The organism is Streptomyces sp. W1SF4, from assembly GCF_003950035.1.
In the GTDB taxonomy this organism is placed as follows: Bacteria; Actinomycetota; Actinomycetes; order Streptomycetales; family Streptomycetaceae; genus Streptomyces; species Streptomyces racemochromogenes.
Map to the genome: position 1 here is coordinate 559,333 of NZ_CP034350.1, position 57,671 is coordinate 617,003.

At 72.4% G+C, this 57,671-nt stretch carries 45 protein-coding genes and 3 pseudogenes (2 of these 48 only partly in view); 31 read left to right on the top strand and 17 right to left on the bottom strand.

Translation table 11 applies throughout. From position 1 onward, the window contains the following. Positions 1-976: the 3' portion of a glycoside hydrolase family 6 protein gene (locus tag D1J60_RS02820; RefSeq protein WP_125819995.1), read on the top strand. It extends 761 nt beyond the left edge of the window; the window shows 976 of its 1,737 coding nt (coding positions 762-1,737); its start codon lies beyond the left edge, outside the window; its stop codon occupies positions 974-976. Positions 977-1,091: 115 nt separating this feature from the next. Here the strand turns inward: D1J60_RS02820 and D1J60_RS02825 are convergent, their stop codons facing one another. After that, positions 1,092-2,156, bottom strand: coding sequence for a LacI family DNA-binding transcriptional regulator (locus D1J60_RS02825; RefSeq protein ID WP_125823825.1), 1,065 nt, complete (start codon positions 2,154-2,156; stop codon positions 1,092-1,094). Between the two features lie 324 nt (positions 2,157-2,480). Here D1J60_RS02825 and D1J60_RS02830 point away from each other — a divergent pair, with 324 nt between their 5' ends. Genes D1J60_RS02830 through D1J60_RS02845 form a run of 4 tightly spaced genes read left to right on the top strand, consistent with a single transcriptional unit; the run spans position 2,481 to position 7,280 of the window. Then, positions 2,481-3,827 carry an ABC transporter substrate-binding protein gene (locus D1J60_RS02830; RefSeq protein WP_125819996.1) on the top strand — a complete coding sequence of 449 codons (1,347 nt, stop codon included), beginning with the start codon at positions 2,481-2,483 and terminating at the stop codon, positions 3,825-3,827. 49 nt (positions 3,828-3,876) lie between these two features. Beyond that, complete coding sequence (locus D1J60_RS02835) at positions 3,877-4,893, top strand: sugar ABC transporter permease (protein WP_125819997.1); 1,017 nt, start codon at positions 3,877-3,879, stop codon at positions 4,891-4,893. A 4-nt stretch (positions 4,894-4,897) separates the two neighbouring features. After that, positions 4,898-5,791 carry a carbohydrate ABC transporter permease gene (locus tag D1J60_RS02840; RefSeq protein ID WP_125819998.1) on the top strand — a complete coding sequence of 298 codons (894 nt, stop codon included), beginning with the start codon at positions 4,898-4,900 and terminating at the stop codon, positions 5,789-5,791. A 46-nt stretch (positions 5,792-5,837) separates the two neighbouring features. After that, positions 5,838-7,280 carry a GH1 family beta-glucosidase gene (locus D1J60_RS02845; RefSeq protein WP_125819999.1) on the top strand — a complete coding sequence of 481 codons (1,443 nt, stop codon included), beginning with the start codon at positions 5,838-5,840 and terminating at the stop codon, positions 7,278-7,280. Here the strand turns inward: D1J60_RS02845 and D1J60_RS02850 are convergent. Then, entirely contained in the window at positions 7,277-8,494 is a 1,218-nt protein-coding gene (locus D1J60_RS02850) for an ROK family protein (protein WP_125820000.1), read from the bottom strand. The genes D1J60_RS02845 and D1J60_RS02850 overlap by 4 nt on opposite strands. Further along, entirely contained in the window at positions 8,491-9,939 is a 1,449-nt protein-coding gene (gene xylB / locus D1J60_RS02855; protein WP_125820001.1) for a xylulokinase, read from the bottom strand. Before xylB ends, D1J60_RS02850 begins: the two co-directional genes overlap by 4 nt. A gap of 93 nt (positions 9,940-10,032) precedes the next feature. Here xylB and xylA point away from each other — a divergent pair, with 93 nt between their 5' ends. From xylA to mmsB, 4 genes are all read left to right on the top strand, one after another. After that, entirely contained in the window at positions 10,033-11,205 is a 1,173-nt protein-coding gene (gene xylA / locus D1J60_RS02860) for a xylose isomerase (protein WP_125820002.1), read from the top strand. Positions 11,206-11,395: 190 nt separating this feature from the next. After that, positions 11,396-12,469, top strand: a complete 1,074-nt coding sequence (chvE, locus tag D1J60_RS02865; RefSeq protein WP_206436619.1) for a multiple monosaccharide ABC transporter substrate-binding protein — start codon at positions 11,396-11,398, stop codon at positions 12,467-12,469. 69 nt (positions 12,470-12,538) lie between these two features. Next, positions 12,539-14,086: a multiple monosaccharide ABC transporter ATP-binding protein gene (gene mmsA / locus D1J60_RS02870; RefSeq protein WP_125820004.1), complete on the top strand. Its 1,548-nt coding sequence runs from the start codon at positions 12,539-12,541 to the stop codon at positions 14,084-14,086. 3 nt (positions 14,087-14,089) lie between these two features. Beyond that, complete coding sequence (gene mmsB, locus D1J60_RS02875) at positions 14,090-15,325, top strand: multiple monosaccharide ABC transporter permease (RefSeq protein ID WP_241253113.1); 1,236 nt, start codon at positions 14,090-14,092, stop codon at positions 15,323-15,325. Positions 15,326-15,359: 34 nt separating this feature from the next. On the opposite strand, the gene D1J60_RS02880 is transcribed toward mmsB, so the two are convergent. Beyond that, positions 15,360-16,625: a hypothetical protein gene (locus D1J60_RS02880; protein WP_125820005.1), complete on the bottom strand. Its 1,266-nt coding sequence runs from the start codon at positions 16,623-16,625 to the stop codon at positions 15,360-15,362. A 162-nt stretch (positions 16,626-16,787) separates the two neighbouring features. Next, the gene (locus D1J60_RS02885) at positions 16,788-17,750 is read right to left on the bottom strand and encodes a LysR family transcriptional regulator (RefSeq protein WP_164720822.1); all 963 of its coding nucleotides are present in this window, start codon (positions 17,748-17,750) and stop codon (positions 16,788-16,790) included. A 248-nt stretch (positions 17,751-17,998) separates the two neighbouring features. On the opposite strand from D1J60_RS02885, the gene D1J60_RS02890 reads away from it, so the two are divergent. The 6 genes and pseudogenes from D1J60_RS02890 to D1J60_RS02915 all read left to right on the top strand — a co-directional run. Further along, on the top strand, positions 17,999-18,790 hold the full coding sequence (locus tag D1J60_RS02890; protein WP_125820007.1) for a gamma-glutamyl-gamma-aminobutyrate hydrolase family protein: 792 nt from the start codon (positions 17,999-18,001) through the stop codon (positions 18,788-18,790). 85 nt (positions 18,791-18,875) lie between these two features. Then, positions 18,876-19,553, top strand: a complete 678-nt coding sequence (locus tag D1J60_RS02895; RefSeq protein ID WP_125596373.1) for a FadR/GntR family transcriptional regulator — start codon at positions 18,876-18,878, stop codon at positions 19,551-19,553. Then, positions 19,550-20,989, top strand: coding sequence for an amino acid permease (locus D1J60_RS02900; RefSeq protein ID WP_125820008.1), 1,440 nt, complete (start codon positions 19,550-19,552; stop codon positions 20,987-20,989). The genes D1J60_RS02895 and D1J60_RS02900 overlap by 4 nt, the downstream gene beginning before the upstream one ends. Before the next feature lie 85 nt (positions 20,990-21,074). Further along, a complete protein-coding gene (locus D1J60_RS02905) occupies positions 21,075-22,115 on the top strand; it encodes an asparaginase (protein ID WP_125820009.1) in 1,041 nt (346 codons plus the stop codon). A 61-nt stretch (positions 22,116-22,176) separates the two neighbouring features. Further along, positions 22,177-23,586 carry an aspartate ammonia-lyase gene (gene aspA, locus D1J60_RS02910; RefSeq protein ID WP_125601747.1) on the top strand — a complete coding sequence of 470 codons (1,410 nt, stop codon included), beginning with the start codon at positions 22,177-22,179 and terminating at the stop codon, positions 23,584-23,586. 61 nt (positions 23,587-23,647) lie between these two features. Continuing rightward, a pseudogene (locus D1J60_RS02915) lies at positions 23,648-23,857 on the top strand (ABC transporter ATP-binding protein); the annotation flags it as partial. Positions 23,858-23,975: 118 nt separating this feature from the next. On the opposite strand, the gene D1J60_RS02920 reads toward D1J60_RS02915, so the two are convergent. Continuing rightward, positions 23,976-25,229 (bottom strand): DUF418 domain-containing protein, encoded by a 1,254-nt coding sequence (locus D1J60_RS02920; protein WP_125820010.1) that lies wholly within the window; start codon positions 25,227-25,229, stop codon positions 23,976-23,978. Positions 25,230-25,411: 182 nt separating this feature from the next. Here D1J60_RS02920 and D1J60_RS02925 point away from each other — a divergent pair, with 182 nt between their 5' ends. The 3 genes from D1J60_RS02925 to D1J60_RS02935 all read left to right on the top strand — a co-directional run bounded on the left by D1J60_RS02925 (position 25,412) and on the right by D1J60_RS02935 (position 32,331). Next, a complete protein-coding gene (locus D1J60_RS02925; RefSeq protein ID WP_241253114.1) occupies positions 25,412-26,977 on the top strand; it encodes a sigma-70 family RNA polymerase sigma factor in 1,566 nt (521 codons plus the stop codon). Between the two features lie 316 nt (positions 26,978-27,293). After that, the gene (locus tag D1J60_RS02930; protein WP_125820011.1) at positions 27,294-29,663 is read left to right on the top strand and encodes a non-reducing end alpha-L-arabinofuranosidase family hydrolase; all 2,370 of its coding nucleotides are present in this window, start codon (positions 27,294-27,296) and stop codon (positions 29,661-29,663) included. 40 nt (positions 29,664-29,703) lie between these two features. Further along, positions 29,704-32,331 carry an RICIN domain-containing protein gene (locus tag D1J60_RS02935; protein WP_125820012.1) on the top strand — a complete coding sequence of 876 codons (2,628 nt, stop codon included), beginning with the start codon at positions 29,704-29,706 and terminating at the stop codon, positions 32,329-32,331. Positions 32,332-32,417: 86 nt separating this feature from the next. Here D1J60_RS02935 and D1J60_RS02940 read toward each other — a convergent pair whose 3' ends face one another. Next, positions 32,418-32,966, bottom strand: a complete 549-nt coding sequence (locus D1J60_RS02940) for a rhodanese-like domain-containing protein (RefSeq protein ID WP_125820013.1) — start codon at positions 32,964-32,966, stop codon at positions 32,418-32,420. Positions 32,967-33,518: 552 nt separating this feature from the next. Here D1J60_RS02940 and D1J60_RS02945 point away from each other — a divergent pair. From D1J60_RS02945 to D1J60_RS02970, 6 genes are all read left to right on the top strand, one after another. Further along, on the top strand, positions 33,519-34,634 hold the full coding sequence (locus tag D1J60_RS02945) for an LLM class flavin-dependent oxidoreductase (RefSeq protein ID WP_125820014.1): 1,116 nt from the start codon (positions 33,519-33,521) through the stop codon (positions 34,632-34,634). Positions 34,635-34,744: 110 nt separating this feature from the next. Continuing rightward, positions 34,745-35,533 (top strand): ABC transporter permease, encoded by a 789-nt coding sequence (locus D1J60_RS02950; protein ID WP_125823828.1) that lies wholly within the window; start codon positions 34,745-34,747, stop codon positions 35,531-35,533. 105 nt (positions 35,534-35,638) lie between these two features. Beyond that, positions 35,639-36,691 carry a glycine betaine ABC transporter substrate-binding protein gene (locus D1J60_RS02955; RefSeq protein WP_125820015.1) on the top strand — a complete coding sequence of 351 codons (1,053 nt, stop codon included), beginning with the start codon at positions 35,639-35,641 and terminating at the stop codon, positions 36,689-36,691. A gap of 31 nt (positions 36,692-36,722) precedes the next feature. Then, on the top strand, positions 36,723-37,484 hold the full coding sequence (locus D1J60_RS02960) for an ABC transporter ATP-binding protein (protein ID WP_241253525.1): 762 nt from the start codon (positions 36,723-36,725) through the stop codon (positions 37,482-37,484). 335 nt (positions 37,485-37,819) lie between these two features. After that, entirely contained in the window at positions 37,820-39,265 is a 1,446-nt protein-coding gene (locus D1J60_RS02965; RefSeq protein ID WP_125820017.1) for a hypothetical protein, read from the top strand. Positions 39,266-39,427: 162 nt separating this feature from the next. Further along, positions 39,428-39,961, top strand: a complete 534-nt coding sequence (locus tag D1J60_RS02970; protein WP_125820018.1) for an EF-hand domain-containing protein — start codon at positions 39,428-39,430, stop codon at positions 39,959-39,961. Between the two features lie 69 nt (positions 39,962-40,030). On the opposite strand, the gene D1J60_RS02975 is transcribed toward D1J60_RS02970, so the two are convergent. From D1J60_RS02975 to D1J60_RS03000, 6 genes and pseudogenes are all read right to left on the bottom strand, one after another. Then, the gene (locus D1J60_RS02975; RefSeq protein ID WP_125820019.1) at positions 40,031-40,993 is read right to left on the bottom strand and encodes a class I SAM-dependent methyltransferase; all 963 of its coding nucleotides are present in this window, start codon (positions 40,991-40,993) and stop codon (positions 40,031-40,033) included. Next, positions 40,990-42,102 carry an NAD(P)-dependent alcohol dehydrogenase gene (locus D1J60_RS02980; RefSeq protein ID WP_125820020.1) on the bottom strand — a complete coding sequence of 371 codons (1,113 nt, stop codon included), beginning with the start codon at positions 42,100-42,102 and terminating at the stop codon, positions 40,990-40,992. Before D1J60_RS02980 ends, D1J60_RS02975 begins: the two co-directional genes overlap by 4 nt. Then, positions 42,099-43,508 carry an aldehyde dehydrogenase family protein gene (locus D1J60_RS02985; RefSeq protein ID WP_125820021.1) on the bottom strand — a complete coding sequence of 470 codons (1,410 nt, stop codon included), beginning with the start codon at positions 43,506-43,508 and terminating at the stop codon, positions 42,099-42,101. Before D1J60_RS02985 ends, D1J60_RS02980 begins: the two co-directional genes overlap by 4 nt. 7 nt (positions 43,509-43,515) lie before the next feature. Then, on the bottom strand, positions 43,516-44,271 hold the full coding sequence (locus D1J60_RS02990) for a (5-formylfuran-3-yl)methyl phosphate synthase (RefSeq protein ID WP_125823829.1): 756 nt from the start codon (positions 44,269-44,271) through the stop codon (positions 43,516-43,518). A 553-nt stretch (positions 44,272-44,824) separates the two neighbouring features. Beyond that, positions 44,825-45,109, bottom strand: coding sequence for a hypothetical protein (locus tag D1J60_RS02995; protein WP_125820022.1), 285 nt, complete (start codon positions 45,107-45,109; stop codon positions 44,825-44,827). Between the two features lie 148 nt (positions 45,110-45,257). Then, positions 45,258-45,728: pseudogene (locus tag D1J60_RS03000) on the bottom strand (VCBS repeat-containing protein); the annotation flags it as partial. Here D1J60_RS03000 and D1J60_RS03005 point away from each other — a divergent pair. Beyond that, positions 45,729-46,157 (top strand): annotated as a pseudogene (locus tag D1J60_RS03005) (transposase); the annotation flags it as partial. 65 nt (positions 46,158-46,222) lie between these two features. Here the strand turns inward: D1J60_RS03005 and D1J60_RS03010 are convergent. Next, positions 46,223-47,839, bottom strand: coding sequence for an MFS transporter (locus D1J60_RS03010; protein ID WP_125820023.1), 1,617 nt, complete (start codon positions 47,837-47,839; stop codon positions 46,223-46,225). 520 nt (positions 47,840-48,359) lie between these two features. Continuing rightward, positions 48,360-49,766 (bottom strand): hypothetical protein, encoded by a 1,407-nt coding sequence (locus D1J60_RS03015; protein ID WP_125820024.1) that lies wholly within the window; start codon positions 49,764-49,766, stop codon positions 48,360-48,362. Positions 49,767-50,107: 341 nt separating this feature from the next. Here D1J60_RS03015 and D1J60_RS03020 point away from each other — a divergent pair, with 341 nt between their 5' ends. From D1J60_RS03020 to D1J60_RS03045, 6 genes are all read left to right on the top strand, one after another. After that, positions 50,108-51,463 carry an MFS transporter gene (locus tag D1J60_RS03020; RefSeq protein ID WP_125820025.1) on the top strand — a complete coding sequence of 452 codons (1,356 nt, stop codon included), beginning with the start codon at positions 50,108-50,110 and terminating at the stop codon, positions 51,461-51,463. Positions 51,464-51,479: 16 nt separating this feature from the next. Then, positions 51,480-53,417 (top strand): GAF domain-containing protein, encoded by a 1,938-nt coding sequence (locus D1J60_RS03025; protein ID WP_125820026.1) that lies wholly within the window; start codon positions 51,480-51,482, stop codon positions 53,415-53,417. A gap of 116 nt (positions 53,418-53,533) precedes the next feature. Next, a complete protein-coding gene (locus tag D1J60_RS03030; protein ID WP_125820027.1) occupies positions 53,534-53,923 on the top strand; it encodes a GntR family transcriptional regulator in 390 nt (129 codons plus the stop codon). A 117-nt stretch (positions 53,924-54,040) separates the two neighbouring features. Beyond that, positions 54,041-54,925: a MetQ/NlpA family ABC transporter substrate-binding protein gene (locus D1J60_RS03035; protein WP_125820028.1), complete on the top strand. Its 885-nt coding sequence runs from the start codon at positions 54,041-54,043 to the stop codon at positions 54,923-54,925. After that, positions 54,922-55,974 (top strand): ATP-binding cassette domain-containing protein, encoded by a 1,053-nt coding sequence (locus tag D1J60_RS03040; protein ID WP_277607492.1) that lies wholly within the window; start codon positions 54,922-54,924, stop codon positions 55,972-55,974. The genes D1J60_RS03035 and D1J60_RS03040 overlap by 4 nt, the downstream gene beginning before the upstream one ends. Then, positions 55,971-56,633 carry a methionine ABC transporter permease gene (locus D1J60_RS03045; RefSeq protein WP_125820029.1) on the top strand — a complete coding sequence of 221 codons (663 nt, stop codon included), beginning with the start codon at positions 55,971-55,973 and terminating at the stop codon, positions 56,631-56,633. Before D1J60_RS03040 ends, D1J60_RS03045 begins: the two co-directional genes overlap by 4 nt. Before the next feature lie 67 nt (positions 56,634-56,700). On the opposite strand, the gene D1J60_RS03050 is transcribed toward D1J60_RS03045, so the two are convergent. Together D1J60_RS03050 and D1J60_RS03055 are read right to left on the bottom strand one after the other, a co-directional pair. Beyond that, entirely contained in the window at positions 56,701-57,078 is a 378-nt protein-coding gene (locus D1J60_RS03050; protein WP_125820030.1) for a hypothetical protein, read from the bottom strand. Positions 57,079-57,238: 160 nt separating this feature from the next. Then, positions 57,239-57,671 carry the 3' portion of a class I SAM-dependent methyltransferase gene (locus D1J60_RS03055; RefSeq protein ID WP_164720824.1) on the bottom strand. It continues 362 nt past the right edge of the window, so 433 of the gene's 795 nt are visible here — the last part of the coding sequence; the start codon falls outside the window, past its right edge; its stop codon occupies positions 57,239-57,241.

Sequence of the window (57,671 nt, forward strand, 5' to 3'; positions counted from 1 at the left end):
GGAGCTGGGCCCGACCGAGATCGACAGGTACAAGACGCAGTTCATCGACCCGATCGCCGCGATCCTCGCCGATCCCAAGTACGCCGGTCTGCGGATCGTCACCGCCGTCGAGATCGACTCGCTGCCGAACCTCGTCACCAACGTCTCGGGCCGCCCGACGGCCACCCCGGCCTGCGACGTGATGAAGGCCAACGGCAACTACGTCAAGGGCGTCGGCTACGCGCTCAACAAGCTGGGCTCGATCGCCAACGTCTACAACTACGTGGACGCCGGCCACCACGGCTGGCTCGGCTGGGACGACAACTTCACCGCCTCCGCGGAGATGTTCAAGCAGGCCGCGACCGCCGAGGGCTCCACCCTCTCCAAGGTGCACGGCTTCATCGTGAACACGGCCAACTTCAGCGCGCTGAAGGAGGACCACTTCTCGATCGACGACTCGGTGGGCGGCACCTCCGTACGCCAGTCGAAGTGGGTCGACTGGAACCGCTACACCGACGAGCTGTCCTACGCGCAGGCCATGCGGGCCAAGGCGGTCTCGCTCGGCTTCGACGCCGGCGTCGGCATGCTCGTCGACACCTCCCGCAACGGCTGGGGCGGCACGGCCCGCCCGACCGGCCCCGGCGCGACGACCAGCGTGGACTCCTACGTCAACGGCGGCCGCTACGACCGGCGCATCCACCTCGGCAACTGGTGCAACCAGGCGGGAGCCGGGCTGGGCGAACGGCCGCAGGCGGCACCGGCACCCGGCATCGACGCCTATGTGTGGATGAAGCCGCCGGGCGAGTCGGACGGGGCCAGCAAGGAGATCCCGAACAACGAGGGCAAGGGCTTCGACCGGATGTGCGACCCCACCTACACGGGCAACGTCCGCAACGGCAACAGCATGTCGGGCGCCCTCCCGGACGCACCGCTCGCCGGACAGTGGTTCTCCGCCCAGTTCCGGGAACTGATGAAGAACGCCCACCCGGCCCTGTGACGGACCGCCGGTGACGGACCCGCAGCCGTACGGAGCCCCCCGGCCGCCGTACGGCTGCGGCCCGTTCGTGCCCGGGTCCCGGAAGCGACCGCAGCCGGCGCGCGTCCCCCTCCGCTCAGGAGGAGTCCCGCACGATCAGCGCCGTGGGAAGGACGCGGCGCGCCTCCTCCCCCGCCGCCGGGCCGGCTCCCCGCCCCCCGGCGATCTTCCGCAGCAGCAGCCGCGTCATCGTGCGGCCCATCTCCTCGATCGGCTGGCTCACGCTGGTCAGGGGCGGATCCATCAGGCGCGCGCCCACCGAGTCGTCGACGCCGACCAGGGCCACGTCCTCGGGGACCCGCCGGCCGGCCGCGCGCAGCACCCCGCGCGCTCCGGCGGCCATCACGTCGGAGGCGGCGAAGACCGCGTCCAGCCCCGGGGCGCGCTCGAGCAGGGCGCGCATCGCCCGCCGGCCGCCCTCCTCGGTGAAGTCCGCGACCTCCACGAGCGACTCGTCGGGGGCGATCCCGGCCTCGGTGAGGCCCGCGCGGTAGCCCCCGAGGCGGGCGCGGGCCACGTACATGTCGAGCGGGCCGCTGATGGTCGCGATCCGGCCCCGGCCCCGGCCCACCAGGTGGGCGACGGCCGTGCGGCCGGCGCCCACGTTGTCGGAGTCCACGTAGTCGACGGGCTCCGCCTCGGAGCGCCGTCCGTTCATGACGACCGGCAGGCCCAGTCGCGCTATCCGGTCGGGCAGGGGGTCGTCCCCGTGGACGGATGCCAGCAGGACGCCGTCGACCCGCTGGGCGGCCAGGTAGTGTTCGAACCGCCGGCGCTCCGCTTCGGTCCGGACCAGGGTGAGCAGCAACTGCTTGTCCGCCCGAGAGAGTTCGGAACTGACTCCGCGTATGAGGTCCAGGAAGTACGGCTCCGAGAACACCCGGGCCTCGGCCTCCGGGATGACCAGGGCGACCGCGTCGGTGCGGCTGCCGGCGAGCGCCCTGGCCGCCTGGTTGGGCACGTACCCGAGCTCGGCGACCGCGCGGGCGACGGCTTCCCTGGCCTGCTCGCTCACACTCGGCGAGCCGTTGATGACCCGGGACACCGTGCCCCGGCCGACGCCGGCCAGGGCAGCGACCTCCTCCAGGGTGGGCCTGCCGTTCCGCTGTCCGCTCACGCCTCTCGAACTCCCCTCGCGCATGGCACTCCGCGTCGGCCCCGATCCGGTGGAACCGGTGAGCATGCTGTACTCCGCCGCGTCGCGCGGCACACCTTACGCCGAGGAGCACCATGGGAGCGCTCCCACCCTACTCTTGATTGCCTGAACTCGTCACGCACCAATCCCCGTTCGACTCTTGACACTTGAGCCCGCGAGGCAGGAACCTTCCGGCAGCGGCGTGGGAGCGCTCCCATTCCTGAGGGCGCCACGGACGCCGCTTCCGGTCCGCGCGGGCCCTCGCCGAGCCGCGAACGAGCCGCCGGACCCTGGCGCACGACCGGCACCGCCTTGGACGAGGAGAGTGGAATGCGCAGTTCCAGCAGCAGACGTGGCCGCGGCCGCCGCACCGCGCTCGGCACGGCCGTCGCCGTGGCGACCGCCGGGGCCCTGCTCACCGGTTGCGGAGGCGACGGCGGCGGGGACGACCGCGCGGACGCCGGCGGACAGATCACGCTGCGGATCGGGACCTTCGGTTCCTTCGGCTACGACAACGCCACCGGGGCGAAGCTCTACGCCGAATACGAGAAGTCCCATCCCCACATCAAGATCGAGGAATCGAACGTCGCGGACGGCCAGAAGTACTGGGACACCCTCAAGCTCCGCCTCTCCCGCGACAGCGGCCTCGCTGACATCCAGGCCCTGGAGGTGGGATACATCGCCGAGGCGACCGGCCCGGCGATGGCGGACAAGTGGACCGACCTGGGCAAGACCGGCGGCGCGGACCTCGGGGCGTTCCTGGACTGGAAGGTGCAGCAGGCCACCACGGGGAGCGGCAAGGTCATCGGGCTCGGCACGGACATCGGCCCGATGGCCATCTGCTACAACAAGGACTTGTTCGCCCAGGCCAAGCTGCCGACCGAGCGTGCGGAGGTCGCCCGGCTCTGGGCGGGCGACTGGGCGAAGTTCCTGGCGGCCGGGGAGACGTACATGAAGAGCGCCCCCGCCGGGACCGCGTTCCACGACTCCGCCGGCGGGCTGTTCAACGCGGTGATCTCCAGTGAGGCCGTGCAGTACGCCAACACCAGGGGAGAGCTGGACTACGAGAACAGCCCCGGCGTGAAGAAGGCCTGGGACACCGCCGTGGCGGCGGCGCGGGGCGGGCTGACGGCCAAGCTCCGCCAGTTCGACGAGAAGGGCACGTGGAACGCGGCCTTCAAGAACTCCAGGTTCGCCACGGTCGCCTGTCCCAGCTGGATGACGGGCATCATCAAGGAACAGGCGGGCCCGGAGAACCAGGGCAAGTGGGACATCGCCGCGCCGCCCGTGGCCGGGAACTGGGGCGGCTCCTTCCTCGCCGTGCCCAAGGCGGGCAAGCACGTCAAGGAGGCGGCCGAACTCGCCGCCTGGCTCACCGCCCCGGCCCAGCACTCCAAGGTCTTCGGCGTGAACGGCAACATCCCCTCCTCCAAGGACACCCTCGCCTCCCCCGCCGTCCAGGACGCGAAGCTGCCGTACTTCGGGGACACCCCGGTCGGCCGGATCTACTCGCAGGCCGCGGCCGGCATCACGCCCGCCCCGATCAGCCGCTGGGACGGCCAGGTGAAGACCTTCCTCACCGACAACGGGATCCTCGACATCGAGCAGCGCGGCACCGATCCGGCGAAGGCCTGGGAGAACGTCAGGAAGCTGGTGGCCGACAAGATCGACCGGTAGCCCGGCGTCCCTGACAGCACCGCACGCATCCACCTGGAAGGAAGCCCCCGTGGCCACCTCCGTACGGGCGGCGGGCGACGGCTCCGCGCCGCCCGCCGCACCGGCCGGGCGCCGCAGCGCCGGCCCCGGCTCCCCCGGCCCGCGGCCCCCCGGCCGCAGCGGTCGGCGCAGCACCCTCTACCGCCTCGACCTGAAGGCCGTCCCGTACGTCTTCGTCGCCCCCTTCTTCCTCACCTTCGCCGCTTTCGGCCTCTTCCCCCTGATCTACACGGGCTGGCTCTCCCTCCACCGGGTCGAGCTCGGCGGCCAGGCCCGGTGGAAGGGGATGGAGAACTACAGCTCCCTGGCGACCAGCGAGTTCTTCTGGAACGCACTGGCCAACACCTTCACCATGGGTCTGCTCTCGACCGTTCCCCAGCTGCTGATGGCCCTGGGCCTGGCCCACCTGCTCAACTACAGGCTCCGCGGCCGCGGGTTCTTCCGGGTCGCGGTCCTCGCCCCGTACGCCACCTCCATCGCCGCGGCGACGCTCGTCTTCGCCCAGCTCTTCAACACCGACTACGGTCTGATCAACACGGTCCTGGGCGGGGCCGGCTTCGCGCCGGTCGACTGGGAGTCCTCCAAGTGGCCCGCCCAGATCGCGATATCGACGATCGTGACCTGGCGGTGGACGGGCTACAACGCGCTGATCTACCTGGCGGCGATGCAGGCCGTGCCGCAGGACCTGTACGAGGCCGCGGCGCTGGACGGGGCTTCGCGCTGGCGCCAGTTCCTCAGCGTGACCGTCCCTTCCATCCGGCCGACGATCCTCTTCACCGCCGTCGTCTCGACCATCGGCGCCACCCAGCTGTTCGGCGAGCCGCTGCTCTTCGGCGGCAGTCTGGGGATCAGCGGCGGCAGCGGCAACCAGTTCCAGACCCTGAGCCTGCTGATGTACGAGAAGGGCTGGGTGACCGGCGCACTGGGCCAGGCCTCCGCCATCGCCTGGGTCATGCTCCTGCTCCTCCTGCTCATCGGCGGCCTCCGGATCCTGGTCTCCCGGCTGCGCGCGAAGGCGGGGAGCTGAACCCATGACCCGCACACCCGACACCACCGCCTCCCGGGCGCCGCGCGTCAGGCGCCTTCGCCCGTCGGCCGGCCGTCAGCACCACGCGGGCCCGCTGGCCTACGTCCTTCTGGGCCTCGCCGCCCTGGTCTCCCTCTTCCCCCTCTACTGGAACCTCGTCGCCGCCTCCCACACGGGCGAGCGGGTGGTCAAGGCGCCGGCGCCGCTGCTGCCGGGACCCCGGCTGCTCGACAACCTCTCCTTCGCCTGGAACCAGGTCGACATGGGCGAGGCGCTGGTCAACACGACGATCGTGGCCGGGCTGGTGGCCCTGTCCACCGTCCTGTTCTCCACGCTGGCCGGATTCGCCTTCGCCAAACTGCCGTTCAAGGGCCGCAGCGCCCTGCTGGCCCTGGTCGTGGCCACCATGACGATCCCGCCGCAGCTCAGCGTGATCCCGCTCTACCAGATCGTCACGGACCTCGGCTGGGTGGACCAGCTCCAGTCGGTCGTCCTGCCTTCGCTGGTGGCCGCCTTCGGCGTGTTCTTCATGCGCCAGTACCTGCTCGAGGCCCTCCCCGTGGAGCTCGTGGAGGCGGCCAGGATGGACGGGGCGCACAGCCTCCGCATCATCTGGCACGTGGTGTTCCCCGTGGCGCGGCCGGCGATGGCGGTCCTCGGGATGCTCGTCTTCGTCCAGGCCTGGAACGACTTCTTCTGGCCGTTCATCGCGCTGACCCCCGACGGCAACCCGACCCTTCAGGTCGCCCTGGCCGGCCTCGGAGCGGGCAACCACACGGTCGACCAGGCCGTCGTGCTGACCGGCGCGCTCATCTCCACGGTGCCCCTGCTGCTGGTCTTCGCCGTCCTCGGCAAGCACATCGTGGGCGGCATCACCGCCGGCGCCGTCAAGAACTGACGGCGTCCGACGACTCCATCCGAACCCGCGTTGGGAGCACTCTCCGATGACCGTGCCCGAGACCCGGCCACTCACCGCCACCCGCACCTTCCCGTCCGGCTTCCTGTGGGGCACGGCCACCGCCGCGTACCAGATCGAGGGCGCCGCCCGTGAGGACGGCCGCACCCCGTCCATCTGGGACACCTTCTCGCACACCCCCGGCAAGGTCTTCGAAGGCCATACCGGTGACGTGGCCGTGGACCACTACCACCGGTTCGCCGAGGACGTCCGCCTCATGTCCGAACTCGGCCTGGGGGCCTACCGGTTCTCCGTCTCCTGGTCCCGCGTCCAGCCGACCGGCCGGGGGCCCGCCGTCCAGAAGGGCCTGGACTTCTACCGCCGGCTGGTCGACGAGCTGCTCGCCGCGGGCATCGAGCCGGCGCTCACGCTCTACCACTGGGACCTGCCCCAGGACCTGGAGGACGCGGGGGGCTGGCCGGAACGCGTGACCGCCGAGCGGTTCGCCGCGTACGCGGGCCTCGTGGCCGACGCTCTCGGAGACCGGGTGAAGCGCTGGACGACGCTCAACGAGCCCTGGTGCAGCGCGTTCCTCGGCTACGGCTCCGGCGTGCACGCCCCGGGACGGACCGATCCGGTCGCCGCCCTGCGCGCGGCCCACCACCTCAACCTCGGCCACGGCCTCGCCGCGCAGGCCCTGCGGGCCTCGCTGCCCGGCGGCGCCCAGCTCTCGGTCTCCCTCAACCTCCACGCGGTCCGCCCCCTGAACCCCTGCGCGCAGGACCGGGAGGCGGCCCGCCGCATCGACGCCGTCGGCAACCGGATCTGGCTGGGGCCGATGCTGGAGGGCGCGTACCCCCGGGACCTGTTCGCGGACACCGCGCACCTGACCGACTGGTCGTTCGTCCGGGACGGCGACGCCGCGACGATCCACCAGCCGCTGGACCTCCTGGCCCTGAACTACTACACCCCGACGGTCGTCTCGCACGTCGCGCCGGGGGCCGGGCGACCGCAGGACGACGGCCACGGCGACAGCGAGCACTCGCCCTGGCCCGGCGCGGACGACGTGGCGTTCCACCGTGCTCCGGGTGAACGCACCGCGATGGGCTGGCCGGTCGACCCCGACGCGCTCCACGGCCTCATCGCCCGCACCGCCGCCCGCTACCCCGGCCTGCCGCTCGTCATCAGCGAGAACGGCGCGGCGTACGAGGACGAGGTCGGACCCGACGGCACGGTGCACGACCCGCGGCGCGCCGCGTACGTGCACGCGCACCTGGAGGCCGTGCACCGGGCGATCACGGACGGGGCCGACGTGCGCGGCTACTTCCTCTGGTCGCTGCTGGACAACTTCGAGTGGTCCTACGGCTACGCGAAGCGCTTCGGCGCCGTCCACGTCGACTACGAGACCCTGGAGCGCACGCCCAAATCGAGCGCGCTCTGGTACTCCCGCGTGGCCCGGACGGGCCGGCTGCACGCCCCGGGCGGCGCCTAGGCCGGGCGGACGGGCAGGCGGGCGGGGTCGGCGATGATCCGCTGCACGGTCGACCACGCGGCACCCAGTACCGGTCCGCGGCGCCCCAGGGCGGACGGGCGGACCGCCTCGGGGTGCCAAGGCCGGACGGTGACCCGGGCGGCCAGCTCGGAGCGGATCGGAGGCAGGAGCCAGTCGGCGAGTTCGGCGTAGGCACCGCCCAGAACGAGGCCGTCCGGGTCGATCAGGTCCACCGCCGAGACGAGGGCGAGGCCCAGGGCCCGTCCGGCACGGTCCAGTGCGCGCAGGGCCGCCGCGTCCCCGGCGCCCGCCCGCTCGGCCAGCACGGCCACCGGGTCCCCGGCGTCCGCCAGCCCCGCCTCGCGCAGGACGGCCGCTTCGCCCGCGTACTGCTCCAGGCAGCCGCGTGCCCCGCAGGGGCAGGGTGCGCCCCGCGGGTGGACGGGCAGGTGGCCGAGTTCGCCCGCGAAGCCGCGGGCGCCCCGGAACAGCCGGCCGCCGATGACCAGTGCGGCGCCGATTCCGGCCCCGGCGGAGACGTGGACGAAGGTCTCGGCGGGGTCTACTTGCTGCCGCTGCTCGGCGAGGGCTCCGAGGTTGGCCTCGTTCTCCGGCTCGGGCGCGGTGGCGGGGTCGGGCCAGTGGTCGGCGGGCCGGACGTCCTTCCAGCCGAGGTTGGGAGCGTGGGCGACCAGTCCGCCGGGGGTGTTCGGCACCACCCCCGGGACGGCCAGGACGCGGCCCTCGACGCGCAGGCCGAGGGCGGCGGCCTCGGACTCCGCGTCGGCGGCGAGCGCGGCGGCCTCCTCCAGTACCCGTCCGGCCGGCCGGCCCGCGTTGGCCCGCTCCACGCGCCGCCACACCCGGGGTTCGCCGCGCAGGTCGACGACGCAGGCGGCGAGGTGGGTGACGCCGATCTCCAGGCCGAGCCCCGCGGGGCCCCGGTCGTTGAGGGCCAGGGCCCTCCCGGGGCGGCCGACGCGTCCGCTCGGGGCGGTCTCCGTCTCGGTCAGGGCGGCGCGGCCGATCAGCTCGTCGACCAGGGAGGAGACGGCCGGCCTGGTCAGGCCGGTGTGTCCGGCGACGTCCGCCCGGGAGAGCGGCCCGTGCGCGGCGACGGCGCCGAGCACCGCGGCGAGGTTCCGCCGGCGCATCCCCTGCTGTGAGGCGGGGGCGGTCTGTGCGGCCCCGCCCGGCCTGCCGAGCGCGGTCATCGCCCCCGTCCCTCCTGTCGCCCGTCCGGCGGGGCCTCCTGCAGGGCCCGCGCCCGCCGCAGCGTACCGGTGATCCGTTCGAGCGTGTCGTCGTCGCGGGGTACGGGCTCCAGCACCGGGCCCTCCGTGGTCCGCCAGCGCCGGGCGACGGCGTCGGCGGGCTCACCGGTGAGCAGGGCGGCGGCCTGCGCGGCGGCGCCGAGGGCGACGAGTTCCCGGGCCTCGGGTACCCGGACGGCCCGGCCGGACAGCCGCAGGACCGTCCGCTGCCAGGCCCGGCCCGCGGCTCCGCCGCCGATCAGCAGGAGGGGTTCGTCCGCGGCGGGGTCCTCGCCTCCGGCGCGCAGGACGTCGTCCAGGGCCGTGAGCAGGGCGTGGGCGGCGCCGTCGTAGGCGGCCTGGAGCAGTTGGCCGGGCGTCGTGTCGTGGCGCAGCCCGTGGACCAGACCGGAGGCGCCCGGCAGGTCCGGGGTGCGTTCGCCGTCGAGGTAGGGCAGCACCACCACCGTGCCGCCTTCCTCGACGTCCTCGCGGTCGCGGCCGGTGAGGGCGGCGAAGCGGTCGACGGCGAGGGTGCAGTTGAGCGTGCAGGCGAGCGGCAGCCAGCCGCCGAGGGCGTCGGCGAAGCCGGCGACGGTTCCGCCCGGGTCGGCGGGCCGGGTCCGGCCGACGGCGTAGACGGTGCCCGAGGTGCCGAGGCTCAGGACGGGCCGGCCGGGGGTGAGGCCCAGCCCGAGGGCGGCGGCCATGTTGTCGCCGGTGCCGGTGGCCACGGGCACGCCCTCGCGCAGGGGCGTCCCGGCGCGGACGAGGCCGGCCCGGGCGCCGGGCGCGAGGACGTGCGGCAGCAGGGCGCAGTCGAGGCCGATCCGGGCGAGGACCTCCCGGTCGTAGCCGTCGGGGCCCCACCAGCCGGTTCCCGACGCGTCTCCGCGGTCCGTGACGGCCTCGCCGGTGAGCCGCTCCGTCAGGTAGTCGTGGGGGAGCCGGACCGCGGCGACGCGGTCGGCCGCGGCGGGTTCCCGCGCGCGCAGCCAGGCCCATTTGGCGGCGGTGAAGGCGGCGGTCGGGACGCTGCCGGTGCGGCGGGCCAGTTCTGCCGGGCCGAAGGCGGCCGCGAGGGCGGCGGCCTGCGGGGCCGGGCGGACGTCGTTCCACAGCAGGGCGGGGCGCACGGGCCGGCCGGCCGTGTCGAGGGTGACCAGGCCGTGCTGCTGGCCGGCGATCGAGCAGGCGGCGGCCCGGTCCGCCCAGCCGGTGGCGGCCGCGGCCTCGCAGAACGCCCGCCACCACTGTTCGGGGTCGCTCTCGCGTCCGGGGCCCGCGGTCACGGTGTGCGCGGCGCGGCCCTCGCCCAGGACGGCACCGGTCTCCACGTCGACGGCGAGGGCCTTGGTGGACTGGGTCGAGCTGTCGACACCGATCACGACGCGCTGTGCGGGCATGGGGTCCCTCCGGTGGGGTTCCTTCTGGCGTCTCGGCATACTAATTTGTTTTTCGCCCTTACAAATAGACCTCGGCCCGATCCGGAGTGCCTCATGAGCAGCGACCCGCTCGTCCCCACCCCCGCGCACAGGTTCACCTTCGGCCTGTGGACCGTCGGCTGGCAGGGGCGGGACCCCTTCGGCGACGCCACCCGGCCCGTCCTCGACCCGGTCGAGAGCGTGCACCGGCTCGCCGGGCTCGGTGCCTACGGGGTCACGTTCCACGACGACGACCTGATCCCCTTCGGCGCCGGCGAGGCCGCCCGCGAGCAGGCGGTCAAGCGCTTCCGCACCGCCTTGGACACGGCCGGGCTGAAGGTGCCGATGGCCACGACGAACCTCTTCACCCACCCGGTGTTCAAGGACGGCGCGTTCACCGCCAACGACCGCGACGTGCGCCGGTACGCGCTGCGCAAGACGATCCGCAACATCGACCTGGCCGTGGAACTGGGCGCCTCGGTCTACGTCGCCTGGGGCGGCCGCGAGGGCGCGGAGTCCGGGGCGGCCAAGGACGTGCGCGCGGCCCTGGACCGGCTGAAGGAGGCCTTCGACCTGCTGGGCGAGTACGTCCAGGAGCAGGGCTACGACCTGCGCTTCGCGATCGAGCCCAAGCCCAACGAACCGCGCGGGGACATCCTGCTGCCCACCATCGGCCACGCCCTGGCCTTCATCGACAGGCTGGAGCGGCCCGAGCGGGTCGGCCTCAATCCGGAGGTGGGCCACGAGCAGATGGCCGGGCTGAACTTCCCGCACGGCATCGCCCAGGCCCTGTGGCACGGCAAGCTGTTCCACATCGACCTCAACGGCCAGAGCGGGATCAAGTACGACCAGGACCTGCGTTTCGGCGCGGGCGACCTGCGCCAGGCCTTCTGGCTGGTCGACCTGCTGGAGTCGGCGGGTTACGACGGCCCCCGCCACTTCGACTTCAAGCCGCCGCGCACGGAGGACGGCGAGGGCGTCTGGGCCTCGGCGGCCGCCTGCATGCGCACCTACCTGCTGCTGGCGCAGCGTGCCCGCGCCTTCCGCTCGGATCCGGAGGTCCAGGCCGCGCTCACGGCCTCGCGGCTGCCCGAACTCGCCGTCCCCACGGCCGAGGACGGCCTGTCCGGGCTCCTGGCCGACCGGTCCGCCTTCGACGGGTTCGACGCCGACGCGGCCGCCCGCCGCGGCATGGCCTTCGAACAGCTGGACCAGCTAGCGCTCGAACACCTCCTCGGCGCCCGCTGACTCGAGATGTTAGCGCTAACAATCAACGCGTCAAGGGCTTCCAAGACCCTTGACGGTGCTCTTGTGAGCGTTAACACTCAGGATCCGCTCAGCCGTTTCCGGTGGTCCCTGCCGAGGCGTGCTGTGCCGGTCGCGGACCATCACTGGAGGAACTGTGCGGAAGCTTTCAGCGGGCCTCGCCGCCCTGGGCATGACGCTGGCGCTGGCGGCCTGCGGCCAGAGCGCCAACGGAGCGGGCGAGGGGGCGGGCGCCACAGGGGGCGGCCGCGACGCCAAAGGCGGCCTCATCGGCATCGCGATGCCGACCAAGTCGTCGGAGCGCTGGATCAACGACGGCGCCAACATGGTCAGGGAGTTCCAGGCCAAGGGCTACAAGACGGACCTCCAGTACGGCGACAACGTGGTGGAGAACCAGGTCTCCCAGGTGGAGAACATGATCACCAAGGGGGCGAGACTCCTGGTGATCGCCGCCATCGACGGGTCCTCGCTCACCAACGTGCTGCAACGGGCCGCCGACGCCCACGTCCCCGTCATCTCCTACGACCGGCTGATCCGCGGCACCGGCAACGTCGACTACTACGCGACCTTCGACAACCGCAAGGTCGGCGTCCTCCAGGGCGGCTACATCGTCGACAAGCTCGGCCTCAAGGACGGCAAGGGCCCCTTCAACATCGAGCTGTTCGCCGGCTCTCCGGACGACAACAACGCCGCGTTCTTCCACGACGGCGCGATGAGCGTCCTCCAGCCGTACATCGACGACAAGAAGCTGGTCGTACAGAGCGGCCAGACCTCCCTCGCCCAGATCGCCACGCTGCGCTGGGACGGCGGTCTGGCCCAGTCCCGGATGGACAACCTGCTGAGCAAGTCGTACACGGCCGCCCGTGTCGACGCCGTGCTCTCGCCGTACGACGGCATCTCGATCGGCATCATCTCCTCGCTCAAGGGCGTCGGCTACGGCACGCCGGGCAGGCCGCTGCCCGTCGTCACGGGTCAGGACGGCGAGCTGGCCTCCGTGAAGTCGATCATCGCGGGCGAGCAGACCCAGACCGTCTACAAGGACACCCGCCAACTGGCCAAGGCCGCGGTCCAGATGGGCGACGCGCTGCTGACCGGCGGCAAGCCCGAGGTCAACGACACCCGCCAGTACCACAACGGCGTCAAGACCGTCCCGGCGCAGCTGCTCCAGCCGGTCAGCGTCGACAAGGAGAACTACCTCGAGGTCCTGGTGGACAGCGGCCAGTACACGGCGGACCAGCTCAAGTAGCAACCGGCGGTGCGGCGCCCGGGGAAGCCCGCGGGCACCGCACCGCCCCGACGATACGGACGCACAGCCATGGCCCGACCCGTTCTCGACATGCGGTCGATCAGCAAGACGTTCCCCGGTGTCACAGCCCTCTCCGAGGTCAGCCTGACCGTCGCCGCCGGCGAGGTGCACGCCGTCTGCGGTGAGAACGGCGCCGGCAAGTCCACCCTGATGAAGGTGCTCAGCGGGGTGTACCCGCACGGCGCCTACGAGGGCGAGATCTACTTCGAAGGCGCCCCCTGCCGGTTCCGGGACATCCGGGCCAGCGAGCAGCGCGGCATCGTGATCATCCACCAGGAGCTCGCCCTGGTCCCCTACCTGTCCATCGCCGAGAACGTCTTCCTCGGCAACGAGCACGCCACCCGCGGCGTGATCGACTGGCACCGGACCCTGGTCCACACCGCCGACCTGCTCCGGCAGGTCGGGCTCGACGAGAGTCCGCACACCAGGATCGCCGATCTCGGCGTGGGCAAACAGCAGTTGGTCGAGATCGCCAAGGCGCTCGCCAAGAAGGTGAAGCTGCTCATCCTGGACGAGCCGACGGCCGCCCTCAACGACGAGGACAGCCGCAAGCTCCTCGACCTGATCCTCGGACTCAAGTCCCGCGGCATCTCCTGCATCCTCATCTCGCACAAGCTGAACGAGATCGCCCGGGTCGCCGACGCCGTCACCGTACTGCGCGACGGGCGGACCATCGAGACCCTCGCCATCGGCCCCGGGGGCATCTCCGAGGAGCGGATCATCCGTGGCATGGTGGGCCGCGACCTGGAGCACCGCTACCCCGAGCGCACCCCGCGGACGGGCGAGGTCGCCTTCGAGATCGAGGACTGGAGCGTCCGGCATCCGATCGACCACCGGCGCACGGTGGTCGACGGGGTCTCGCTGAACGTCCGGCGAGGTGAGATCGTCGGCATCGCGGGCCTCATGGGCGCCGGCCGCACCGAACTGGCCATGAGCGTCTTCGGCCGCTCCTACGGGCGCTGGACCGGCGGCCGGGTGCGGCTGGACGGCCGCGAGATCCGCACCCGGACGGTGCCGGAGGCGATCGGACACGGCATCGCCTACGTGACCGAGGACCGCAAGCAGCTCGGCCTCGACCTCCACGCCGACATCAGCCGCAACATCTCGCTCAGCGCCCTCGGCAAGGTCTCCCGGCGGGGCTGGGTCGACCGGCACGAGGAGGCGAGGGTCGCCGAATCGTTCCGGCGGTCCATGAACATCAAGGCCCCCTCGGTGTTCGCGCAGACCGGCAAGCTCAGCGGCGGCAACCAGCAGAAGGTCGTCCTCAGCAAATGGATCTTCGCCGAGCCGGAGGTGCTGATCCTCGACGAGCCCACCCGGGGCATCGACATCGGCGCCAAGGCCGAGATCTACACCGTCGTCGCCGAGCTCGCCGCCCAGGGCAAGGCGGTACTCGTCATCTCCTCGGAACTCCCCGAACTCCTGGGCCTGTGCGACCGGATCTACACCATGGCCGCGGGCCGGATCACCGGTGAGGTCAGCCGTGCGGACGCCACCCAGGAATCCCTCATGCGGCTCATGACCATGAGCACGGCATCCCCCGACAAGCAGGTGTGAGGCATGGCGCAGACCCGAACCACCCCGGACGCCACACCCGGCACGCAGGAGAGCGGACGACGGCCTTCGGCCGGTGCCGTACTGGCCCGAGCGCTGCGCGGCAACCTGCGCCAGTACGGGATGCTGCTGGCGCTGGCGCTGATCGTGCTGCTGTTCCAGGTCTGGACGGGCGGCATCCTGCTCCAGCCGCTCAACATCACCAACCTGATCCAGCAGAACGGCTACATCCTCATCCTGGCCATCGGCATGATGATCGTGATCATCGCCGGGCACATCGACCTCTCGGTCGGGTCGCTCGCCGCGTTCGTCGGGGCGGCCGCGGCGGTGATGATGGTCGAGCACAGGACTCCCTGGCCCCTGGCGCTGACGGCCGCGCTGCTGATCGGGGCCCTCGCCGGAGCCTGGCAGGGATTCTGGATCGCCTACCTCGGGGTCCCCTCGTTCATCGTCACGCTGGCCGGAATGCTGCTGTTCCGCGGTGGGACCCAGATCCTCCTCCAGGGCCAGTCGGTGGCGCCGTTCCCCAAGGGTTTCCAGAACATCAGCAGCGGCTTCCTCCCCGAGGTCGGGCCCCACACCGACTACCACAACCTCACCCTCCTGCTGGGCCTCGCGGTGCTGGCCGTCGCGATCCTGCAAGAGGTGCGCGGGCGGCGGCGGGCCGCCTCGTACGGGCTGCGGCCGCTGCCGGCCGGGTTGTTCCTGGTGAAGCTCGGCGCCGTCACCGCGGCCGTCGTGGCCTTCACCCTGCTGCTGGCCAGCTACCACGGAGCGCCGATCGTCCTGCTGCTGCTCGGCGTCCTGCTGGCCGTCTTCGGGTACGTGATGCGCAACTCGGTCCTCGGCCGCCACACCTACGCCATCGGTGGCAACGAGGCCGCGGCGCGGCTGTCCGGGGTGAAGAGCAAGCGGGTCGTCTTCCTGGCCTTCGTGAACATGGGCGTCCTCGCGGCCCTCGCCGGGATGGTGTTCGCCGCGCGGCTCAACGCCGGGACGCCGCAGGCCGGCATCAACTTCGAGTTGGAGGCCATCGCAGCCGCCTTCATCGGCGGCGCCTCCGCGAGCGGCGGTGTGGGTACCGTCCTCGGTGCGCTCACCGGCGGTCTGGTGCTCGGCGTGCTGAACAACGGGATGTCGCTGGTCGGCGTGGGCACCGACTACCAGCAGGTGATCAAGGGCCTGGTCCTGCTGGCGGCCGTCGGGTTCGACGTCTACAACAAGCGCAGGGCCGGAGCCTGACGCCCTGGTCGTGGCCGTCGTGGCCGCGCGTGCCTCACGGTCCGGGGGGCGTGGGGGTCTGTTCGTCGTTCAGACGGGCCCGCCACTGGCCGACGTGTTCGTCGGGCAGGGAGGCCAGGCGGGCTATCTCGGCGTCGCTGCGCCCGTCGGACCAGGCCAGGATCCGTGCCACGGTGCGGTTCCGTCCGGCGCGGAAGTCCTTGAGCAGGTTCTCGAGGCGTTCGACTTCGTGGCCTTCGAAGCGGAGCTGCTGGTCGACGCCGGCGCGTTCCTCGGCGCGCAGGTTCCGGAGGTAGGTGGCGAGTCCGGTCAGGACGAGCCCGTGTTCGCGCGCGGCGTTCTGGAACCTGTCGGTCAGGTCGGTGAGCACGTAGTCGGGGACGTCGGCGAGGGTGGCGCCGGGGGGTTTGGCCGCCTCCCAGGTGCTCTTGCCGGCCTCCGTGGTCTCCAGCCAGGTGCGGGCGTCCGTCGGGGTGCGGTCGCCGGACGCCCTCGCACGGTAGGCGTACAGGGCGGCGCGGTGGCCGTAGAAGGTGAAGCCGTCCTCGATGTGCCGGTCGGCGATGTGGCAGGTCCTGCCCGGTACTCCCCCGTAGCCGGTGGCGGGGTGGTAGTCGGCGAACGCGTCGAGTTCGGCGTCGGAGGCCACGGCCCAGGAGGGGTCGCACAGCTCGGGGTTGGCGTCCAGGAAGGCGCCGACCTCGATGCGCCAGGCCGCTACCGGAGTCATGCGCGGTCGCGGCCAGTGGAGTTCACCGGAGGGGTCGAACGCGGGGGTCGCGGCCTGCTCGATGTCGTCCCATGCGGTGGCCGCCTCGGCCGACCACTCCAGCTCGCCTGCGGGCCCGAGCCGGTGGATCGAGTCCACGAGTCGCTGCACGGCGGGCAGGACGCGCTCCGCGAGCGCGTGCAGCTCCTCGACGTCGAAGAACCGCCAGGCGCAGCCCCGTTGTTCGTCGTGGCTCAGGTGGCCGAGCAGCTGCACCATGATCCCGGGGTCGGGGACGGTCCCGTCGCCGAGTGCCTTGCGGGGGGTGCCGGGGAGGCGGCTGCCGGCGGACTCCTGCGGGGCCCGCCAGTCGGTGTCGCCGAACCAGACGGAACCGTCGCGGGCGTTCACCGCCAGCCACTGCTGGTAGCCGACTCCCGGACCATAACGCCGGTCCTGCTCTTCGGCGTTCTCGTCGTGCCATACGTACTCGGCCGGGGGCGGGTCCAGCTCTGCGGCCATGAATCCGTCCTCGGGGCGGTACCCGGTGAGGACGTGCGCCGTGAGTGGCGCGAAATCGGCTGCGGTCATGAGGGGTTTCCTCTCGGTGGAACGTCAACCGCGGCAAACGTAGTGTGCCCGTCACACCATAGTTTAAATTTCAGCCATCGCGTCCGGTAGTCGGACACGAGGGGAAGTCCGGTGTGCCGGTGGGTTCTACGCGCGTGCGGCGGCCGCCAAGTTGGCCACTTTTCACGTAGCCTCCGCGATCCGTTCATCCGCCCGGCCCGGGGATGCCGTGCCCCCTTGCGAGAGCGCGGCCAGCGCCTGCGCGGCGAGCATCTCCTCCAGGTCCAGGACGGCGCGCGGGGTGTGCCGGGTGTCGATGCGGACGGCGTAGATGAAGCGCGTCAGCCGCGGCTCGGCCAGGGGGCGCGCCACGACCTGGGCGTGGGTGCGCGGCAGGGCGAGCCGCGGCATGACGGCCACGCACAAGCCCGCGGCCACGAACCCGAGCACGGTGTTGAAGTCGTCCCCCTCGTATTGCAGGCGCGCCTGGAAGCCGGGCGTGTTGGCCATCTGCGAGAGCAGTTCCAGGCGCAGCGCGGCCTCGGGGGCCGCGATCCACGTCTCGGAGGCGAGGCTGGCCAGGTCGATGACCTCACGGCCGGCCAGGTGGTGGTGTGCCGGGACGACGGCCACCACCGGGTCCCGGGCGACCAGCGTCCGGCGCAGCATCCGGGGCGGCGGGACGGGGATGAAGTCGTAGTCGTAGCTCAGGGCCAGATCCATGTCCCCCCGCTTGAGCCGGTTGTAGCCGGCCTCGGGTTCCAGCTGGCTGAGGCTGACCTGCACGTGGGGGTAGGCCGCGTGGAGCCGGGCCAGCGCCTGCGGAACGATGCCGGTGGCGGCGGAGGCGAAGGCTCCGAGCCGGATCCGTCCGGCCGTACCGGCGCGCATGGCGCCGAGCTCGGCCGAGGCCGCCACCAGTGCGCTGCGGACGCCCTGCTCCGCGCCGAGGAGGACCTCGCCGGCCGGTGTGGCGCGCACGGGGCGGCGCTCGAGCACCCGCAGGCCGGCGCGGCGTTCGAGTTCGGCGATCTGCTGGGAGACGGCGGGCGGACTGTAGCCGAGTTCGCGGGCGGCGGCGCTGAAGGAGCCGTGCCGTACGACGGCTTCGAGGGTGGCGAGCAGGCGGGGGTCGAGTGCGTGCACGGAGTTAAGGCTCACTTATCTGTCGCGAAGATGTGTTTTCTTGTGATTGGAGATGAACGCCAGGAGGATTCTTGCCAGCGGCAAGAAAAACGCAAGCCTGCGCCCTTGGCCCGCGAACACACCTCCCCCGCCGTCCCGGTGACCTCCGCCGGTACCCCCGCGCCCTCCGCCGCAGCCTGCCGCGGCGGGGGCGTCCGGTTCGGCTCCGGCTGCCGACGGTCACCCCTCATGCCCCGAAAGGAAGTGGTATGCCCCAGCCACCGCTCATCGGAATCACCACCTACCTCGCCCACGCGCAGTGGGGTGAGTGGGACCTCCCCGCCGCAGTGCTGCCCGCGGCCTACGCGGACTGCGTCCGGGCGTCCGGCGGCCGCGCCGTACTGCTGCCGCCGGACGCGCCGGAGGCAGCGGCCGACCTGGTCGAGCGGCTGGACGCGATCGTCCTGGCGGGGGGCGAGGATCTGGATCCCGCACTGTACGGGGCCGTGCCCCATCCGCGTACCGGGCCGCCGGTGCGCGAGCGCGACGGGTGGGAGCGGGCCGTACTGGCCGCCGGCCTCGCCCGCGGCATACCCGTGCTCGGGGTGTGCCGGGGGATGCAGCTGATGAACGTACACGAGGGCGGCACCCTGATCCAGCACCTGCCCGACAGCGTGGGCCACGACGGCCACAACCCCTACCGGGGCCACTTCTGCGCCCACCCTGTGACCACGGTGCCCGGGACACGGGTCGGCGCCCTGTTGCCGGGGACGCACCAGGTGGCCACGCACCACCATCAGGCGGTGGACCGCCTCGGCGCGGGGTGGATCGTCGCCGCCCGTGCGGCGGACGGCACCGTCGAGGCGATCGAGAGCACCCGGCACCGCTTCGCCGTGGGCGTCCAGTGGCACCCGGAGATGGGTGCCGACGCGCCGGTCATGCGGGCCCTGGTGGCCGCCGCGGGCTCCGCCGAAGGCACCGGTCCGGCCCGGACGGCTGGACGGAACGCGCGCACGGTGCGAAGCGCGCCGGGCCGGATTTTCCCGACACAGGTGTCTTGACACCCCGGGGCACACGCCGCAGGATCACACCGTGAACCTGTCAGACAGCCAGACAGGTGGCCCCCTCCCGCGGCGCGTCAGCGCCATGGAAGCGGTCTTCGGCCACCTGCGCAGCGCCATCGAGCGCGGGGAGTACGTCGTGGGCGACAAGCTCCCCTCCGAAGCCGAGTTGTGCCGCACCCTCGAAGTCAGCCGGCCCGTGCTGCGGGAGGCCCTGCGGGCCCTGCAGGCCATGGGGCTGACCGTCTCCAAGAGCGGCAAGGGCACCTTCGTGGTGGCCAACACGGTCGAGGACCCCACCTTCGGCGACTACGCCGCCAGCGACCTGCTGGAGGTGCGCCGGCACGTCGAGATCCCGGTCGCCGGGTACGCCGCGCTGCGCCGCACCCCCGAGGACCTGGACCATCTGGGCCACCTGCTGGACCGGATGGAACACGAGACCGACACCACCGCGTGGGTGGCGATGGACACCGTCTTCCACCTGGCGGTGGCCGAGGCCTCCCGCAACCCCGTCTTCCGCCGTGTCATCGAGGAGATCCGCGACGCACTGGCGCGTCAGTCGACCTTCCTCAACGAACTGGGCGGCCGGCGCGAGCAGTCCAACTGCGAGCACCGGGCGATCCTCGAGGCGCTGGCCGACGGCAGCGAGCACGACGCGGTGGAAGCCATGTCCCACCACCTGCTCCGGGTCGAGACGACCCTCACCGACATCGTGCGCCCCCAGCGCACAACCGCCCCTACGGAAGGCAGACCCGAGGCGTGAGCGAGCAGTTCCTCAAAGACGAGAAGCGCCCCACGACCCGTCACGTCGACGCCGGCGACACCGGCTACAGCAAGTCCTTGAAACCCCGGCACGTCAACATGATCGCCATCGGGGGTGCGATCGGCACCGGGCTCTTCCTCGGGGCGGGCGGACGCCTCGCCGACGCCGGCCCCTCCCTGTTCGTCGCCTACGCCGTCTGCGGGATCTTCGCGTTCCTCGTCGTGCGGGCGCTCGGCGAACTCGTCCTGTACCGGCCGTCCTCCGGGGCCTTCGTCTCCTACGCCCGTGAGTTCCTCGGGGAGAAGGGCGCCTACACCGCGGGCTGGATGTACTTCCTGAACTGGGCGACCACCGGCATCGCCGACATCACCGCCGTCGCCACCTACACCCACTACTGGCACCTGTTCTCCGATGTCCCCCAGTGGGTGATCGCCCTCATAGCCCTGGCCGTGGTCCTCACCGTGAACCTGATCTCGGTGCGGATCTTCGGCGAACTGGAGTTCTGGTTCGCCATCGTCAAGGTCAGTGCCCTGGTCGTCTTCATGGGGATCGGGATCTTCCTCCTGGTGACCCGGCACCCCGTCGACGGGACCGTGCCCGGCCCCTCCCTGATCACCGACAACGGCGGGATCTTCCCCAACGGCCTGCTCCCCATGCTGCTGATCGTCCAGGGCGTCGTCTTCGCCTACGCCTCCGTCGAGCTGGTCGGCGTCACGGCCGGTGAGACGGAGAACCCCGAGGCGATCATGCCCAAGGCGATCAACTCGATCATGTGGCGCGTGGGCCTCTTCTACGTCGGCTCGGTCATCCTGCTGTCGATGCTGATGCCCTGGAGCAGCTACAGCGCCGGCCAGAGCCCGTTCGTGACCGTGCTCTCCCACATCGGCGTCCCCGCCGCCGGCGACGTGATGAACCTGGTCGTCCTCACCGCGGCGATGTCCTCGCTCAACTCCGGCCTCTACTCCACCGGCCGCATCCTGCGCTCGATGGCCGTCAACGGCTCCGCCCCGCGCTTCACCGCCCGGCTCAGCCGCTCCCAGGTCCCCTACGGCGGCATCCTCCTCACCAGCGGCATGTGCGTCCTGGGCGTGGGGCTCAACTTCGTGGTCCCCGCCGACGCGTTCGAGATCGTCCTCAACCTCGCCGCGATCGGCATCCTCGCCACCTGGGGCATGATCATGCTCTGCCACCTCCTCTTCTGGCGGAAGACCCGCAGCGGCGAGCTCACCCGCCCCTCCTACCGCCTGCCCGGCTCCCCGTGGACCGAGCTGGTGACGCTGGCCTTCCTCGCCTCCGTCCTGGTCCTCATGTACGCCGACGGAGGGGCCGCACGCACCACCGTGCTGTGCGTACCGCTGATCGCCGCGGCGCTGGTCGCCGGCTGGTACGCCGTCCGCGGCCGCGTGGCGCGCACCGCCGCCGGCAGCGGCGACTGAGCCGGACGCCACCCGTCCTCCTGCGCCGGGGGGCGGCGGTCGCCGCCCCCCGGTCAGCAGCGACCCACCACAGAACGAGGCAGTGATGCGCAGCAGTTCCCTCGCGGACGCCCCCGCGATCCGCGAGCCCCGGCACGCCCCCGTCGCCCACGTCATGCGGGGCGGTGTGATCGAGGGAGTCCACTACGGTTCCGTCGTCGTCCTCGACGGCGAGGGCGAGGTCCGCATGGGCCTCGGAGACATCGAGGCCGCCTGCTATCCGCGTTCGGCGCTCAAGCCGCTCCAGGCCGTCGCGATGGTGCGGGCCGGACTGCCGCTCGACGGCGGCCTGCTCTCCCTCGCGATGGGCAGCCACTCCGGCGAGGAGCACCACCTCGCGGGCACCCGGCTGATCCTGGAGCTGGCCGGTCTCACCGAGGCCGACCTGCGCAACGTCCCCGACCTGCCCTACGCGCCGGCCGTCCGGGACACCTGGATCCGCGAGGGCCGCGGGCCGTCCCGGCTCGCCCAGAACTGCTCCGGCAAGCACGCCGCGATGCTGTACCTGTGCCGGCTGTCCGGCTGGCCCCTGGAGACCTACCTCGACGCGGACCATCCGCTCCAGCGGATGATCGCCGAGGCCGTCGAGGAACTCACCGGCCAGCGCATCGCGCACGTCACCGTCGACGGCTGCGGATCCCCGCTGTTCGCGGTGTCCCTGCACGGCCTGGCCCGCGCCGCCGCCCGTATCGCCACGGCCGCCCCGGACACCGCCGAGCACCGCGTGGCGAAGGCACTGCGCCTCCACCCGGAGATGGCCTCCGGTACCGGGCGGGACACCGCCGCGCTGATGCGCGCGGTGCCCGGGCTGCTGGCCAAGGACGGCTTCGAGGGCGTCCAGGTCGCCGCGCTGCCGGGCGGCCCGGCCGTCGCCGTGAAGATCGCCGACGGGGCCGACCGCGCGCGTACCGCCGTGACGGCCGCCGCTCTCGCCCAAGCGGGAGTCGAGCCCCGGCTGCTCGCCGGGTTCACGGGCGAGCCGGTGACCGGCGGCGGCCGGACCGTCGGGGGCGTCCGCCCGGTGGCGAGCCTGGACCCGCCGGGCGCCACCGCCACCGCGACCGCGACCGCGGCCCCCACCTCCTGACTCCCGCCCTCCCCTTTCCCCACCTTGATCCGCCCACCTCAGGAAGAGGACCAGCACACCCATGACCGCCTCCAGCCGCAGTGAGCACGACCTGCTCGGAGACCGCGACGTCCCCGCCGACGCCTACTGGGGCGTCCACACCCTGCGCGCCACCGAGAACTTCCCCATCACCGGCACGCCGATCTCCGCCTACCCGCACCTGATCGACGCCCTCGCCGCCGTCAAGGAGGCCGCGGCCCTCGCCAACGGTGAACTCGGCCTGCTGGAGCCCACGAAGGCGGCGGTCATCGTCACCGCCTGCCAGGAGATCCGCGGCGGCAAGCTCCACGACCAGTTCGTCGTCGACGTCATCCAGGGCGGCGCGGGCACCTCGACCAACATGAACGCGAACGAGGTCATCGCCAACCGGGCGCTGGAGCTGCTGGGCCACGCCAGGGGCGCGTACGGGCACCTGCACCCCAACGAGGACGTCAACCTCGGCCAGTCCACGAACGACGTCTACCCCACCGCCGTACGCATCGCGACGGTCTTCGCGGTGCGCGGCCTGCTCGACGCCATGGCCGTCCTGCAGGACGCGTTCGCCGCCAAGGCCGCCGAGTTCCACGACGTGCTGAAGATGGGCCGCACCCAGCTCCAGGACGCCGTGCCGATGACGCTCGGACAGGAGTTCTCCGCCTTCGCCGTCATGCTGGACGAGGACCGCAGCCGGCTCGCGGAGGCCCTCGGACTCATCCACGAGATCAACCTCGGCGCCACCGCCATCGGCACCGGTCTCAACGCCCCGGCCGGATACGCCGAGGCCGCCCGCCGCCACCTCGCCGACATCACGGGCCTGCCCCTGGTCACCGCTCCCGACCTGGTCGAGGCCACCCAGGACTGCGGCGCCTTCGTCCAGATGTCCGGCGTTCTCAAGCGCATCGCCGTCAAGCTGTCCAAGACCTGCAACGACCTGCGCCTGCTGTCCTCCGGGCCCCGCGCCGGGCTCGGCGAGATCAACCTGCCGCCGGTCCAGGCGGGGTCGAGCATCATGCCCGGCAAGGTCAACCCGGTGATCCCCGAGGTCGTCAACCAGGTCGCCTTCGAGGTCATCGGCAACGACATCACCATCACGATGGCCGCCGAAGCCGGACAGCTCCAGCTCAACGCCTTCGAGCCGGTCATCCTGCACTCGCTGTCGAAGTCCGTCACCCACCTGCGCGCGGCCTGCCTCACCCTCGCGGAACGCTGCGTGAGCGGCATCACCGCCAACACCGAGATGCTGCGCGCCACCGTCGAGAACTCCATCGGCCTGGTGACCGCCCTGAACCCGCACATCGGGTACACCGCCGCCACCGACATCGCCAAGGAGGCCCTCGCCAGCGGCCGGGGGGTGGCCGAACTCGTCCTGGAGCGCGGCCTGCTGCCGGCCGAGCGGCTCGCCGCCCTGCTGCGGCCCGAGGTGCTCGCGGGAACCGGCCCGGCCCGTCCCTGACGGCGCCCGAGCCGACACGTCTCCCGGGCCGTCCCCGTACGCGAAAGGGGCTGCCGGCCACTTGGCGGGGGTGTACCCGACGATCGCCACCGTCCTGGTGGCCCTGACCGTGCCGGTGCTGCTGAGCACCGTCGCCGAGGCGTGCGGCGCCTACGTGCCGGAGCGGACGGCGGAGTCGGTGGTCCTGGCCGCTCGCCGCAGTCTCATCGGCCGACTGCTGCGGCTGCGGCTCCCCGCGGTGGACCGGATGCAGCCGGGTGATCTGACTTCGGCTGCTGAGGCCGGCAGTCCGGTCGGTGACGCGATACGGCGGGCCGCCAGTGCCTACAGCCGGATTCCGGCAGCCGTCCCCGGGGCGGGTCGTGAAGGCCACCCACCCCGGGAACGCGTCACCGGACGTACGCGGCCGGCTTGGTGGCGGCGTTGAGCAGCGCCTCGAGGGGGCCGCGGCGGAAGAAGCGGGACCAGAGCGCCGCGAAGACGATCGCCCCGAGGATGAAGCAGAGCACCGGCACCCACGACTGCCGGGTGCTCTCGCCCGCCGACACGCCGAGCAGGGACTGCACGAGGAAGTGGCCGACGTAGGCCGTCAGGGACATGGTCCCCACGGCGATGACCGGCTTCGCCAGGCGCCGCAGACGGGGCAGGCGGTCCATCAGCACCGTCGCACCCACGATGACCAGGATCGCGACGCCCACGCTGCCGACGATGTCGAACGTCGTGCCGGTGTGCGGCCCGGCGGACAGCAGGTCCGGGGCGGCCCCGTGGGGCTCGGGCGATCCGCTGCCGAAGGAGGACGCCGCCCCGGACCCGGCGGACGGCTTCCCGTCCTCAGCGCTGCTCCGCAGCGCGTCCTTGCCCGCCAGCAGCAGGGACAGCCCGTACGCGCCGGCGGCCAGGCCGGCACCGAGCGCGGCCAGGCGCCGCTGGACGGGGACGGCCGACAGGTCGAGGCGGGCGAGTGCCATCCCGGCGACCACGAACGACGTCCACGTGATCGCCGGGTAGAAGCCGGTGAGCAGCAGATCGAGCACGCCCACCTCGCTGAGCGCCTTGAGCGGGTCGTAGGCGTCGATGCCCTGCCGGACGGACTCGCTCAGCAGCGAGTTCAGGACGAACGCCAGCTGCGGTGTGACGAGCGCGAGCCCGGCCGCGACGATCGCGAGGGTCCTGGCCGGCAGCCGCAGCAGGGGCAGGGCGAGGAGGAAGTAGACGCCGTAGAAGCCGAGGATGATCACGCCCCCGTACTCCATCGCCAGTACGGTGCCCAACGCCAGCAGGACCAGGGCGCGGATCGCGATCCGCGCCTTCGCCTGCCGGCCCGCCATGCCGGTCTTCGGCTCACGGCGGCCGGCGATCAGCATCAGCGAGAAGCCGGCGAGGGTGGCGAACAGCACCGACGAGTGACCGTCGGCCAGGTACCGGACCCAGGTGCCGACGCCGGACGTCGCCGACAGCGTCGGGCCGATGTGGACGATGTACATGCCGAACACCGCCAGTGCCCGGGCCAGGTCCACCCCCACCAGGCGCCCGAACGAGGGCCCGCCCGGGGCCGTCCCGGCCGACGGGGGTGGGTCGGAGGGCAGTGGAGGCGGGTTCTCGTGCGCGGCCGGCGTCCCCTGCGGCGACTGAATCCATGTCATACGGAGAATCTCGCGATGCCGCGGGGAGGCGGACCATCCGGCAGGCTTCGGTGTCACCCCCGCCGACCGGCCGGGACCACCCCGCCGACCGGCGGGCCGGGGCGGAAGCCGTCGCGGAGTCCCTGTTTCGTCGCGCGCGCTCGCGGACGCTAGGGTCTGACGCCGTATCGAGGAAGGTGGGAATGGGGCTCATGGACGCGGACCACGCGGGGCTGGTCGTCGCGGCGCAGGCCGGGGACGACCGGGCGCGCGAAGAGCTGATCGCCGCCTACCTCCCGTTGATCTACAACATCGTCCGGCGGGCCGTGAGCGGGCATGCCGACGCCGACGACGTCGTCCAGGAGACGCTGTTGCGCGTGGTGCGCGATCTGCCGGCCTTGCGTGCTCCCGACAGCTTCCGCTCCTGGCTGGTCGCGATCACGCTCCGCCAGATACAGACCCACTGGCAGCGGCAGCGCGTCTTCGCCGGCCGGACCGCGGTCATGGACGAGGCGCTCCACCTGCCGGACGCCGCCCCCGAACCCGAGGACGCGACGATCCTGCGTCTCCACGTGTCGGACGAGCGCCGTCAGATCGCCGAAGCCGGCCGGTGGCTCGATCCGGACCACCAGGTGCTCCTCTCACTGTGGTGGCAGGAGCGGGCCGGGCTGCTGAGCCGTGAGGACATCGCCGCCGCGACGGGCCTCACCGTCGCCCACGCCGGAGTGCGCCTGCAACGCATGCGCGAGCAGCTGGAACTGAGCCGGACGATCGTCGCCGCGCTGGCGATCCGTCCGCGGTGCCCGCAGCTGGGCGAGACCGTCGCCGGATGGGACGGTCTGCGTACATCGGTGTGGCGGAAGCGGATCGCGCGGCACACCCGCGACTGCGCGGCCTGCACCGCGACGGCGACGAACCGGGTCCCTGCCGAGCTGCTGCTCCTCAGCCTCGCCCCGCTGGCCGTCCCCGCCGGACTCGTCGCCACGCTGACCGCCAAGGGCCTGCTCTCGGGTACGGCCGCGAGCGCCGCCGGGACGTCCATGGTCCCCGTGGCCGCCGCCGCGGCGGTGAAGGGAGGCGGTCCGTACGGGGCGGTGGCCGGCAAGCTCCACGCGGTGACCGCCCATCAGCTGGCGGGTCTCGCCGCCGGCGCGGTGCTCATCACGGGGGCCGCCACCTACGCGGCCTGGCCGGAACCGGCGCCCCGGGTGCCCGACGTCAGCGCCGCTCCCGCGGCCGGTCCCACGGCCGGCCGTCCCACACCGGTCCCGTCGGGCACACCCACGCCGGCCGGACCGCCGTCGGCGAGTCCGTCCGCCGAAGCGGGGGGCACTGTCGCGCTGGGCGCGCGATCACTGGAGTCCGTGGACCAGCCCGACCTCTACCTGACGTATGCCGGTGACTTCGCGACGCTGGGCGCGGTCTCCGCGTCCGGCGGCGCCCAGGCACGGCAGCGCGTCACGTTCACGGTGGTCCGGGGGATGTCCGACCCACAGTGCGTCACCTTCCGCGCGGCGGACGGCCGTTACCTCCGCCACCACTACCTGCGGCTGCGGCTGAGCACCGACGACGGCAGCGAACTGTTCCGGAAGGACGCCACCTTCTGTCCGCGTCCCGGGGTGGTCCCGGGGTCGGTGACCCTGCACTCCCACAACTACCCGGGGGCGGTCATCCGCCACCGCGACGGCGGCATCTGGCTCGACGGCTCCGACGGGACCCGGGCCTTCGCCGGCCAGGCCTCCTTCGTCGTCCGCGAGGCCCGGTCCTGAGCACGGCCCGCCGAGCGGCAGGGCGACCGACGGGACCGACGGGCCGGGCGTAACACTTTTCGCCTGCGAGATGCATCACGGGGTGCTCGGCAGGACGGCGCGACTTTTTTGTTACGCGGCCCCGCGCCGGGAGGCCTCCACTTCGTGGGGTTCCTCCCGCCGCTCACCATGCGAGCCGGCGTGACGGGTCCCCCGCCACCCATCGGCACGACTTTGGAAGAAAGCGCCCCATGACGCGAGATACCCGTGAACGCCGCACGCCCGGCACCCAGGAGCCGAGCCCCGTCCCGGCCGCCCGAGACCACCGAGGAGCGGCATGAAGGGCCTGCACCGCCGGCGTCGCCGGACACTGACGATCGGCCTGTCGGCCGCCGCGCTGGTGGCCGGCGTCCTGACGCTCCTCCCCGGCTCCGCCGGAGCCGCAACCCCCTTGGGCACGCAGGCGGCACCCTCGGGCAGGTACTTCGGCACCGCCGTGGCCGCCGGCAGGCTCGGCGACGCGAGGTACGCCAGCATCCTGGACCGGGAGTTCAACATGATCACCCCGGAGAACGAGATGAAGTGGGACGCCGTCGAACCGTCCCGCGGCACCTTCACCTTCGGGCCGGCCGACCAGGTGGTCGGCCATGCCGCGGCGCACGGTCAGCGCCTGCGCGGCCACACCGCCGTCTGGCACTCGCAGCTCCCGTCCTGGGTCAGCGCCATCGGTGACGCGAACACGCTGCGCGGTGTGATGAACAACCACATCACCACGTTGATGACCCGCTACAAGGGCAGGATCCACTCCTGGGACGTGGTCAACGAGGCGTTCGCCGACGGCTCCACCCAGCACCGCGGCTCGGTGTTCCAGAACGTGCTGGGCAACGGCTTCATCGAGGAGGCGTTCCGCACCGCGCGGGCGGCCGACTCCTCCGCCAAGCTCTGCTACAACGACTACAACATCGAGAACTGGTCGGACGCCAAGACCCAGGGCGTCTACAGCATGGTCAAGGACTTCACGTCGCGTGGCGTACCGATCGACTGCGTGGGGTTCCAGAGCCACTTCGGCACCGGCGGCCCCCCGGCGAGCTTCCAGACCACCCTGGCCAACTTCGCCGCGCTGGGCGTCGACGTCCAGATCACCGAACTGGACATCGCCCAGGCCTCGCCGGCCCACTACACCACCGCGGTGAAGGCCTGCCTCTCCGTGACCCGGTGTACCGGCATCACGGTCTGGGGGATCCGCGACAGCGACTCCTGGCGCAAGGGTGAGAACCCCCTGCTGTTCGACGGCGACGGCAACCCGAAGGCCGCCCACACCGCCGTCGTGAACGCCTTCAAGGCAGTTTCCGGCACCACCCCCGGGACCGGAACCGGCACGATCAAGGGCGTAGCCTCCGGCCGCTGCATCGACGTCAACGGTTCCACCAGGGCCAACGGAACCCAGGCACAGCTGTGGGACTGCCACGGGCAGGCCAACCAGCGCTGGACCCGCACCTCGGGCAAGCAGCTGGTGGTGTACGGCGACAAGTGCCTGGCCGCCAAGGACCAGGCCACCGGCAACGGCACCGCGGTGGTCATCGAGGACTGCACCGGCGGCGCCCACCAGCAGTGGAACACGAACCCCGACGGCACGATCTCCGGTGTCCAGTCCGGGCGGTGCCTCGACGCCGTCGGCGCGGGCACCGCCAACCGCACCGGGATCCAGCTGCACTCCTGCTGGTCCGGCGGCAACCAGAAGTGGACCGGCCCCTCCGGGGCTCCGGCCCCGGCGACGCCCGCGCCGTCGGGCACCTGTGCTCTTCCGTCGGCGTACCGGTGGACGTCGACGGGTGCGCTGGCGCAGCCGGCGAACGGGTGGACCTCCCTGAAGGACTTCACCCACGTGATGTACAACGGCAAGCACCTGGTGTACGGGTCTAACTTCTCGGGCTCCTCGTACGGCTCCATGATGTCCGGGCCCTTCACGAACTGGTCGGACATGGCGTCGGCCCGCCAGACCGGGATGAGCCAGGCCGCGGTGGCTCCCACGCTGTTCTACTTCGCGCCCAAGAAGATCTGGGTGCTGGCGTACCAGTGGGGGGCGTGGCCCTTCGTCTACCGCACGTCGAGCGACCCGGCCAACCCCGAGGGCTGGTCCGCGCCGCAGCCGCTGTTCACCGGCAGCATCCCCCGCACCGACTCCCCCACCGGCCCGATCGACCAGACGCTGATCGCCGACGACCAGAACATGTACCTCTTCTTCGCCGGCGACAACGGCAAGATCTACCGGGCGAGCATGCCGATCGGGAACTTCCCGGGCAGTTTCGGTTCCTCGTACACGACGGTCATGAGCGACACGCCCGAGAAGCTGTTCGAGGCGCCGCAGGTCTACAAGGTCCAGGGCCGCAACCAGTACCTGATGATCGTCGAGGCGAGGGGCGCGAACCAGGCCCGCTACTTCCGCTCCTTCACCGCCCCCAGTCTGAACGGCCCGTGGACGGCCCAGGCCACCGCCGAGAACAGCCCCTTCGCGGGCAAGGCGAACAGCGGCGCCACCTGGACCGACGACATCAGCCACGGTGACCTGGTCCGCGACAACCCCGACCAGACCATGACCATCGACCCCTGCAACCTGCGGTTCCTGTACCAGGGCAAGGCGCCCTCCGCAGGCGGCCCCTACGACCGGCTGCCGTACCGGCCGGGTCTGCTCACCCTGCAGCGCTGACCCGCCCCGATCCACAGGAACACGCAAGGAGAACAACCCCATGAAGAACCCCCCGAACGGCGGCCGCCGCGGACGCCACCGCCGTCGCTGGACCGGAACCGGACTGCTGCTCGGCGTGCCCGCCGTCCTCGTGCCGTACCTCCTCTACGTGCAGGTCGACTCGCAGGCCGCGACGGTCGACGGCGACGCCTACTACCGGCTGGTCTCCGTACGCAGCGGCAAGGCGCTGGACGTCAACGCCTTCTCCACCGCCGACGGCAGCCGCGTCCAGCAGTGGACCGACCAGAACACCGCCAACCAGCAGTGGAAGCTGCGACCCACCGCGGACGGCTACTACGAACTGGTGAACCGCAACAGCGGCAAGGTCCTGGGCATAGCCGGCGACTCGACCGCCCAGGCGGCCGCCGCCGAGCAGCAGACCGACAGCTCTTCCCCCTCCCAGGAATGGCGTGTGGACCAGGTGGGCGGTTCCGACGCGGTCGTCCTGACCTCCCGCAGGAGCGGCCAGGTCCTGGACGTGTCCGGTGGCTCCACGGCCGACGGCGCGTCGGTCATCCAGTACCGCGGGCACGGCGGCACCAACCAGCAGTGGAGGCTGGTGAGGACGCCCGGGACCAAGACACCCGGATCCGGACCGTACACGTGGCGGAACGCCCAGGTGGTGGGCGGCGGTTACGTCACCGGACTCGTGTTCAACCCCCGGGAGAAGGACCTGCTGTACGCGCGCACCGACATGGGCGGCGCCTACCGCTGGGACACCGGGGCCGAGCAGTGGATCCCGCTGACCGACTGGCTCGGCGAGAAGGACTGGAACCTGCTGGGCATCGACGCGCTGGCCACCGATCCGGTCGAATCCAACCGCCTCTACCTCGCCACGGGCACCTACACCAACAACTGGGCGGGCAACGGCGCGATCCTGCGCTCCACCGACCGGGGCCGCACGTTCCAGCGCACCGACCTGCCCTTCAAGCTGGGCGGGAACGAGGACGGCCGCGGGGCGGGCGAACGGCTGGCGGTCGACCCCGGGAACAACGGCACCCTGCTGCTGGGCACGCGCAAGAACGGCCTGTGGCGCAGCACCGACCACGGCGCGACCTGGAGCCAGGTCTCCTCGTTCCCCGTCAAGGACGGGGCGGGCAGCGGCGCGGGCATCTCCTTCGTGACGTACGGCCCGGCCGGCAGCAAGACGGTCTACGTCGGCGTCGCCGACAGGTCCACCTCCCTCTACCGCTCCACCGACGGCGGCAGCACCTGGCAGGCCGTCCCCGGTCAGCCCACCGGACAGATGCCGCAGCACGGCGTGCTCGCCGGTGACGGCTCCCTGTACCTGACGTACACCAATGCCCTGGGCCCCAACGGCGTGACCGGGGGCTCGGTGTGGAAGCACACGCCGACCGCCGGAGCGTGGAAGAACATCTCCCCGTCCCAGGGGGGCTACGGGTTCTCCGGGCTCGCCGTCGACCCGCGCAAGCCGTCCACGGTGATGGTCACCACCCTCGACCGCTGGTGGCCCGAGGACGAGATCTACCGGACCACCGACGGCGGCACGACCTGGAAGGCCCTGGCCGACAAGTCGGTGCGGGACGCGTCCGCCGCTCCGTACGTGGGCACCGGCACCGGGCACTGGATGACCGCCCTGGCCATCGATCCCTTCGACTCCGGGCACGTGCTGTACGGCACCGGCAGCGGCATCCTGCGCAGCAAGGACGCGGGCGCCTCCGACGGCGGCGGCACCAGCCACTGGAGCGTGGGCGCCCGCGGGCTGGAGGAGACCGCCCTGCTGGACGCGATAGCCCCGCCCGGCGGGGCCCAGGTCATCACGGCCATGGGCGACCTGGGCGGATTCCGCCACGACTCCCTGACCGAGGTGCCCGCCGGGCGGCTGAAGAACCCGATGATGTCCAACAGCACGTCCATCGACTTCGCAGAGTCCAACCCCTCGATGATGGTCCGCGTCGGCCGGGGTGGCGCGCAGGACGGCGCCTACTCCACCGACGGCGGCCGCAACTGGAACGGCTTCGCGTCCGAACCGGTGGCCGGCGCCGACAGCGGCCGGGTGGCGCTCTCCGCCGACGGCTCGGTCATCGTCTGGACCCAGGCGGGCCAGGTCCCGTACCGGTCGGCCGACAAGGGAGCGAGCTGGACGAAGGTCGGCGGACTGGGCACCGACGCCGTCGTCGTCTCCGACCGCTCCTCGGCCGGGACGTTCTACTCCCTGGCCGGCGGCACCCTGTACGCCAGCACCGACGGCGGGGCCACCTTCACCGCCCGCGCCACGGGCCTGCCCGCCGACGGCCGGCTCAAGGCCGTCCCCGCGGTCGCGGGGGACCTGTGGATCGCCGGCGGTGGCCAGGGGCTCCTGCACTCCACCGACGGGGGCCGCACCTTCACCCGGCTCGCCCCGGTGAAGTCCGTCTCCGCCCTCGGCTTCGGCAAGGCCGCGCCGGGCGCCTCCTACCAGGCCCTGTACCTGATCGGCACCGTCAAGGACGTCACGGGCGTCTTCCGCTCCACCGACCAGGGCGCCACCTGGCTCCGCGTCAACGACGACGCGCACCAGTGGGGCGGCATCGGCGGCACCGGCGTCATCACCGGTGACCCCGACGTCTTCGGCCGCGTGTACGTCGGCACCAACGGACGCGGCCTCCAGTACGGCGACCCGTCCTGACCCCCGCGCCCCGCGCGGTCGCAGGCCCGACAGCCTGCTGCCGCGCGGGGCGAATCCCGGTTCCGGGCCCGGCCCGGGGCCGGCGGTCAGGTGCGGGGCTGGGTTCCGCGCCGGTTGAACGGGAGTCGCCCGAGCAGCACGGCCATGGCGCAGGTGTCGGTGACCGCGGAGAAGACCAGGCCCGCCGCGATGGCCCCGGACAGCAGCTCGAAGGCCGGGTGGACGAGCAGCCCGAGGAGCAGGCCGAGCAGCACGGTGCCGCCGGCGGTGAAGCGGACCTGCCGCTCCATCGCCCAGACGGCCCGCACGGGACCGGGAGGCCGCTGGAGCGGATGCCCGGCGGCCGCCCAGGCCCGGGTGCCGCCGCTCAGGCCGGAGGCGGCGATGCCGTGGACGGCGAGTTCCGTGACGGCCTTGTCCGAGCGGGCTCCGGAGGCGCACACCACGAGCAGGGGTGTCCGTTCGGCGGCCGCCCGCAGGTCCGGGACGCTCCCCGCGAGCCGGTCGAGGGGCACGTTGAGGGCGTCCGGGAGATGGCCGGTGGCGAACTCGCCCGGGGTGCGGACGTCTACGACGGTCAGCTCACCCAGGCGCGGCTGCGCCTCGGCGACTGCGATGGCACGGGGAACGGTCATGGCGGAACGAGTCCTTGCAGAGGGGGGTGAGGGGAGGGAGGAGAAGGGGGGACGGGTGCGCGATGCGCCCGGGTGGGGGCCCTGCCGCGGATCCTAGGGACTGCGAACGCCCCCGTCCGGGACCTCGCGCGACCGCCACGCGTTCGCCATGCCGCGGCAACAATCCCGCGGCCCCGGCCGCCGTGACGGGCGTCGCCGCCCCCTGGAATGCGTCTCGGCATACGGAACGAGATGGTCCAACCCTCGGACTGCGCTTGCACGCTCCGGAGCCGCCCCGACAGGATGCGGCCATGGCCCCCGTACTCGTATCGCGTCGTCACGTAGATCTGCTGCGTGTTTCGACCATGCTGTGTCGGGCCGGTTCCCCTCGTGCGCGCGGCTGCTGATCCGCAGGTCCGCTGAGGACCGGGCGGTCCCCCGCCCCTGATCCCGCACGCAACAACCGCGCGCCCCTTCGCGCTTCCTTCCGTCTGCCCCTCTGCTCGCGTACACGTGTCACCTCCCTCGGCGGTGGTGGCGCGTGCCGTGCTGCTGCTTCGACGAGGTCCCCTCATGCCGGAAAACCCCCTCCTGCTCCACTGGTTCCTGCCCACCGGCGGGGACGGCCGCGATCCCGGCGGTGTCACCGCCGTCCAGGGCCGTACCGGATCCGCCACCCGGCGGCCCGCGGACATCCCGTACCTGGCCCAGGTGGCCCGCGCCGCCGAGCAGGCCGGGTTCCACTCGCTGCTCACGCCCGTGGGGCTCGGCTGCGTGGATCCCTGGATCCTCACCGCCGCGCTCGCGCAGCACACCAACCGGATCGGCTTCCTGGTGGCGTTCCGCGCCGGATTCGCCAGTCCGACCCTGCTCGCCCAGCAGGCCGACGCCTTCCGCCGGTTCGCGGGAGGCAGGCTCGCGCTCAACGTGGTGACCGGCGGCGACCCGGCCGAACAGCGGGCGTACGGTGACTGGTTGGAGCACGAAGCGCGGTACGCCCGGACCGAGGAGGTGATGACGGTCCTCCGCACCCTGCTCGACGGCAAGACGGCCGACCACCACGGGGCCCACCTGCGGATCTCGGGCGCCCGGCTCACCGATCCGGAACTGCGCCACCCCGTGCCCCTGTACTTCGGCGGGGCCTCCCCCGCCGCCGAGGAGGTCGCCGCGCGGCAGGCCGACGTGCAACTGCTGTGGGGCGAGCCGCCCGCCGCCGTCGCCGCACGCGTCACCCGGCTGCGGGAGCGGGCCCGGGCGGCGGGGCGCACCGTCCGGTTCGGCCTGCGGCTGCACGTCATCAGCCGGGACACCGCCGCCGAGGCCTGGTCCGAGGCGGACCGGATCCTCGCCGGGTTCGACCCGGAGGCCGTACGGGCGAGCCAGGAGCGGTTCGCCGGCATGGACTCCACCGGGCAGGCCCGGATGACCGCGCTGCACGGCGGGGTCGCGGACGCCACCCGCCTCACGGTGGCGCCGAACCTGTGGGCGGGCGTCGGCCTGGTCCGGGAGGGCGCCGGGACCGCGCTGGTCGGCTCGCACGACGAGGTGGCCGCACGGCTCGCCGAGTACCGCGAACTGGGCATCGACGAGTTCGTCCTCTCCGGCTACCCGCACCTCGAAGAGGCGTACCGGGTCGGCGAGGAAGTGGCCCCGCGGCTGCGCGCCCTGACCGGGGCGGAAACCCCGTGACCGCTCCCACGCCGACGACGACGGCGGCGCCCGGTCCGGACCGGCTCCCCCAACCCGCCCCCGAACAGGACGGTAGCGGGGCCGGGGCCGATTCCCCCCGACGGGAGCGCCTGCGCGAAGCCTTCCGGTGGGGCGGGCTGCGGCTCGTCGCCCTCGCCGTGCTCCTCGCCGCCTGGCAGGCGGTGGTCTCCGCCGAGGTGTGGCCGCGGGTGCTGGTTCCCTCGCCCGGCGATGTGTGGCGGCAGTTCGTCCTCGCCTCCACGGTGCACGACGGGGTGCGCGGCTACGGCGGCCATCTGCTGATCGAGCATCTGGGCGTCAGCCTGGGCAGGATCGGCACGGGCTCCGCGTACGCCGTGCTGGCCGGGGTGCCGCTGGGGCTGCTGATCGGTACGGTCCGGCCGCTGGCCGTCGTACTGGAGCCCGCGGTGACGTTCCTGCGGACGCTGCCGCCCCTGGCGTACCTCTCGCTGCTCGTCATCTGGTTCGGCATCGACGAGGCCCCGAAGATCTGGCTGCTGGTCATCGCGGCCCTGCCACCGATCGCGGCGGCCACCGCGGCGGCCGTACGCACCGTGCCCGGCCGGCTGGTCGAGGCCGCGCGGGCGCTGGGGTCGGGGCCGACTGCGCTGCTGCTGTCCGTGCGGCTGCCCTCCGCGCTGCCCGAGATCCTCACCGGGGTCCGCATCGCCGTCGGTGTCGCCTACACCTCGGTCGTCGCGGCGGAGACCATCAACGGCGTGCCCGGCATCGGCGGCATGATCCGCGATGCGCAGCGCTACAACCAGACGGCGCTGGTGATCGCGGGCATCCTCGCCATCGGCCTGTCCGGGATCGTGCTGGACGCGCTGCTGCGGCTCGTCGAGCGGATCGCCGTGCCGTGGCGCGGCCGCGCCTGATCCCCGCCCCTCTCCTCTCGTCCCCCTTCCCCCCTTCCTCCCTTCCTCCCCTCCTCCCTTCCTCCCGCATTCCCTCGCCGTCCGACCTCAGACCGGAGTTCGTCCATGCCCGCACGTCTGCCCCGCCTGTCCCGCCGCACCCTCCTGCTCACCGCGGCCGTCGCCCTGACCGCCTCCGTCACCACCGCCTGCGGAGGTGACGGCGACGCGGCCGGCGGATCCTCGGGGCGGACCACCGTACGGATCGCCTACCAGGCGATACCCAACGCCGACCTGGTGGTGAAGAACCAGAAGCTGCTGGAGCGGGCCCTTCCCGAAGTCGACGTGAAATGGGTGAAGTTCGAGTCCGGTGGCGACGTCAACACGGCCGTCATCGCCGGGTCGGTCGACCTGGGTCTGGCCGGGTCGAGCCCCGTCACCAAGGGGCTCTCCGCGCCGCTGAACATCCCGTACAAGGTGGTGTGGATCCACGACCTGATCGGGGACAACGAGGCGCTCGTCGCCAAGCCCGGGATCGGTTCGGTGAAGGACCTGGCGGGCAAGAAGGTGGCCACTCCCTTCGGGTCGACGGCCCACTACTCACTGCTCGCCGCGCTGACGACGGCGGGTGTCGAGCCGTCGTCCGTGCAGACCATCGACCTCCAGCCGCAGGACGCGCTCGCCGCGTGGAAGCGCGGGGACATCGACGCCGCCTACGTGTGGACGCCGACGCTGAGCGAACTGACCAAGGACGGCAAGGTGCTCGTCACCAGCCGTGAACTGGCCAGGCAGGGCAAGCCGACGGCCGACCTGGGCGTGGTCACGAACGCGTTCGCGGCCAAGCACCCGGACGTGGTCACGGCCTGGATCAAGGCGCAGGACACGGCCGTCGCCCAGGCGCGTACCGCACCGGACCAGGCCGCGAAGTCCATCGGGGCGGAGCTCGGGCTGCCGGCGCAGGAGGCGAAGCGGCAGCTGTCCGAACTGGTGCTGCTCAGCGCGAAGGAGCAGACCGGACCCGACTACCTGGGCACGCCGGGCGCCCCGGGCAAGCTCGCGGCGAACCTGCACGACGCCGCCGTGTTCCTGAAGGGGCAGAAGGCGGTCGACTCCGTACCGGACGAGGCGGTCTTCGGGCGGGCGCTCGCGGTGGAGGAGCTCGGCCGTGCCGCGAACTGACGGGCCCGAGACGCGGACCGCGGTCGTCGAGCTGGCGGGCGTGTCGGTCCGGTACGGGTCGGCGAAGGCGCCGGTGACGGCGCTCGAGGGCGTGGACGTACGGGTCCACGCCGGCGAGTTCGTCGTCCTGGTCGGGCCGTCCGGCTGCGGCAAGACGAGCCTGCTGCGCGTGGTGGCGGGCTTCGAGCGGCCCGCCACGGGCCGGGCCCGGGTCCGGGGCGCGCTCCCCCGGCCGGGCGCGGGGGCGGGGGTGGTGTTCCAGCAGCCCCGCCTGTTCCCCTGGCGCACGGTGGGCGGGAACCTCGCCTTCGCGCTGGCCCGGCTGGGCGTGCCGCGGTCCGACCGGCCCGGCCGGATCGCCGAGCTCCTGGAGCGGGTGGGACTGCCCGGGACGGCGGGCCGGCGTACGTGGGAGCTGTCGGGTGGTCAGCAGCAGCGGGTGGCGCTGGCCAGGGCACTGGCCGCGGAGCCCGAACTCCTGCTCATGGACGAGCCGTTCGCCGCGCTCGACGCACTGACCCGGGAGCGGCTCCAGGAGGAGGTACGGGCCTTGGCGGGGCGGCTCGGCACGACGGTGCTGTTCGTGACGCACTCGGCGGAGGAGGCGGTGCTGCTGGGCTCCCGGGTGCTGGTCATGGCCGCGGGTCCCGGCCGGGTGGTGGCGGAGCTGCCGGTGGACCTGGCCAGGGGGCCCGGCACGGACGTGTCCGCGCTGCGGGCCTCACCCGAGTTCGCCCGGCTGCGCGGCCGTCTCACCGAGATCATGCGCGGCGGAGCCGTTCCCGGCCCGTGACGGCCGACCGCGGCACCGGGCGCGGCAGCGGCGGAGGCCCGTACGCCCCCGCCGTGTGTTGCCCCCATGCTGCGGGAACGTGAACTGCGTGAACAAGCTGTGGCCGGCCGCCACGGGAAGATCCGAATCGCCGGGGCAGCGGATAGCGTCGCCGTCAGAGCCGTTCCGGGGAGCAACCGCCACACGGAAGCAGGGGCCGGGCCGCACCATCGGCAGCCGCCCCGTCGGCCGTTCCCACCACGCCGGCCGACCCCGGGTGCCGCCGCATCCGGTGCGGCCGCCGGCCCCTCGCTCCGCAGCCGTCGCCTCCCCTTCCCGTCACGAGGACCCCCCTGATGCCGTTCTCCCTGCCCGCGGGCGGGCGCCTTGCCGTGCTCGCCCTCTCCCTCACCATGGCGCTCGGCAGCGCCCCCGCCGCCGCCGAGCCGGCTTCCCCGTTCGGCCCGCAGGCGCCGCAGAACCCGGCCACCGCCGCCAACGGCGCCGCGACCATGCACGGCGACAGTGCCTCGAGCGGTACCACGCCCCACCCGGGGCCCGGGACGTCCGCGATCGACTACTCCCGCACGGCGCTGGCTTCGGCCTGCCCCACCGTGGTCGTGGGCGGCGACGGCTACGTGGTCGCGCTCTGCACCACCATCTTCGGCCAGACGCCGACCGTGCACCTGCTCGACCCGGCCACCGGGGCCGACCTCGCCTCCCTGGCGCTGCCCAAGGGCAGCCTCTTCGGCGGCGTGTACGCCTACCTCGACAACGCCGACCGGCTGGTCGTCGTCGACGGGAACAACAACCTCGTACGCGTCGCCCACCGCCGCGCCGGCTCCGGATGGACCCTCCGGATCGAGCAGTCCACCCCGCTCGGCAACGCCGTCCCCGCCGGGGACAACATCGTCGGCCTCACCCCCGACTGGGAGGGCAGGGTCTGGTTCGCCACCAGCGGCGGTGTGATCGGGACCGTGGACACCGCCACCGGGGCGGTGCGCAGCATCAGCACCGGCGAGGGCGTCCAGAACAGCATCTCCACCGTCCCGGGCCGGACCGCCGTCGCCACCGACCACGCGCTCTACCTCCTGTCGGCCGGCCCGGACGGTACCCCCGTGGTGGACTGGCGGGCGCCGTACGACCGGGGTCCGGCCCGCAAGCCCGGCCAGCTCAGCTGGGGCACCGGCACGACCCCGAGCTTCTTCGGGCCGGGCAACGGCACCGAGTACGTGACGATCGTCGACAACGCCGCCCCGCACGGGAACCTGCTGGTCTACCGGGCGGCCGGCGGACCGGACCCGGTCTGCCGGATCCCCGTGCTCACCCAGTACGCCCGCAGCGGCACCGAGGACGCCGTCATCGCCTCCGGGCGCAGCGTCTTCGTCACCAACACCTACGGCTACCCCTACCCGGCCCTGCCCGCGGGTGCTCCGGCGAGCCAGCCCTCCTCCGCGAGCTTCGAGGGCGGTCTCAGCCGGATCGACGTGAACGCCGAGGGAACGGGCTGCTCGGTGGTGTGGAACAGCCCGGTGAAGTCCGCCGCACTGCCCCGGCTGTCCCTGGCCGACGGGAAGATCTACACCGTCTCCGTGACCGGTCCGACGGGCAGCGCCGGGCTGAACACCTTCGCCCAGTACCACCACTCCGTCATCGATCCGGCCACCGGCGCCCAGCTCACCAGCTCCTTCCTGGGCATCGGGCTGGTCTACAACCCGCTCCAGATGCGGGGGACGGCCGCCCCGGACGGCACCCTCTACCAGGGCACCGAAACCGGAGTGGTCCGCATCTCCAAGCGCTGAGCCGCGAACCGCCCGTCGGCGCCGTGCCGGTTGCCGGCGGACTCACTCCTTCGGGTAGCCGCGCCCGCCGCACCGTCACGGCTCTCCCCCGGCGCGGTTACCTGGAACGTACTCATCGAGCAAGGCCCGGCACCGACGGGCCGCACGAGACAGGTGACGGGCATGCGCACTGAGGCCGCCAAGCGGGCCGAGCTGGTCTTCTCCCTCTTCGACGCCAACGGCAACGGAGTCATCGACTCCGGCGACTTCGACCTCATGACGGAGCGCGTTCTGGAGGCGGCGGTCGACTCGGACGCCGATGCCAGGGAGGCCATCCGGACCGCGTTCCGCCGCTACTGGACGACGCTGGCCACCGAGCTGGACGCCAACGGCGACGGCGTGATCACCCTCGAGGAGTTCCGCCCCTTCGTACTCGACCCCCAGCGCTTCGGCCCGACGGTCGCCGAGTTCGCCACGGCGCTCTCCGCACTCGGCGACCCGGACGGGGACGGCCTGATCGAGCGCCCGCTCTTCATGTCGCTGATGACGGCGATCGGCTTCGAGAAGGCGAACATCGACGCGCTCTTCGACGCCTTCGCCCCGGACGCCGCGGACCGCATCACCGTGGCCACGTGGGCCGCCGGCATCGAGGACTACTACGCCCCGGACCTGGCCGGGATTCCCGGCGACCGGCTGGTGGGCGCCCCGGCCGTGTGACACGGCCCGGTCGGGAGGGTCCCGGGGCGGCGTCGGCCGTCCCGGGACGCACCGGCGGCCCGCCGGGCGTCACGGGCCGGGCTTGTGGGCGAAGACCCACCGGTTGCCCTCCAGGGCGTCGTTCGGTTCGGGAAGCGGACCGCGTCCGTGCCGGCGGGTGAAGTCGAAGGGGGTCTGCACCGACGTGGACCAGCCCCTGGCCGTCAGGTGACCCGCCGAGTCGGGGCGCGGTCCCAGGTCGAAGAGGTCGAGCAGGTCGATCCCGATCTGCTCCCGCGTCGCCGTGTAGATCGCGCTGTCGCGGTACGCCAGCAGGTCCTTCTCCAGCTTGGCCTCGAAGGCCAGGGCGCTGCCCCCGGTGGTCAGCCGGTCCACCGTGTCGACGAGGTACGTCTCGGCGGTGGCCGGCAGGTAGAAGAGCAGCCCCTCGGCCAGCCAGACGCTCGGTGCGCCGGGGTCGAAGCCGGCGGAGGTCAGCGCGGTGACCCAGTCCGCGCGCAGGTCGACCGGTACCGGGACGCGCTTCGCCCTCGGGGCGGCCGACAGGTCCGTGAGCACCTGCTGCTTGAAGGCCAGCACACCCGCCCTGTCGATCTCGAAGACGACGCAGTCGGACGGCAGGTCCAGCCGGAAGGCACGCGTATCAAGTCCCGCGCCCAGCAACACCACTTGACGGGCGCCGTCGTGGACCGACCCGAGGACGAAGTCGTCGAGGACCCGGGTCCGCAGCCCGAAGTAGCGGGCGAACCTGCCCCACAGCGGGTTCTCGTCCCCCTCCGGGACCTGCCCGATGCGTACCGGCCAGTCCGCGCACGCCGGGGCCGCGCGTACGAAGTGTTCGGCGTGTACGTCCTGGGCCAGGCTGTCGTGGCGGTGGGTCTCGATCGCCCGGGCGGCGGCGACCAGGAGGGCGGTCAGCCCCACACCTGCGTCCACGCCTTCCGCATCAGCCGGCCGCCGGGTCGCCGTGGCGGCCGTTTCTCCTCCGGTGGCCCGGTGGGGGGAATCCTTGGTGAGGGAGGTTTCGCTCATCGGTCTCTTCTTTCCGGCAGCAGGACGGGTTTGACCACGCGGCCGGCGTCGCAGTCGCGTTCGGCCTCGTTGATGTCGGCCAGCGGGTAGGTGCGGATCAGTTGGTCGAAGGGGAAGCGGCCGGCCTGCCACAGGCCGGTCAGCCGGGGTATCAGCAGTCCGGGTACCGCGTCGCCTTCGCAGATGTGGCGGATGCCCCGGCCTGCGTCGAGCGTGCCCGGTTCGAGCGGCAGCGGGGTGTGGAGGCGTGCCACGAGGCCGAGGGTGCCGGTGGGGCGCAGTGCTCGGAGCGCGTCGTTGACGAGCGGGGCCGAGGCCGTGGTGTCCAGGGCGTACTGGGCTCCGCCGTCGGTCAGTCGGCGGATCCGTTCGGGGAGTCCGTGCGGTCCGGCGGACAGCGGGGTGGCACCGAACCGTTCGGCCAGGTCCAGCCGCTCGGGATGCCGGTCGACGGCCACGGTCCGCACGCCGGCGGCGGTGGCCGCCATCACGGCGGCCAGGCCCACCGCTCCCGCGCCGAGGACCACGAGGGTGTCGCCGGGTCCTGCCGCAAAGGTGTTCAGTACGGCTCCGGCACCGGTGAGGAAGCCGCAGCCGAGCGGCCCGAGCAGTTCGACCGGCAGGGCGGGGTCGACCCGGACGGCGTTGCGGGCCGGGACGAGGGCGTACGCGGCGAAGGAGGACTGGCCGAACCATCGGGGGGCCAGGCCCTTTCCGGTCGCGTCGGTGAGCCGCGGCGGATCCTCCTCGCGCCCGCCGAAGAGGTTGAGGGAGGCGAAGGAGTCACAGTAGGCGGGGGCCGCGGCGCTGCAGTTCCGGCAGTGTCCGCAGGAGTCGAAGCTCAGCACGACGTGGTCGCCGACGCCGAGCACGACACCGGGGCCACCGCCCGTCGCCACCACCACTCCGGCGCCCTCGTGACCGAGGACCGCCGGGAGCGGGCTGCGGCCGGCCGATCGCCGTACCGCGAGGTCGGTACGGCACATCCCGGCTCCCGCGATCTGCACCAGGATCTCGCCGGAGCCGGGTTCCGCGCTCAGGGCCACTTCCTCGATCGTGAAGGGGTCCTCGTACGAGCGCAGGACGGCCGCCTGGAACCTCCTCGTCACGCCTCCTCCTCCCGCGGCCGGTGGACGACGAAGGGCCGCAGGTTGCCGTAGAGGCCCCACGGGCCGCCTGCGACACCGACGCCGCTGTCCTTGACGCCCGCGAAGGGCTGGGCCAGGGAGAGTTCGGCGTGGTGGTTGATCCAGGCCGTGCCGCATTCCAGCCGGTCGGCCACCGCCTCGGCCCGGTCGAGATCGGTGCCCCAGACGGAGCCGCCCAGCCCGAAGCCGGTGCCGTTGGCCGCGTGGACGGCCTCGTCGAGGTTGCGGTACGGCAGCACCGGCAGGACCGGTCCGAACTGTTCCTCGGTCACCACCGGGCTGTCGGGCGGGACGTCGGTGAGGATCGTGGGAGCGAAGAAGTAGCCCGCTCCGTCGAGCCGGTGGCCGCCGGCCGCAGCCCGGGCGCCGGCCGCCAGCGTCCGCCGCGTGACCTGCTCGACCCGGGCCAGCTGGGAAGCGTTACTGACCGGACCGATCCGGGTGTCCGGGTCGAGTCCGGATCCGACCGTGACGGTCTTCGCGCGCTGGGCGAGGGCTTCGACGACCTCGGCGTGGAGCCGGGCGGGGGCGTAGACGCGTTTGACCGCCATGCAGACCTGCCCGCAGTTGCGGAACGCGGCCCAGAACAGCCGGTCCGCGATCCGGTCCACGTCGACGTCGTCCAGGAGGACGGCGGCGTCGTTGCCGCCCAGTTCCAGGGTGACCCGGGCGAGCGAGGCCGCCGCACCCTCGGCGACGGCCCGGCCGGTGGGCACCGAGCCGGTGAAGGTGACGTGACGGATGCCCGGGTGGGCGGCCAGCCGGGCACCGAGGGGTTCACGGCCCGTGACGACGGTCAGGACGTCCTCGGGCAGGACGGCGGCGAGGACATGGGCGAGCAGCCGGGTGGCGAGGGGGGTGTGAGGGGACGGTTTGAGGACCACGGTGTTGCCGGCCGCGAGGGCGGGCGCGAACTTCGCCGCCGCGAGCTGGAGCGGGAAGTTCCACGGCACGATCGCGGCGACGGGCCCGACGGGCCGCCAGCGGACCTCGCTGTGCACGGGTCGGCCGTCGTCGATCCGGCGGGTCCTGGGGGCCAGGTCGGCGAAGTAGCGCAGCCGGGCCGCCGTACGGGCGATTTCGGCGTACGACTCGGCCAGGGGCTTGCCCTGTTCCCGCGTGAGCAGCCGGGCGAGGTCGTCGCCGGCCGTCTCCACGGCGTCGGCGGCAGCGCGCAGGGCGGTGGTGCGGGCGGCGCGGTCGCCGCGCCAGCGGCGCCAGGCCCGCTCGGCCCGGGCGACCGCCTCGTCCAGCTCGTCCGGCTGCTGGTCGGGAGCCTCGTCGAAGGCCTCCCCGGTGGCCGGGTCGACGACGGCGAAGCGTGCGCCGCGATGCCCGGGGGCGCGATCGGCTTCTGGTGTCGGCACCGGGTGGTCAGCTCACGGCCGGGGCGGCGACGGCGTGTTCCCGGGCCTGCCGGTCCATCTCGGCGCGGAAGGCGGCGACCAGATGCGGCTGGATCCTCCCGACGTTGCGGTCGCCGCCGGCGCAGACCGCTCCTCGCACGCCCACGATGTCCGTGCCGATACGGGTCAGCGGACCGAGATCGGCCTGTTTGACGCTGCCCGCGAGGGCGGCGAGCAGACCGGACGCGTGGGCGCGCCGGACGAACTCGGCGCAGGCGTCGGGCGGGACGTGGTCGAAGAGCCGCGTGCCGTCCTTGATCGCGGTGTCCAGCATGGCCGCGTCGGCACCGGCGCGGGCGGCGATGTCGGGCAGGGCGAGCGGGTTGACGCAGCCGATGCGGTGGGCGTCGGCGTAGCCCGAGGCGACCACGAGCGCCTCGGGGCGGTGATCCTTCACCGCACGGACGACCGCCCGCATGACCTCGATGCCCTGCTCGGGTGTCGTACAGCCGTACAGGCCGACCTTGATGTACGTGGCGCCGGAGACCACCGCGCCGAGCGCGGCCTGCGCCACCGTGCCGGGCTTGTACGGCACGTCCCCCACGGTGGCGGACACCGGCTTGTCCGCCGGCACCGCGTCGCGGATCTCCCGGATGACCCAGGGGAAGTTGGCTCCCAGCGAGCCCTCGTCGGGCTTCTTGACGTCGACGATGTCGAGGTGTTCCGCAGCCTTCGCGCAGTCGAGGGCTTCCTCGACACCGTCCGGGGAGATGAGCAGCAACACCATGAGCTCCTTCCGCCGCATGCCCGCCCGGCCGAGGACAGGGGTGCGGATCAGCTGGTTCACCTGCGGTGCGCTCATCCTTTCCGTCGCCCCGCGGCCACCGGTAGGGCGCGCGTGGCTCCCCGGAGGCGCGCGGAGGCACACGCACGCCGCGGCGTGCCCCGGCGCGCCCCAGTGTGCACCGACATCTGCCGCTGCACGCCACCCCTGCCTCCCGATGCGCACTTGTGCACTCCGGTACCCCTGGTGTGCCTCGTTGACCAACGCCCGCTGGGCCCGCACCTCGGATGTACCGCAGACCGTCCGTCCGTCGCAGTCGCTCCGGAGAGTCCACCGGCCCCACGTCACCAACCCCGCGCCGAACCGGCTTCACCCGCGCCCTGGCGGCGCAGCTCGCCGTGGAGGCCCCGGTCCTGGACCACATCGCTGCCCGGTCCGAACCGGTAATCGCGGCGGCGCGCCCAGTGCGGCAGCCATCAATTCGTATCAGCGGTCCGGGCTGCGGTCCCCCCGATCATCCGCGGCGCGAAGGCCGGTACGGCGCGCACCTTGGTCAACAGGGTTTCTTGCGGGTGGTTGCATACTCGGGGGCATGCGTACGTCCAGGAGCAGCGCCCCCGTCACCGGCGAACCGGTGGTGGGCCGGCCCCGGCGGGACGATCCGGTGGCTGTCGCGGTAGGAGCCGGTGAAGGTGTCGACGCCGGCGGCGGCGTCGACGGATGACAGTCGACGGGCGTAGCGGTCCACGTTCGCCGCCACGCTCGGCGTCAGGGCGTCGACCGCGGTCAGCACGATGGGCAGCTTCGCTCCCGCGGCGTCCGGAAATTCGTTCCGCACACGCTCACTGGTCTGCCGGCGCGGCAGCCGGCTCGCCGTGGCCGGCGTCCGGGACCTGGCGATCCGACTGTGACCCCGCCTGACGGGCCCCGGTGGTGGGCGGTCCCGGGGCCTCGCGCGTACGGCAGGCCCCGGCCCACGCACCCGGTCAGCGGGTCCGGAAGCGGCGGTAGAGGTTGCGGGCCACGTACACGCCCGGACCTCCGAAGCCGACGATGTCGACGCGCCCGTCGCCGGTGACGTCGGCGAGGAAACGGGGGTGGTGGCCGACGCGCCAGGCGCCGGCGGCATCGTCGTACCCGAAGCCGCGGCAGACCAGTTGGGCCTGTTCGAAGCGGCCGTCGCCGAGGTTGTGCGCCATCCAGACCCCCTCGTCGCCGAAGCCGATGATGTCGGGGTTGCCGTCGCCGGTGACGTCGGCGAGGAAGCGGAGGTGCTTCTCGGGCGTCCATCCCTGGGCGGTGCCGAAGTCGTTCAGGACGAGCTTCGAGGGCTCGAAGGTGCCGTCGCCGAGGCCGCGTGCGACGACGACGCCGTGGGGGCCGAAGCCGATGACGTCCGTCGCCCCGTCGCCGGTGGTCCGCAGCGCGAACCGGGGGTGCTCCTCGGTCGAGGTCCACGGGACCACACCATCGCCGAACGGTCGAAGAACTACCGGTACTCCACCAACCACCAGGTCGTCATCGACGCTGACACCCGCCGGGTCGTCGTGGTCGGCCGGCCGCTCGCCGGAAACCGCAACGACTGCAAAGCGTAGGAAGAATCCGGCGCCAAGGCCGCCGTCGGCAAGACCCTCACGATCGCCGACGGTGGCTACCCGGGCACCGGACTCGTCATCGCGCACCGCCGCGGGCGAGGCCAGACCGAACTGCCGGACTGGAAAGAAGAGCACAACAAGTCCCACAAGCAGGTCCGGGCCCGCGTCGAGCACGTCTTCGCCCGTATGAAGACCTGGAAGATCCTCCGCGACTGCCGCCTCAAAGGCGACGGCGTCCACCACGCCATGCTCGGCATCGCCCGGATGCACAACCTCACCCTCGCCAGATAGGCCAGCGGGCTACACGACCACGGAGCCTGCCCGAGGCAGCTCGGAGATCATTTACGGGACAACCCTTAGGGCTGTGTCGAGCGGGGCTGGGCCGTCGGGATGCGGTGGGTGAAGAACAGCGCGAGAAGGGCGGCGAGGGCGAGGATGGCGAGGGCAGCCTGGAGGCCGTCGAGCCTGGCTGCGGCGTTCGCGTCCAGTGCCGCCTGCGACACCTCCGTGGTCGTGCCGGCTTCGTCGAGGGCTGCCTCGAGCTGCGCGTCCGACAGGAACGGTGCGCCGCTCTGGATCTTGACGGTCGCCTGGCTCTTGACGCTCTCCGGGATCGCCGGGTTCTGCTGGATGCTGATCAGGAAAGAACTGGCAAGGGCGGCGATCATGACCGATCCGGCGAGTGCCGTACCGATCGAGGCGCCGAGGTTCGTGACGGCGTTCTGGACGCCGCCGACCTCCGCGCTCTTCTCCTCCGGTACAGCGGAGACGGTGACCGATCCGAGCTGGGACGCCAGTGCGCCCATTCCGAGACCGATCAGCAGCAGGGGGACGGTGACGACTTCCGCACCGGCGCCGACGTCGAGCGCGGCCATCAGGATCACCGCACCGGCGAGCAGGGCGAGGACCCCGAGCCGTACCACGCGCCGTGGCGAGACGTCCGGGAGGAAGCGGGGGATCAGGACCGCGGCCGCCAGCAGGGTCACCGACAGCGGCAGGAGGCGGGCACCCGTCTGCAGCGCGGACAGGCCCAGGGCGACCGACAGGTAGAGCGGTACGACGAAGAACACGCCCATCTGCACCAGGTACTGGAAGAAGAACATGGTCAGCCCACCGGTGAGCTGCTTGTTCTGCAGCAGCGCCGGGTCGATGAGCGGGTCCCTGCCCCGTTCCACAAGGCGAGCCTCCCAGCGCAGAAAGAGCCAGATCAGCAGCAGACCTGCCAGCATCAGCCACACGACCAGCGAGATCCCCAGCCACGAGGGCGCGTCGGGCTTCGGATGGAACCAGCCCCATTCGTCCGAGCGGAGCACCCCGTAGACGAAGAGCCCCAGCCCGAGCGCGGACAGCACGGCGCCGACGAGATCGATGCGCTTGCGTTCGCCGACCGGGGCGTCGGCGATGCGGCGCGCCAGCACCAGGATGCCGAGCACCACCAGCACCTCACCGGCGAACACCCACCGCCAGGAGAAGTACGTCGTCGCGACCCCGCCGATGAGCGGCCCGACCGCGATCGCCACGGCCCCGGCCGCCGCGACGAGTCCGTAGGCGGCGGGACGGCGTTCGGGAACGAAGTTGCCGGCCACCAGCGCCACGATCGCGGGCAGGATGAGTGCCGCCCCGAGGCCTTCGAGAAGCGCCCAGCCGAACAGCAGCACGGTCAGGTTCGGTGCCAGCGCCGTGGTGAGGGAGCCGGCCCCGTAGATGCAGCAGCCGATCAGGAACGCGCGTTTGCGGCCGATCAGCGCCCCGACCTTGCCGCCCGGGATCATGAACATCGCCATCACGAGGGTGTAGGCGGTGATCGCCCCCTGGATGCCCGACACGGTCGTGCCCACGTCCTCGGCCACCGTCGCGATCGAGACGTTCATGACCGAGCTGTCGAGCGCCATCAGGAACTGGCCGGCCGAAAGCGTCAGCAAGACGACCCGCGCTGGTGCCGAACTCTCGACAGAGCCTGCCCTCGATGCCATGGGCGGGATCGTCCCAGCAAACCCGGAGTGCGTATCCGCGACCCGCCACGCACATCGTCTGATTGGCGGAGGCGCTACGCCATACAGAAGGGGGCCCTCGTCACGGGCATCGCTCCGCTCGGCCTTACGAATGGGCTACCGCTTACGGCCCAGGCCATCGGCGGACCCGACGCCGCTCTCGTCGCTGCGGCGCGATCCGAAGCCGGGATCCACACGAGCGCAAGCACCGCACGCTGCACTTACGGCTACCTCGAAGCGCCTGCCGTCAGCCCTGGCCGATGGGCCCGGGCCACGCCGATCGCCGAGGGCTTCTGGCGCCGTCAGGTCCGCGACTGACACCAGGCACCGACCAAGATCCGGACCATTGCCGGACCAGCTCCCTCCGTGGAGCTGCAGGCATGACCATTTCCGCAGGTCAGCATGAGTACGTCGGCTGTACCACCAGAAGACCAAGAATCTGCTGGCCTGCACGCTCAGGACGGCCGGGAGCTGGGGCCGGGGATTTCCAGGGGTGTGGGGGTCAGGGTGCTGAGGTCGGTGGTGTCGCCGACGCGGGCGAGGTAGAGCCGGTAGGGCTCCCCGCCTGCGGGGCGCAGCGTGACGTGGTGGCCCTCCGCGCGGCCCGCCGCCAGGGCCTGCAGGGCCCTGTTGGCGGCGCCTCCGCCCGTGAGAGCGCGCGCAGGACCGGGGAGTCCTGGCCGTTGAGCTCGATGCTCAGGCTGGCGAGGAACGGGTTGGCGACGCAGTGTCCCTCGATGAGGAGTCGGGCGATGCGCAGCAGCACGCGGTCGGCCGGCCGCAGCTCGCTGGGGACGGAGAAGTGGTGCCGTGCGTGCTGCTGGACCACGTGCAGGTCTTCCACGGTCAGCCGGAGCCTCGCGAGCCGTTCACGGTCCTCCTGGGTGAGACCCGCCCCCGGGAACGTGCCCGCGGCCAGCTCCTCGCCGTTGAGGCGCAGGCGGAAGGCGCTTCCCTCCATGACCTGGCCGTAGATGTCGAGGGCCTGGAGAGCGTCGGGGCAGGACAGGCCAGTCAAGTCGACGGCGCAACTGGCCGCGGTCGGAACGCTCGCGTCGTCGGCGTGGCAGAACGTGAGCCGTAGTCCGGTGAACGCCAGGTCGAGGCTGCTGCCGAGCTGCCCCTTCCCCATGGCGCGCACGGTTCCCTCGTGCACCGATCGGACAGCCCCGGAACCGTCGAGAAAGACCAGCTCGACGCTCTGCCCCTGGCCCGGGGCGGGTGACAGCGGCTCCATCCGGACCTCGGCGTTCTCGCCGTCGATGCGGAGCCACTCAGGGCCATGCACGCTGAGCTCCTGGATAGCGGAGGCGGGCAGGATGAGTTCCTCGGCGGTGCCGAAGCCCACGACGCGCCGCACCGCAGCCGTCAGGCCCGGATCGGCGTCCTTGAAGTGGCCGCGGACGGTGAAGTAGATCGGGCTCACCTGCTGCGCGCGGGGGTGCTTCGGCCTCAGGGTCTGCACCACCGCGCCGTTGCGGTAGGCGACGTCGATGGACCAGTGCAGATCGAGGCGGTCGATGCGCCGGCCCAGGGCACCGACCCTTTGGGCGATGTCGTCGGTGCCGCCCGCCAGGAACGCCAGTTCCGCCCTGTAGTCGCGTGCCGCCTCCCGCAGGTCGTCCCGGACGAACGAGCTCTCCAAGTCCGCGTGGAGGGCCAGCTTGTCGTCCAGCCATGCCCGGTCCAGAACACGGATACGCGGTCGCTCCGCCCCCGCACCGAGATCCTGGACGTAGGCGCGCTCCGAGAGCGTCAGCGCGCACGGTACGACCAGCACCCAGTCGTCAGGATCGTGCTCCAGCGCCTTCTTGAACGACCGCTTGATGCCCGCTCTGCGGCCCTGGGACGAGCCGGGGAAGCCGTCCGGGAAGTACTTCAGCTGGTAGATCCGCACGCGCCCGTCCACGGTCACCTGGATGTCGATGCCTCCGTCGCCGCCGCGCCCGTTCCTAGTGGCCTCCGAGCGACAAGCTCGCGAAGCCGATCCACGCCGAATGTTGGGGTTCAACGCTGCGTAGTCAGCACGGAAGTCAGTACCGCCCTGCCAAAGCGGGCGGAATTCTGCATATCCGGCGCGATGCGGAGGGATGTACTCCGAGGGTGGAATTGAGCCACCAATGGTGGTGTGGTGCCAACGCACACAAGACGGCACCCGATTGTGATGGCCCGCCACATATGCCGCTGACCTGGGGACTTCTACGTTGTGGCGACACCGATGTCCCCGCAGACCCCTTGGAAGTGGTGCACATGGTCTCCCCCGCAGCGAGCAGAACCAGCCCGTCCGGCATACGCAGGATCGTCGCCGCGAGTCTCGTCGGGACCACCATCGAGTGGTACGACTTCTTTCTCTACGGCTCCGCCGCCGCGCTGGTGTTCAACACGCTGTTCTTCCCCGCCAGCGACCCCCTCGTCGGAACCCTCCTCGCCTTCCTCACCTACGCCGTCGGCTTCGCCGCGCGGCCCATCGGCGGGGTGGTGTTCGGGCACTTCGGGGACCGGATCGGGCGCAAGCGGTTGCTCGTGGTGAGTCTGCTGATGATGGGCGGGGCCACCTTCGCGATCGGGTTGCTGCCGACGCACGCCGCCGTCGGCGGGGCCGCGCCCGTGCTGTTGACCGTGTTGCGGCTGGTGCAGGGGTTCGCGCTCGGCGGGGAGTGGGGCGGGGCGGTGCTGCTCGTCGCCGAGCACGGGGACGAGCGGCACCGCGGGTTCTGGGCCTCGTGGCCGCAGGCCGGTGCGCCCGGCGGGAACCTGCTGGCCACCGGGGTGCTCGCGCTGCTGGCCGCCGTCCAGTCCGACGAGGCGTTCCTGGCGTGGGGGTGGCGGGTGCCGTTCCTGCTGTCCGGGGTGCTGGTGGTGGTCGGACTGTGGATACGGGTCTCGGTGTCGGAGTCGCCGGCGTTCCTGGAGGCGCGGGCCCGGGCCGAGGCCGAGGAGGCGGCGGGGGTGCGGCAGCGCCCGCCGGTGGTGGAGGTGCTGCGGTCGGGCCGGCGCGGGGTGCTCACGGCGATCGGGGTGCGGGTCGGGGAGAACATCTCCTATTACGTGCTGACGGCGTTTCTGCTCGTCTACGTGACCGTGCACCTGCACCTGCCGAAGGGGGACGCGCTGAACGCCGTGCTGATCGGTTCGGCGGTGCACTTCGTGACGATCCCGCTGTGGGGCGCGCTGTCGGACCGGATCGGGCGCAGGGCCGTGACCCTCGTCGGGTCGGTCGGGATGGCGGGCTGGGCGTTCGTCTTCTTCGCCCTGCTGGACTCGCGTTCCTTCCCGGTGATCGCCCTCGCCGTGACGGCCGGGCTGCTGCTGCACGGGGCGATGTACGGACCCCAGGCGGCGTTCATCTCCGAGATGTTCGACACCCGCGTCCGCTACTCGGGGGCCTCCATGGGCTCGCAGGTCGCCTCCATCATCGGCGGGGCCCTCGCGCCGATCATCGCGGTGGAGCTGCTGAAGGAGTACGGGTCCTCCGTGCCGGTCTCCGTCTACCTCTGCGCGGCCGCGCTGGTCACGACGGTGACCGCGCTCGTCGCCCGGGAGACCCGCGGCCGCAGCCTCGACCGGGCCGCCCGTACGGCCGCACCCGTCCCCGTCAAGGGCTGACCGGGGCCGCGCCCGTATGCTCACCGGCGTGACCACCGTGACGGAAGGCATACGGGAGCTGCTGGGACTGCTGGCCCAGGGGGCGCCGGCGGAGGAGTTCGCGCGGCCCGCGGCGGCCGCGCGCGCCGCCGGGGCGTCCGGGGCCGAACTGGCCGCCCTGGAGGAGGCGACGGGGGTGGCGCTGGAGGTCCACCGGACGCTGGGCCGGCACCGCACCCGCGAGGCGGAGCTGACCGCGCTGTTCGACACCGCCGGGGACCTGGCCGCGCTGCGCGACCTGGACGCCGTGCTGCGGGCCATCACGCACCGGGCCAAGCAGCTGCTGCACACGGACGTCACGTACCTGTCGCTGATCGACGAGGCGGCGGGCGACACCTTCATGCGGGTGACCGAGGGCTCGGTGTCGGCCGCCTTCCAGCAGCTGCGCCTGGGGATGGGCGAGGGGCTGGGCGGGCTCGTCGCGCAGACGGCCCGCCCGTACGCCACGGGCGACTACCAGCGCGACCCGCGTTTCCAGCACACCGGCCCCATCGACAGTGCCGTCGGCGAGGAGGACCTGCACGCCATCCTCGGCGTCCCGCTGCGGCTGGGGCCGAAGGTGATCGGGGTGCTCTTCGCCGCCGACCGCAGCCCGCGCGAGTTCAGCCCGCGCGAGGTGGCGCTGCTGTCCTCGCTGGCCGACCACGCCGCCATCGCCATCGACGGGGCCCGCCTGCTGGAGGAGACCCGCCGGGCCCTGGCCGAACTGGGCGCCGCGTCCCGGACCATCCAGGAGAACAGCGACGCGCTGCGCCGGGCGGAGCGGGCGCACGACCGGCTGACCGGCCTCGTCCTGCGCGGCGGCGGCGTCGCCGAGGTGGCGGCCGCGATCGGGGCGCTGCTGGAGGGCGGCACCCTGGTCCACGACCCGGAGGGCAGGGAGCTGGCCCGTACGCAGGCCGGGCCCTGCCCTCCGCCGGCCGGGGCCGTGGCAGCGTCCCGGTCCGGCGGCCGGGCCGTGGCGGAGGGCGGCACCTGGGTGTGCGCGGTGCTGGCGGGGCCCGAGCTCCTGGGCAGCATCACGCTGACCGGCCGCCCGGGCCTGGACGAGGCCGGGCGGCGCCTGTTCGAGCGTGCGGCGACGGTCACGGCCCTGCTGCTGCTCCTGGGCCGTTCGGTGGCGCAGACCGAGGACCGGATCCGGGGGGAGCTGCTCGGGGACCTGCTGAGCCCGTCCGCGGATCCGGGGGGTCTGGCCGTGCGGGCCCGCCGGCTGGGCGTGGATCTGGACCGTCCGCACGCCCTCTTCGTCCTGCACAGCGACGCCGTTCCGCGGCCGCGGCTGCTCACGGCGGCCGCGCACCACGCCCGCGAGCGCCACGGGCTGGCCGGGGTCCACCACGACCACGCCGTGCTGCTGGCCCCCTCGGAGGCGGCGGGCGCCGACGCGGCCCGGCTCGCCGGGGCCCTCGGGCGGAACGTGGGCGCGCCGGTCACGGTGGGTGCGGCGCGGGCCGGCGAGGGCGCGGGCGGGCTGCACTCCGCGCACGCGGAGGCGTTGCGCTGTCTGTCGACGCTGCGGGCGTTGGGGCGGGCCGGCGACGGGAGCACGCTCGCGGAACTCGGTTTCCTGGGGGTGCTGCTGGGCGACCGGGCCGACCTGTCGGGCTTCGTACGGACCGTGCTCGGGCCGGTGCTGGACTACGACGCCCGGCGCGGCAGCGACCTCGTGGGGACGCTGCGGGTCTACTTCGCGACGGGCATGAGCCAGGCGCGGGCGAGGGAGGTCCTGCACGTGCACGTGAACACCGTGGTGCAGCGCCTCGACCGCATCGGCCGGCTCCTCGGCCCCGGCTGGCAGTCCCCGGACCGCTCCCTGGAGCTCCAACTCGCCCTGCGCCTGCACCAGGTGTCGGCTCCGCAGGAGCCGGCGGCCCCGGGGCCGGCTTCGCCTCGACCACGGCCGGCGATCTGACGGCCTAGGCTGGCACGTCACCCCCGGAACCCCGGGAACCGGAAAAGCCCCGGAACCCCGAAGCCCGGGAAGCCGGAACCCGGGATGGACCGAGAAGCAGCAAGGAGGCGGGCACCGTGGTCGTGTTCCGCATCGAACGCCGCAGCGGACTGCCCGCCTACCTCCAGATCGTGCAGCAGGTGGAACAGGCCCTGCGGATGGGGATGTTGGCCGAGGGCGACAAGCTGCCGACGGCCGCGCAGGTCGCCGCCACCACGAAGGTCAACCCCAACACCACGCTCAAGGCCTACCGCGAGCTGGAACGTTCCGGTCTCGTCGAGGTGCGCCAGGGCTCCGGCTCCTTCATCACCCGCTCGCTGGCCACCCCGCAGACGGCGCCGGAGTCCCCGCTGCGCACGGGGCTCGGGGAGTGGATGCGCGAGGCCCGCGAGCAGGGGCTGAGCGCCCGCGACGTGTCGACGCTCTTCGGCGCGGTGCTGGGCGAACACTACCCGCCCACCCCCTGAGCCTTTCATTCGTTGCAGGATCGTGAATACGATCTTTCATATCAAGATAAAACCCGGATCCCTGCCTACTGTTCACAGGTACCTCGCTCAACGCGTTCTTCTACCTCTGGATCCACGATGTCTGCTGCCCCATCGCGCCGCCGCCGCACCGCCCTCGCCCTCACCACCACCGCGACCGCCCTCGCGCTGCTCGTCTCCGGCTGCGGGTCCGGCGGCTCGGACGGCAAGCGCATCCGCGTGGGCGTCTCGGGGGACTCCCCCGAGTGGGAGGTCCTCGCCAAGGAGGCCAAGAAGGAGGGCCTCACCGTCGAGACGGTGGTCTTTGACGACTACTCGCTGCCCAACAAGGCGCTCAGCGCGGGCGACATCGAGCTCAACGCCTTCCAGCACCTGGTCTTCCTCGCCCAGTCCAACACCGAGAACAAGACCGACATCGCGCCCGTCGCCGCGACCACGGTCGTGCCGCTCGGCCTCTACTCCGGCAAGCACAAGCAGCTCGCCGACCTCCCCGACGGAGCCTCGGTCACCCTGCCCAACGACCCCGCCAACCAGGGCCGCGGACTGCGCGTCCTGGAACAGGCCAAGGTCATCGAGCTGAAGAAGGACGCCGGCCTCTTCGCCACCCCCGACGACATCACCGCCAACCCCAAGCACATCAAGATCACCCCGGTGAACGCCCAGCAGACCCCGCGCACCCTCAAGGACGCGGACGCCGCGATCATCAACGACGGCGTCGCCGAACTCGCCGGCATCGACGCGAAGACCGCCCTGTTCAAGGACGACCCGGCGAGCCCGCAGTCCGTCCCGTACCTCAACGTGATCGCCGCCCGCGCGGACCGCAAGGACGACCCGGACTACGCGAAGATCGTGAAGCTGTACGCCTCCAAGGCCGTCCAGGACGAGGTACGGCGCACCAGCAACGGCACCGCCCACCACATCGACCTGCCCGCCCCGGAGCTCCAGGCCGAGCTGGCCCGCATCACCAAGCAGCTGGCGAAGTGAGCGCCGCAGCCTCCGGCCCCCCGGCGGCCGCCGTCCGTCCGGCGGTCGAGTTCCGTTCCGTGCGCAAGGAGTTCCCCGGCGGCGCCGTCGCCGTCGACGACGTCAGCCTCACCGTGGGCGCGGGCACCGTCTTCGGGGTCGTCGGTCACAGCGGCGCCGGCAAGTCCACCCTGCTGCGCCTGGTCAACGGCCTCGAGGAGCCCACCTCGGGCAGCGTCCTGGTGGACGGCCAGGACCTGGCCGCCCTCGGGGAGCGCGGACTGCGGCCCGTACGCCGGGAGATCGGCATGATCTTCCAGCAGTTCAACCTCTTCCGCTCCCGCACCGTCCTCGGCAACGTCCTCTACCCCCTGCGCCTGGCCGGCCTGGACCGTGCCGCCGCCCGGGCACGCGCCGAGGAGACGCTGGAGTTCGTCGGGCTCTCCGGGCACGGCAAGCGCTACCCCGAACAGCTCTCGGGCGGGCAGCGGCAGCGGGTCGGCATCGCCCGCGCCCTCGCCACCCGCCCCAAGGTGCTGCTGTGCGACGAGGCCACGTCCGCGCTGGACCCGCAGACCACCGGCGAGGTACTGGCGCTGCTCCGCCGGGTCAACCGCGAACTGGGCGTCACCGTCGTCCTGATCACCCACGAGATGGACGTCGTACGCGGCCTCTGCGACCGGGTGGCGGTCATGGAGGACGGCCGGGTGGTCGAGACGGGCGAGGTGTACGAGGTGTTCGCGCGGCCGCAGCACCCCACCACGGCCGCCTTCGTCCGCTCGGCGCTGCACGCCGAGCCGGACGGTGAGCTCCTGGAGCGGCTGCGGGCACGCCATCCGGGCCGGCTCGTGACCGTACCGGTCGTCGACGGAGTACCGGTCATGGAGGGCCTGTCGCCGCTGCTGCGCGAGCACGGCGTCGACTTCGCCTTCGTCCACGGCGGGGTCGGCGAGGTCCGCGGGCGCCCGCTGGGCAGCGTGACCATCGAACTGCGGGGCGAGCGGGCGGCGGTGGAGGCCGTCGAGGCGGGCCTGGCCCGGTCCGGCCGCCGGAAGGCGGGTGTGCGGTGAAGGCCGACTGGAGCACCTTCTGGCCGAAGGTCCTCGACGCGACCGGCGAGACCGTCTACATGGTGCTGATCACCCTCGCCCTGTCCAGCGCGGGCGGTCTGGCCGTCGGGCTCGCCCTCTACGCCACGCGCAAGGGCGGCGTCCTGCCCAACCGGGTGGTGCACGCGGTGCTCGGGACGTTCATCAACGTCATCCGGCCCGTCCCCTTCATCATCGCGATCGTGGCCCTCGCCCCGGTCACCCGGGCGGTGGTCGGCACCATGATCGGCACCGATGCCGCGGTCTTCCCGATGACGGTCGTGGCCACCTTCGGGATCGCCCGGATCGTGGAGTCCAACCTGCTGGCCGTGGAGCCGGGCGTCGTCGAGGCGGCCTGTTCGATGGGGGCCGGCCCGCTGCGGATCCTGCTCACGGTGCTGGTCCCGGAGGCCCTCGGGCCGCTGGTCCTCGGCCTGACGTTCATGCTCGTCGCGCTGATCGACTTCTCCGCGGTGGCGGGCACCGTCGGCGGCGGCGGAGTGGGCAACCTGGCCATGACGTACGGGTACCTGCGCTTCGACACGTCCGTGATGGTGGTGACCGTACTGGTCCTGATCGTGCTGGTGCAGTCGGCCCAGTTCCTGGGCGACCGCGTCTCGCGCCGGATCCTGAGGCGCTGACCACTGACCGGCTTCGTCGCGGCGGACGGCGGCGCCCCCCTGGCGGAGGGGCGCCGCCGTCGTCCGGTCAGTAGGTGTAGCTCAGACCCGACTTGTACGGGGTCAGCGTCCGCTGGCCCACCACACCCCGGTACGTGTACCAGCCCCACTTCTTGCACATCGTCTGGTAGCTCAGGGTGTTGTAGGCCCCCGACCCCACCCGGACGCGCGGGTAGATGACGTTGTCGCCCCAGTCCCCGGTGGCGGGGCCGCTGGAATAGGCGTCCACCCCCCAGTAGACCCCGACGACGGACCCGCCGGCCGGGCAGTTCCAGCTGCCGAAGTTGACCCAGACGTTCCCTCCCGTCCAGGCGCTGGCCGGAGCGGCGCTCAGGCCGACGACTCCGAGCGCCATCAGGGAACCCGTCAGTACCGCACGGGACTTACGCAGCAGTGATCCACGCATGTGACCTCCCCGGTCACGGCCGGGCGCCTTCGCACCCCCTGCCGTGCGCAGCAGGCTGCCATATGAGTCACAGGATTGTCTGACTTTCGGCTTGATAACCGGAAAGTCGAACTATTGGATGAAACAAGCCTGTTCGAGTCGGGGCTGCCGGTGGCCCTTCTCAGGCGGCCACGGCCGTGGTGACCACCAGGGGCGGCCTCTCCCGTTCCGCCGTCCAGGGCCGGCTGCCCACCAGGACCGGGTCCGCCGCCTCCCGCGCCTCCGCCACCGTCGGGCGGTGCTGGACCACGTCCCGGAAGCCGGCCCGTTCCAGCAGACCGGGCAGGAGGCCGACGGGCCATGCGCGGTTGCGGACCTCCTGCCAGGAGCCGTCGGCGCGCCTCAGCCGTACGGTCAGCTCCTGGCCCGGCGCGTACACCGCGCCCGGCTCCCCGATCCGCAGGGAGGCGTACTCCGTGCCGGTGCAGGCCGGGTCGGTGGCCAGCAGGACGAAAGGGCCGCCGGGGCGCAGCAGTCGGCGGACCTCGCGGAACACGGCCAGGACGGATTCCTCGTCCGGGAGCGAGGCGAGCACGTGGCTGCACATGACGGCG

Excerpts from the sequence above, each read along its gene's own strand:
- D1J60_RS02880 (WP_125820005.1), bottom strand. The coding sequence starts at position 16,625 with ATGACCGCAGCCGATTTCGCGCCACTCACGGCGCACGTCCTCACCGGG.
- D1J60_RS03050 (WP_125820030.1), bottom strand. The coding sequence starts at position 57,078 with ATGCGTGGATCACTGCTGCGTAAGTCCCGTGCGGTACTGACGGGTTCC.
- D1J60_RS03025 (WP_125820026.1), top strand. The coding sequence starts at position 51,480 with ATGCTCACCGGCGTGACCACCGTGACGGAAGGCATACGGGAGCTGCTG.
- mmsB (WP_241253113.1), top strand. The coding sequence starts at position 14,090 with ATGGCGCAGACCCGAACCACCCCGGACGCCACACCCGGCACGCAGGAG.
- D1J60_RS02905 (WP_125820009.1), top strand. The coding sequence starts at position 21,075 with ATGCGCAGCAGTTCCCTCGCGGACGCCCCCGCGATCCGCGAGCCCCGG.
- D1J60_RS02840 (WP_125819998.1), top strand. The coding sequence starts at position 4,898 with ATGACCCGCACACCCGACACCACCGCCTCCCGGGCGCCGCGCGTCAGG.
- xylA (WP_125820002.1), top strand. The coding sequence starts at position 10,033 with ATGAGCAGCGACCCGCTCGTCCCCACCCCCGCGCACAGGTTCACCTTC.
- D1J60_RS02930 (WP_125820011.1), top strand. The coding sequence starts at position 27,294 with ATGAAGGGCCTGCACCGCCGGCGTCGCCGGACACTGACGATCGGCCTG.
- D1J60_RS02890 (WP_125820007.1), top strand. The coding sequence starts at position 17,999 with ATGCCCCAGCCACCGCTCATCGGAATCACCACCTACCTCGCCCACGCG.
- D1J60_RS02845 (WP_125819999.1), top strand. The coding sequence starts at position 5,838 with ATGACCGTGCCCGAGACCCGGCCACTCACCGCCACCCGCACCTTCCCG.
- D1J60_RS02945 (WP_125820014.1), top strand. The coding sequence starts at position 33,519 with ATGCCGGAAAACCCCCTCCTGCTCCACTGGTTCCTGCCCACCGGCGGG.
- D1J60_RS02850 (WP_125820000.1), bottom strand. The coding sequence starts at position 8,494 with ATGACCGCGCTCGGCAGGCCGGGCGGGGCCGCACAGACCGCCCCCGCC.
- mmsA (WP_125820004.1), top strand. The coding sequence starts at position 12,539 with ATGGCCCGACCCGTTCTCGACATGCGGTCGATCAGCAAGACGTTCCCC.
- D1J60_RS02935 (WP_125820012.1), top strand. The coding sequence starts at position 29,704 with ATGAAGAACCCCCCGAACGGCGGCCGCCGCGGACGCCACCGCCGTCGC.
- D1J60_RS02975 (WP_125820019.1), bottom strand. The coding sequence starts at position 40,993 with ATGAGCGAAACCTCCCTCACCAAGGATTCCCCCCACCGGGCCACCGGA.
- D1J60_RS03020 (WP_125820025.1), top strand. The coding sequence starts at position 50,108 with ATGGTCTCCCCCGCAGCGAGCAGAACCAGCCCGTCCGGCATACGCAGG.
- D1J60_RS02830 (WP_125819996.1), top strand. The coding sequence starts at position 2,481 with ATGCGCAGTTCCAGCAGCAGACGTGGCCGCGGCCGCCGCACCGCGCTC.
- D1J60_RS02970 (WP_125820018.1), top strand. The coding sequence starts at position 39,428 with ATGCGCACTGAGGCCGCCAAGCGGGCCGAGCTGGTCTTCTCCCTCTTC.
- aspA (WP_125601747.1), top strand. The coding sequence starts at position 22,177 with ATGACCGCCTCCAGCCGCAGTGAGCACGACCTGCTCGGAGACCGCGAC.
- D1J60_RS02825 (WP_125823825.1), bottom strand. The coding sequence starts at position 2,156 with ATGCGCGAGGGGAGTTCGAGAGGCGTGAGCGGACAGCGGAACGGCAGG.
- D1J60_RS02940 (WP_125820013.1), bottom strand. The coding sequence starts at position 32,966 with ATGACCGTTCCCCGTGCCATCGCAGTCGCCGAGGCGCAGCCGCGCCTG.
- xylB (WP_125820001.1), bottom strand. The coding sequence starts at position 9,939 with ATGCCCGCACAGCGCGTCGTGATCGGTGTCGACAGCTCGACCCAGTCC.
- D1J60_RS03035 (WP_125820028.1), top strand. The coding sequence starts at position 54,041 with ATGTCTGCTGCCCCATCGCGCCGCCGCCGCACCGCCCTCGCCCTCACC.
- D1J60_RS02955 (WP_125820015.1), top strand. The coding sequence starts at position 35,639 with ATGCCCGCACGTCTGCCCCGCCTGTCCCGCCGCACCCTCCTGCTCACC.
- D1J60_RS02920 (WP_125820010.1), bottom strand. The coding sequence starts at position 25,229 with ATGACATGGATTCAGTCGCCGCAGGGGACGCCGGCCGCGCACGAGAAC.
- D1J60_RS03010 (WP_125820023.1), bottom strand. The coding sequence starts at position 47,839 with ATGGCATCGAGGGCAGGCTCTGTCGAGAGTTCGGCACCAGCGCGGGTC.
- D1J60_RS02895 (WP_125596373.1), top strand. The coding sequence starts at position 18,876 with ATGGAAGCGGTCTTCGGCCACCTGCGCAGCGCCATCGAGCGCGGGGAG.
- chvE (WP_206436619.1), top strand. The coding sequence starts at position 11,396 with ATGACGCTGGCGCTGGCGGCCTGCGGCCAGAGCGCCAACGGAGCGGGC.
- D1J60_RS02925 (WP_241253114.1), top strand. The coding sequence starts at position 25,412 with ATGGGGCTCATGGACGCGGACCACGCGGGGCTGGTCGTCGCGGCGCAG.
- D1J60_RS02965 (WP_125820017.1), top strand. The coding sequence starts at position 37,820 with ATGCCGTTCTCCCTGCCCGCGGGCGGGCGCCTTGCCGTGCTCGCCCTC.